This is a genomic window from Collinsella sp. TF08-11AT (genome assembly GCF_003437035.1).
Classification (GTDB): Bacteria; Actinomycetota; Coriobacteriia; order Coriobacteriales; family Coriobacteriaceae; genus Collinsella.
In genome coordinates this window covers 6,453-64,123 of record NZ_QSRL01000013.1, presented here as the reverse complement: position 1 = coordinate 64,123, position 57,671 = coordinate 6,453, and the positions used below count along the sequence as shown (strand labels likewise).

Annotated in this window: 49 protein-coding genes (1 of these 49 only partly in view); 26 read left to right on the top strand and 23 right to left on the bottom strand. The window is 58.2% G+C overall.

Translation table 11 applies throughout. The features are described 5' to 3' along the window. Positions 1–560: the 3' portion of an NAD(P)-dependent oxidoreductase gene (locus tag DXC79_RS08430; RefSeq protein WP_199408680.1), read on the top strand. It extends 76 nt beyond the left edge of the window; the window shows 560 of its 636 coding nt (coding positions 77–636); the start codon falls outside the window, past its left edge; its stop codon occupies positions 558–560. 137 nt (positions 561–697) lie between these two features. Here the strand turns inward: DXC79_RS08430 and DXC79_RS08425 are convergent, their stop codons facing one another. After that, a complete protein-coding gene (locus DXC79_RS08425; RefSeq protein ID WP_117635863.1) occupies positions 698–1,138 on the bottom strand; it encodes a MerR family transcriptional regulator in 441 nt (146 codons plus the stop codon). 152 nt (positions 1,139–1,290) lie between these two features. On the opposite strand from DXC79_RS08425, the gene DXC79_RS08420 reads away from it, so the two are divergent. Next, entirely contained in the window at positions 1,291–2,055 is a 765-nt protein-coding gene (locus DXC79_RS08420; RefSeq protein WP_117635862.1) for a carboxymuconolactone decarboxylase family protein, read from the top strand. Here the strand turns inward: DXC79_RS08420 and DXC79_RS08415 are convergent. From DXC79_RS08415 to DXC79_RS08405, 3 genes are read right to left on the bottom strand one after another with little or no spacing between them, the layout of a single operon-like run. Then, complete coding sequence (locus DXC79_RS08415) at positions 2,030–2,902, bottom strand: NAD-dependent protein deacetylase, SIR2 family (protein WP_117635861.1); 873 nt, start codon at positions 2,900–2,902, stop codon at positions 2,030–2,032. The genes DXC79_RS08420 and DXC79_RS08415 overlap by 26 nt on opposite strands. Next, positions 2,890–3,588, bottom strand: a complete 699-nt coding sequence (locus tag DXC79_RS08410) for a hypothetical protein (protein ID WP_117635860.1) — start codon at positions 3,586–3,588, stop codon at positions 2,890–2,892. The genes DXC79_RS08415 and DXC79_RS08410 overlap by 13 nt, the downstream gene beginning before the upstream one ends. 3 nt (positions 3,589–3,591) lie before the next feature. Next, positions 3,592–4,557, bottom strand: coding sequence for a hypothetical protein (locus DXC79_RS08405; protein WP_199408679.1), 966 nt, complete (start codon positions 4,555–4,557; stop codon positions 3,592–3,594). 143 nt (positions 4,558–4,700) lie between these two features. On the opposite strand from DXC79_RS08405, the gene DXC79_RS08400 reads away from it, so the two are divergent. Continuing rightward, positions 4,701–5,261, top strand: coding sequence for a TetR/AcrR family transcriptional regulator (locus tag DXC79_RS08400; RefSeq protein ID WP_117635859.1), 561 nt, complete (start codon positions 4,701–4,703; stop codon positions 5,259–5,261). A 224-nt stretch (positions 5,262–5,485) separates the two neighbouring features. Here DXC79_RS08400 and DXC79_RS08395 read toward each other — a convergent pair whose 3' ends face one another. Together DXC79_RS08395 and DXC79_RS08390 are read right to left on the bottom strand one after the other, a co-directional pair. Further along, the gene (locus DXC79_RS08395) at positions 5,486–5,782 is read right to left on the bottom strand and encodes a DUF6508 domain-containing protein (protein WP_117635858.1); all 297 of its coding nucleotides are present in this window, start codon (positions 5,780–5,782) and stop codon (positions 5,486–5,488) included. 57 nt (positions 5,783–5,839) lie between these two features. Beyond that, the gene (locus DXC79_RS08390) at positions 5,840–7,573 is read right to left on the bottom strand and encodes a DUF262 domain-containing protein (protein WP_117635857.1); all 1,734 of its coding nucleotides are present in this window, start codon (positions 7,571–7,573) and stop codon (positions 5,840–5,842) included. Positions 7,574–7,862: 289 nt separating this feature from the next. On the opposite strand from DXC79_RS08390, the gene DXC79_RS08385 reads away from it, so the two are divergent. Together DXC79_RS08385 and DXC79_RS08380 are read left to right on the top strand one after the other, a co-directional pair. After that, complete coding sequence (locus DXC79_RS08385; RefSeq protein WP_117635856.1) at positions 7,863–8,393, top strand: flavodoxin family protein; 531 nt, start codon at positions 7,863–7,865, stop codon at positions 8,391–8,393. A 180-nt stretch (positions 8,394–8,573) separates the two neighbouring features. After that, positions 8,574–9,863 carry an ATP-binding protein gene (locus DXC79_RS08380; RefSeq protein WP_089572817.1) on the top strand — a complete coding sequence of 430 codons (1,290 nt, stop codon included), beginning with the start codon at positions 8,574–8,576 and terminating at the stop codon, positions 9,861–9,863. A gap of 96 nt (positions 9,864–9,959) precedes the next feature. On the opposite strand, the gene DXC79_RS08375 is transcribed toward DXC79_RS08380, so the two are convergent. Then, positions 9,960–12,200, bottom strand: coding sequence for a DNA gyrase subunit A (locus tag DXC79_RS08375; RefSeq protein WP_117635855.1), 2,241 nt, complete (start codon positions 12,198–12,200; stop codon positions 9,960–9,962). A gap of 45 nt (positions 12,201–12,245) precedes the next feature. Beyond that, positions 12,246–14,243, bottom strand: coding sequence for a type IIA DNA topoisomerase subunit B (locus DXC79_RS08370; protein WP_117635854.1), 1,998 nt, complete (start codon positions 14,241–14,243; stop codon positions 12,246–12,248). 234 nt (positions 14,244–14,477) lie between these two features. Here DXC79_RS08370 and DXC79_RS08365 point away from each other — a divergent pair, with 234 nt between their 5' ends. Beyond that, the gene (locus DXC79_RS08365; protein WP_117635853.1) at positions 14,478–15,038 is read left to right on the top strand and encodes a sugar O-acetyltransferase; all 561 of its coding nucleotides are present in this window, start codon (positions 14,478–14,480) and stop codon (positions 15,036–15,038) included. Between the two features lie 175 nt (positions 15,039–15,213). On the opposite strand, the gene DXC79_RS08360 is transcribed toward DXC79_RS08365, so the two are convergent. After that, positions 15,214–19,581: a hypothetical protein gene (locus DXC79_RS08360; RefSeq protein ID WP_147327492.1), complete on the bottom strand. Its 4,368-nt coding sequence runs from the start codon at positions 19,579–19,581 to the stop codon at positions 15,214–15,216. Between the two features lie 155 nt (positions 19,582–19,736). Continuing rightward, positions 19,737–20,741: a helix-turn-helix transcriptional regulator gene (locus DXC79_RS10115; RefSeq protein WP_199408678.1), complete on the bottom strand. Its 1,005-nt coding sequence runs from the start codon at positions 20,739–20,741 to the stop codon at positions 19,737–19,739. Between the two features lie 297 nt (positions 20,742–21,038). Between DXC79_RS10115 and guaA the strand changes: the two genes are divergently transcribed. Continuing rightward, positions 21,039–22,019 carry a glutamine-hydrolyzing GMP synthase gene (guaA, locus tag DXC79_RS08350; RefSeq protein WP_117635851.1) on the top strand — a complete coding sequence of 327 codons (981 nt, stop codon included), beginning with the start codon at positions 21,039–21,041 and terminating at the stop codon, positions 22,017–22,019. Positions 22,020–22,093: 74 nt separating this feature from the next. On the opposite strand, the gene DXC79_RS08345 is transcribed toward guaA, so the two are convergent. Then, positions 22,094–23,245, bottom strand: coding sequence for a cell wall metabolism sensor histidine kinase WalK (locus tag DXC79_RS08345; RefSeq protein ID WP_117635850.1), 1,152 nt, complete (start codon positions 23,243–23,245; stop codon positions 22,094–22,096). Beyond that, positions 23,242–23,916, bottom strand: a complete 675-nt coding sequence (locus tag DXC79_RS08340; protein WP_117635849.1) for a response regulator transcription factor — start codon at positions 23,914–23,916, stop codon at positions 23,242–23,244. Before DXC79_RS08340 ends, DXC79_RS08345 begins: the two co-directional genes overlap by 4 nt. An 89-nt stretch (positions 23,917–24,005) precedes the next feature. On the opposite strand from DXC79_RS08340, the gene DXC79_RS08335 reads away from it, so the two are divergent. The 5 genes from DXC79_RS08335 (at position 24,006) to DXC79_RS08315 (ending at position 30,964) form a co-directional block, all read left to right on the top strand. Continuing rightward, positions 24,006–24,152 (top strand): CD1871A family CXXC motif-containing protein, encoded by a 147-nt coding sequence (locus DXC79_RS08335; RefSeq protein WP_197032826.1) that lies wholly within the window; start codon positions 24,006–24,008, stop codon positions 24,150–24,152. Continuing rightward, positions 24,097–25,056, top strand: a complete 960-nt coding sequence (locus DXC79_RS08330; RefSeq protein ID WP_199408677.1) for a 4Fe-4S binding protein — start codon at positions 24,097–24,099, stop codon at positions 25,054–25,056. The genes DXC79_RS08335 and DXC79_RS08330 overlap by 56 nt, the downstream gene beginning before the upstream one ends. Before the next feature lie 35 nt (positions 25,057–25,091). Further along, positions 25,092–26,054 (top strand): redoxin domain-containing protein, encoded by a 963-nt coding sequence (locus tag DXC79_RS08325; protein WP_117635847.1) that lies wholly within the window; start codon positions 25,092–25,094, stop codon positions 26,052–26,054. Between the two features lie 215 nt (positions 26,055–26,269). After that, on the top strand, positions 26,270–29,524 hold the full coding sequence (locus DXC79_RS08320) for an ABC transporter ATP-binding protein/permease (protein WP_117635846.1): 3,255 nt from the start codon (positions 26,270–26,272) through the stop codon (positions 29,522–29,524). A gap of 159 nt (positions 29,525–29,683) precedes the next feature. Further along, positions 29,684–30,964 carry an MFS transporter gene (locus DXC79_RS08315; RefSeq protein WP_117635845.1) on the top strand — a complete coding sequence of 427 codons (1,281 nt, stop codon included), beginning with the start codon at positions 29,684–29,686 and terminating at the stop codon, positions 30,962–30,964. A 202-nt stretch (positions 30,965–31,166) separates the two neighbouring features. Here the strand turns inward: DXC79_RS08315 and DXC79_RS08310 are convergent, their stop codons facing one another. Further along, positions 31,167–31,730, bottom strand: a complete 564-nt coding sequence (locus DXC79_RS08310) for a TetR/AcrR family transcriptional regulator (protein ID WP_117563584.1) — start codon at positions 31,728–31,730, stop codon at positions 31,167–31,169. 239 nt (positions 31,731–31,969) lie between these two features. Between DXC79_RS08310 and DXC79_RS08305 the strand changes: the two genes are divergently transcribed. The 3 genes from DXC79_RS08305 (at position 31,970) to DXC79_RS08295 (ending at position 35,671) form a co-directional block, all read left to right on the top strand. Further along, positions 31,970–33,208 (top strand): agmatine/peptidylarginine deiminase, encoded by a 1,239-nt coding sequence (locus DXC79_RS08305; protein ID WP_117635844.1) that lies wholly within the window; start codon positions 31,970–31,972, stop codon positions 33,206–33,208. A 121-nt stretch (positions 33,209–33,329) separates the two neighbouring features. Continuing rightward, complete coding sequence (locus tag DXC79_RS08300) at positions 33,330–34,394, top strand: ornithine carbamoyltransferase (RefSeq protein WP_117635843.1); 1,065 nt, start codon at positions 33,330–33,332, stop codon at positions 34,392–34,394. An 11-nt stretch (positions 34,395–34,405) separates the two neighbouring features. After that, positions 34,406–35,671: an MFS transporter gene (locus DXC79_RS08295; RefSeq protein ID WP_117635842.1), complete on the top strand. Its 1,266-nt coding sequence runs from the start codon at positions 34,406–34,408 to the stop codon at positions 35,669–35,671. A 123-nt stretch (positions 35,672–35,794) separates the two neighbouring features. Here DXC79_RS08295 and DXC79_RS08290 read toward each other — a convergent pair whose 3' ends face one another. Beyond that, complete coding sequence (locus DXC79_RS08290) at positions 35,795–36,928, bottom strand: hypothetical protein (RefSeq protein WP_117635841.1); 1,134 nt, start codon at positions 36,926–36,928, stop codon at positions 35,795–35,797. 63 nt (positions 36,929–36,991) lie between these two features. Next, positions 36,992–37,519, bottom strand: coding sequence for a DUF3592 domain-containing protein (locus DXC79_RS08285; protein WP_117635840.1), 528 nt, complete (start codon positions 37,517–37,519; stop codon positions 36,992–36,994). 123 nt (positions 37,520–37,642) lie between these two features. Between DXC79_RS08285 and DXC79_RS08280 the strand changes: the two genes are divergently transcribed. Beyond that, complete coding sequence (locus DXC79_RS08280; RefSeq protein WP_117635839.1) at positions 37,643–38,596, top strand: tRNA-dihydrouridine synthase; 954 nt, start codon at positions 37,643–37,645, stop codon at positions 38,594–38,596. 131 nt (positions 38,597–38,727) lie between these two features. Here the strand turns inward: DXC79_RS08280 and DXC79_RS08275 are convergent, their stop codons facing one another. The 3 genes from DXC79_RS08275 to DXC79_RS10070 form a co-directional block, all read right to left on the bottom strand. Beyond that, positions 38,728–38,994 carry a ribbon-helix-helix protein, CopG family gene (locus tag DXC79_RS08275; RefSeq protein WP_055252530.1) on the bottom strand — a complete coding sequence of 89 codons (267 nt, stop codon included), beginning with the start codon at positions 38,992–38,994 and terminating at the stop codon, positions 38,728–38,730. Between the two features lie 315 nt (positions 38,995–39,309). After that, positions 39,310–39,555 (bottom strand): glutaredoxin, encoded by a 246-nt coding sequence (locus DXC79_RS08270; protein WP_117635838.1) that lies wholly within the window; start codon positions 39,553–39,555, stop codon positions 39,310–39,312. 51 nt (positions 39,556–39,606) lie between these two features. After that, entirely contained in the window at positions 39,607–40,434 is an 828-nt protein-coding gene (locus DXC79_RS10070) for a TipAS antibiotic-recognition domain-containing protein (protein ID WP_117647358.1), read from the bottom strand. 140 nt (positions 40,435–40,574) lie between these two features. Between DXC79_RS10070 and DXC79_RS08260 the strand changes: the two genes are divergently transcribed. From DXC79_RS08260 to DXC79_RS08245, 4 genes are all read left to right on the top strand, one after another. Next, positions 40,575–41,312: a tRNA (N6-threonylcarbamoyladenosine(37)-N6)-methyltransferase TrmO gene (locus DXC79_RS08260; protein ID WP_233503087.1), complete on the top strand. Its 738-nt coding sequence runs from the start codon at positions 40,575–40,577 to the stop codon at positions 41,310–41,312. Positions 41,313–41,424: 112 nt separating this feature from the next. Then, positions 41,425–42,639 (top strand): MalY/PatB family protein, encoded by a 1,215-nt coding sequence (locus DXC79_RS08255; RefSeq protein ID WP_117635836.1) that lies wholly within the window; start codon positions 41,425–41,427, stop codon positions 42,637–42,639. A 142-nt stretch (positions 42,640–42,781) separates the two neighbouring features. Next, complete coding sequence (locus tag DXC79_RS08250; RefSeq protein WP_117635835.1) at positions 42,782–43,651, top strand: ABC transporter substrate-binding protein; 870 nt, start codon at positions 42,782–42,784, stop codon at positions 43,649–43,651. Continuing rightward, complete coding sequence (locus DXC79_RS08245) at positions 43,648–45,840, top strand: ATP-binding protein (RefSeq protein ID WP_117635834.1); 2,193 nt, start codon at positions 43,648–43,650, stop codon at positions 45,838–45,840. Before DXC79_RS08250 ends, DXC79_RS08245 begins: the two co-directional genes overlap by 4 nt. 70 nt (positions 45,841–45,910) lie before the next feature. Here DXC79_RS08245 and DXC79_RS08240 read toward each other — a convergent pair whose 3' ends face one another. Together DXC79_RS08240 and DXC79_RS08235 are read right to left on the bottom strand one after the other, a co-directional pair. Then, positions 45,911–46,390: a pyridoxamine 5'-phosphate oxidase family protein gene (locus DXC79_RS08240; RefSeq protein WP_117635833.1), complete on the bottom strand. Its 480-nt coding sequence runs from the start codon at positions 46,388–46,390 to the stop codon at positions 45,911–45,913. Positions 46,391–46,432: 42 nt separating this feature from the next. Continuing rightward, complete coding sequence (locus tag DXC79_RS08235; RefSeq protein ID WP_158550997.1) at positions 46,433–49,237, bottom strand: transporter substrate-binding domain-containing protein; 2,805 nt, start codon at positions 49,235–49,237, stop codon at positions 46,433–46,435. Positions 49,238–49,491: 254 nt separating this feature from the next. Between DXC79_RS08235 and DXC79_RS08230 the strand changes: the two genes are divergently transcribed. The 3 genes from DXC79_RS08230 to DXC79_RS08220 all read left to right on the top strand — a co-directional run bounded on the left by DXC79_RS08230 (position 49,492) and on the right by DXC79_RS08220 (position 51,911). Continuing rightward, positions 49,492–49,917 carry a potassium channel family protein gene (locus tag DXC79_RS08230; protein WP_117862347.1) on the top strand — a complete coding sequence of 142 codons (426 nt, stop codon included), beginning with the start codon at positions 49,492–49,494 and terminating at the stop codon, positions 49,915–49,917. A 36-nt stretch (positions 49,918–49,953) separates the two neighbouring features. Beyond that, entirely contained in the window at positions 49,954–50,487 is a 534-nt protein-coding gene (locus DXC79_RS08225; RefSeq protein WP_117635830.1) for a TIGR00730 family Rossman fold protein, read from the top strand. A 125-nt stretch (positions 50,488–50,612) separates the two neighbouring features. After that, a complete protein-coding gene (locus tag DXC79_RS08220; RefSeq protein WP_117635829.1) occupies positions 50,613–51,911 on the top strand; it encodes a chloride channel protein in 1,299 nt (432 codons plus the stop codon). Between the two features lie 95 nt (positions 51,912–52,006). On the opposite strand, the gene DXC79_RS08215 is transcribed toward DXC79_RS08220, so the two are convergent. Genes DXC79_RS08215 through DXC79_RS08205 form a run of 3 tightly spaced genes read right to left on the bottom strand, consistent with a single transcriptional unit; the run spans position 52,007 to position 53,987 of the window. After that, positions 52,007–52,705, bottom strand: a complete 699-nt coding sequence (locus DXC79_RS08215; RefSeq protein WP_117635828.1) for an ABC-2 transporter permease — start codon at positions 52,703–52,705, stop codon at positions 52,007–52,009. Beyond that, positions 52,702–53,583: an ABC transporter ATP-binding protein gene (locus DXC79_RS08210; RefSeq protein ID WP_117635827.1), complete on the bottom strand. Its 882-nt coding sequence runs from the start codon at positions 53,581–53,583 to the stop codon at positions 52,702–52,704. The genes DXC79_RS08215 and DXC79_RS08210 overlap by 4 nt, the downstream gene beginning before the upstream one ends. Before the next feature lie 23 nt (positions 53,584–53,606). Then, positions 53,607–53,987: a GntR family transcriptional regulator gene (locus tag DXC79_RS08205; RefSeq protein WP_117635826.1), complete on the bottom strand. Its 381-nt coding sequence runs from the start codon at positions 53,985–53,987 to the stop codon at positions 53,607–53,609. A 479-nt stretch (positions 53,988–54,466) separates the two neighbouring features. Between DXC79_RS08205 and DXC79_RS08200 the strand changes: the two genes are divergently transcribed. The 3 genes from DXC79_RS08200 to DXC79_RS08190 all read left to right on the top strand — a co-directional run bounded on the left by DXC79_RS08200 (position 54,467) and on the right by DXC79_RS08190 (position 57,649). Next, positions 54,467–56,080, top strand: coding sequence for a peptide chain release factor 3 (locus tag DXC79_RS08200; protein ID WP_117635825.1), 1,614 nt, complete (start codon positions 54,467–54,469; stop codon positions 56,078–56,080). A gap of 156 nt (positions 56,081–56,236) precedes the next feature. Then, complete coding sequence (locus DXC79_RS08195; RefSeq protein WP_233503086.1) at positions 56,237–56,959, top strand: VUT family protein; 723 nt, start codon at positions 56,237–56,239, stop codon at positions 56,957–56,959. Between the two features lie 9 nt (positions 56,960–56,968). After that, complete coding sequence (locus DXC79_RS08190; protein WP_117635824.1) at positions 56,969–57,649, top strand: SDR family NAD(P)-dependent oxidoreductase; 681 nt, start codon at positions 56,969–56,971, stop codon at positions 57,647–57,649. Positions 57,650–57,671: the final 22 nt, after the last annotated feature.

The following is a 57,671-nucleotide window of genomic DNA, read 5'->3' as shown; positions in this document are numbered from 1 at the left end:
GATTCGACGTGACCGCCATCGTACGCGGCGAGAATAGGACCGCCGCTCAGAACTCCGTCATCAAAGACGCACTCGAGCTCACGACGGAAGACCTCGAAGGATTCGACGCCGTGGTGGACGCCGTGGGCGGCTGGACGCCCGAGACCATCCCCGGTATCACCGACGCGGGCATCCACTTGGCTAATGTGCTGGTCGGCACCGATGTGCGCCTGCTCATAGTGGGTGGCGCGGGCTCGCTGTTCGTCAACCCCGAGCATACGGTCACCGTCGATATGGGCCCGGACTTCCCCGATGACTGGAAGCCGCTGTCCGCCGCGGCCGGCAAAGTCCTTGCTCACCTTCGCGAAACGGACGGCCTCAAATGGACCTTCGTTTCCCCTGCTGCTGACTTCCAGGCCGACGGCGAGCGCACCGGTGAGTATATCTTGGCGGGCGAGGAGTTCACACTCAACAGCCGCGGCGAGTCAACGCTCTCGTACGCTGACTATGCGATTGCCATGGTCGATGAGATCGAGTCCGGTGACCACGTCGCCCAGCGCATCTCGGTTGTGAGCAAGTAGCTTCATGCCGTTTGGGAAACGGGAGGGTCGATTCCAGTCGCGTCGACCCTCCCGTTGCGTACCGGGGCAACCAGTCTTGTTGCCTAAGTTGTAACATCTTAAACAATGGTTGAGTTTAAAAAGGGGCGTTTTTGGTACTACCGAGCGTGAGCGTTCTCGTAGGCCTCTTTGATATCTTCTGGCAAACCGTCGGGAATCATGGCCCTCAGCTCAGTCTCATTCTCGCCCTGATTCAGCTGCCCGTAGAACCAGCATTTGTACTTCAGCATGTCCAGCGCGCGGTTCATGTTCGCGATCTCTAGCTCCATGTGGGCCTTCCGCTCCTCGAACATGGCCTTGCGTTTGGGGTATGTCGATGGACCCTCCGCGCACCATTCCATGAACAGCCGGATGTCCTTGATCTCCATCCCCGCTTTCTTGAGGCATTCGATGACCCGAAGCGCCTCGAGTTCCGTATCGCCGAATTGCCGAATGCCGGACGTCCGCTCCAATGCCGGGAACAATCCCTGCTTGTCGTAATAGCGCAGCGTTGAGGCGGGCAAGCCGAACATCTCCGACACCTGTCCGATTGTGTACATGGTTCCTCCGAATCAATCTCGAATTCATTCCTTGACCTAAAGTCAGGTTTAGGTATTACCTTCATTCTCGTCATTAGAACAGGGATTGCAAAGGGTGTTCCGTAATGCGGAAACAGATTTGCACCTAAACCATCGAAAGGGGGAGATCGATCATGGCAATTAAACAGACGGCAGGCAGGGATGCCCTGGGGGAGTTCGCCCCCAAGTTCGCACAGCTCAATGACGATGTGCTGTTTGGCGAGGTGTGGAGTCGAGAAGACGGGCTTTCCCTTCGAGACCGCAGCGTGGTGACGGTTGTGGCCCTGATGGCGCAGGGACTGACGGACTCTTCGTTTAAATATCATCTGATGTCCGCAAAGAACAACGGGGTGACCAGGGCGGAGATAGCGGAAATCCTTACGCACGCGGCGTTTTATGCGGGATGGCCCAAGGCGTGGGCGGCCTTCCGCATGGCAAAGGAGGTCTGGGCGGATGACGATGCCGCTGATGCAAAAGCCGAGCACCAAAACGAGATGGCCTTTCCCATCGGTGCCCCCAACGACGCATTCGCGAAGTACTTTATCGGGCAAAGCTACCTCGCGCCTCTATCAACCGAGCAGGTTGGCGTCTACAACGTGACGTTCGAGCCCGGCTGCCGCAACAACTGGCACGTGCACCACGCCAAAAACGGCGGCGGACAGATTCTCATCTGCGTGGCTGGTCGAGGGTTTTACCAGGAATGGGGTAAGCCGGCGCAGAAACTGCACCCTGGCGACGTGGTCAACATTGCCCCAGGGGTGAAGCACTGGCACGGAGCCGCACCCGACAGCTGGTTCTCACATCTCGCGTTGGAGGTTCCGGGTGAGGAAGCCTCCAACGAGTGGTTGGAACCTGTGAACGATGAGGATTATCTCAAAGCGACTGACAAGGAGGCTTAAATACCTTCGCCGTCCGCGCCGCCGAGAGCAGCGTGCTCAAATCGGCTTGGATCGCCTCTGCCTTGCTTCCAAGCTGCAACGGAGCCGAGTCGCCCGAGATGTTTACGCTCAAAAGGTGCGCATCCGGCAGCTTCGCGGTCATGCTCCAGAACGGGAGCGTGATGATGCCGGGGGTCATCTCGCCTACGCCGAGCTCCAACAACAGCACGCGGCGATCGCTGCGCTCGCGCACGAAGCGCTCGTATCGTCCGAGGCTCTCGCGCCAGGCCGCACCCTGCAGAAACGTGTCATCGCGCACCCACGGCACAAGCTGCCAGCCGCAATGCGGGCATCGGGGGATATCCTCGCTGAGGACCTCGAACCCCGCCATGCCCGCGAGCATGCGTTCGACGTAGGGGCTCGCGTCGAAGAGCTCGTCGCAGCATGGCTGCTTGCACTGAAGGTGCGCGAAGCTTCCCTGATAGTTACAGGTTCTCTCGTCGGGAAACGTCTTCTCGACTTGGGTGTCTACATTGGTGCTCAGGATGAAGTAATCCTTATGGCCGATGAGGGACCGTAGGTCGAGATAGGGCTGCGAGGTCGGCTCGCGCAGCATGAAATCGATATATCGCGCGTAGTAGGCCCATTGCTGCTCGAGGCTGGGGTAGAGGTGGTAGAAGCCGTCGAAAAGGCTCTTGAAGCCAAAGGCTTGCTGCCAGTCCGCCATTCCTGCGCGCGCCATGCCCGCGCGGTTGTAATGGTTGAACCCGGCGGCGCTCGACATGCCCGAGCCGATGCCGACGATGATGGCGTCGGCATCGTCGATAAGGCTTCGAAGCCTACGCGCTTCTCTTTCTAGGGGTGGCATCGGGCGATCTCCTCGAAAGCCGGGGCCATATCGCCGTCAACGAGAATCGTCTCGCACGATGCATCGGGCGCCATGGCCTGGCTGTAGTTGAACACGATGTAGGTGGCGTGCTCGCAGACGTTCGCGATCTGGGCGAGCATGTGCTTTATGATGCCGTTGCGCAGTCCCACGCCAAGTTCGAGGATGGCGACCCTGCCGTTGCGATGGGCTTGCACAAGGCGCTCGAGCTCCTCGAGCTGGGCCGTGGCGAGGGCGTCTGGATGGGCGAGACGCCGCTCGTCGATCGACGTGCGTATGCTCCCCTCCGTCTCGAGCACGCGGTTCTCGTTGAACCCTGCGCGTACGAAGTGCCCGTCGATATTGCACGTGATCACGAAGGTGTCAGCGTGCTCTGTAAGACGCCGCAGCCCGTTCATGAGCGGGCTGGGCTCATACTCGACATACTCCTTTTGATGGAACCGCTCGACCCATCGGCTTCGCACGCTGGCATCCGGGGAGGCGAGCCCCTGCAGTATGCAGCCGATGCCGTCGGCCTGAGCGAGGTCCCCGTACGCCTCTTGGAAATGAGCATCGGCGCAGAAAAGGTTGAGCCCCTCCGCCATGTCGAGTCCGTTGCTAGCGCCGATGATGACAAGATCCGCTTCGGCTAGCGCCCTGCCTATGCGAACTGCTTTCGCCGTCTCCATGCGCTACCTCCCCAGCGTCTTGCGCACGTCGGCGAGCACGTCGGCGATGTCGGCGCGAACGGCGAGCCCCCGATCCTCGATCGCGCGGGGGAGAAACTGCGTCTTGTTGTTTACGGCGATGTAGCTGGCCTGCGGTAACTGCGCCGTGAGGGCCCAGAACGGCTCCTGGATAAACGCGGGCGTCATGCGGCCCACACCCAGCTCGAGGAAGAGGATCCTCTGCCGTGCGTGCGCGTCGAGCCAGTCGGACACCTTGCGGTACTGCTCCTCGTAGAGTTCGCCTTGCAGGAAGTTGCCGTAGCCGCGAACCCAGGGGAACGCCTCTGCCCCGCAGTGCGGGCAGCGCGGCACGAGCTCTGTCGGAACCTCCAGACCGTCTCCCATGGCCTCTACCATGTGGGAGACCGGCTCGACCGCGTTCCACACCGCGTCGGTGCAACAGCGGGAGCACTGAAAGAAGCGGTGGTCGCCTTGGATCTCTGCCACCTTCTCCCAGGGGTAGAGCTTCACAAACTGCGTGTCCTGGTTGGTGGTGAGCACGAAGAAATCCTTCTCGGCGAGAATGGCGTCGAGGTCCTTGTAGGGCTTGCGCAGCGGGGCGTTGAGCGTGGTGTCGAGGAAGGTGGCGAGGTATCCCCAGCGCGCCTCGGCGGTGGGCCAGCGGTAGAACGACCCCTCGAAAGCGCCCTTGAAACCGTAACGCTCGGCGAATTTGCCGAAATGCCTGCGATAGGTTGCGTTGTCCTCGTAATAGAAGTCGCCGCCGCCCGCCGCGGAGAGCCCAGAGGCCCCGCCCACCAGCACGCAATCGGCTTCCTCGATCATGCGGGCGAAGTCCCTGATTTGCTGGTCGTAGGGCTCGGGCTCGCGGTCACTCAGCTCATAGGGCGTGCCGCCGCTGCGGTAGGCGGCCTGAAGGGAAAACGATTGGTTGGTGAGCTCGATAACGAGCTGCTCGTACAGGGTCACTGGATACCTTCTTTCAGCTATTATAAACAGGTGTCTATAAAAAGTATCCATGTCGATTTGCTTAAGAGCAATGAACAGCTTCGGCCTGCTGTCGATAAACGAGCGTTTGCCGGGCATTGTCGAGCGTTGCAATTGGAGGGGTAATGGAAGCGGGGAAGATCGATCGTCGCCGACGCTATACACTCTCGGTCATACGGGAGGCGTTCTTCGCGCTGCTGGCCGAGGTCGGCTTCGCGAAGATGACGGTAGCGGATATCTGCCGACGCGCCGATATCAACCGTGGCACGTTCTATCTGCACTACGAGGACAAGTTCGCCCTGCTCGACGCGCTTATCGACGAGGCCTTGGCGGCGGTGCCGCCGCTCGAGGGAACGGAGGCGGGCGCCCTCTGCCAGCGTCCGCCGGCAAACGATGACTATTATCTGCTCTACTCGGATGACGACGCGTACGCCCGGGTGGCACAGCGCGTCGTCGAGCGCGGCGCCGAGCAGATGGTTCCCTCGATCATGGAGGAGACTGGGCTTTCGCGCGAGGACGCCTATCTGCTCTTTGTCCACAACGTCCAGGGAAATCTCGCGGTCAACCGCCTGCTCGGTTGGAGGCGAGGGCCCGAGTTTGCCCACGCTCAGGAGCTGCTCAGCGCCTATTCCGAAGGAGGTATGCGGGCGGTATCCGCCCGCTATGATTCTCGTAGTTCATCTTGACCACGGGTTCATTTCAGGTAAGCAGTGCAGCTATGAGCTGAGGATAAAGCGCCATCGTGTGCCCCGCGCTCTCGACTTCTCGGCAGAAATGTGAGCCTTTGGTCAATGTATCTCAAGATTGAGCGTTGGCTCCGCTTTTGATTTGGTGACATGACGGAGTGCGACGGCATGGCATTGTCGCATCGCTGTGCTGTCGCAGCGCCAGACGTCTTCGTGGCCGCCGTTCAGCCCTCGTCGAGCTCCTTCAGTCGGGAGAGGCAGCGGTCCAGAAACCCGCTCCTGGCTTGCGCGGCAAGGAGTCCGTCGCAGAAGCGGTCGCCACGAACGCACCACGTGATGCATGCGCGTATCAGGTCAATGTCCCCATGGTCGATGTCACAGCTGTCTATGCCTTCCGAGGTGTCGATGCTATGGCGTTCAAGCGTCTCGAAGTAGCTGGTGTCCGCGAACCCGTCCAGTTCATAGAAATCGTCGACGAAATCCTCGAGTCCGAGCGTCCCGCCCCCAAGCTCGACATTCATGTTTCTGTCCGTCAGCTTGCCAGCGTACTTGGTTAGTCTTTCGAACGTGTTCGCTCCTTAGCTCAAAAGTCCGTTGTCGCCCAGGTAGTCCACGAAGGCATCGATGATCCGTGCCGTGCGAGTCGCGATGTCTATTTCGGTGAAGTCTTCCATGACTTGTGTCAGGCGCTTGAGTTCCGCGATCTTTGTTCCGGCTTTGCGCTTGCCATTGCCGTCGGTGTATCCCTCATAGTACTTGCGTTTATCGCTGAATCTGTAGTCGGCCGCGCGGATGTTTACACGCTTCTCGAGCAGCGCCTTGTTACCCAGCGCCTCCAGGTTGGATTGGTCGACGAGCGGGTCTACCTCGTTGCGCTTCTTGGCATAGATGTGCTCAATTTCGAGCGTGGTGTCTAGGTCCATGAGTGGTTGATCTGGGTCTGCGTACGCCCACCAAGTGAGCATGGACTTCGTTACAGGCCTGCCGTTGGTGAACACGTAGGTTCGGAATCGCTCAGCAATATTTGCGCGATTGAAGTGGTGGTTGGGAAACTCCACCGGGCGGTGCTCCACGATGTTGATCATCTCGGGATACACTGGCGAACGCAGCGCATTTACGCCGGGACGCTCAATGGCGTAGGCGAGAACGAATGCCGTGATCTTGTTTAGAAAGCCGTAGAGTGCCTCGTCATCGAGGACACTTTTGCTGTCGCGGTTGGCAAGGAACCAGACGCTTAGCAGATAGGTCCACATGCCGTTGGGGGCGTAGCCCAGCACGAAGAGCCTGCGGAGCACGCGCTCACTGAACCCTTCCTGCGCATCGACGCGTTTCCAGAAGCCGAGCAGCGCCTCGAGATCGTCGAGCGTGGCGTCCTCCTTGAGCATGGCGTAGCCATCGGCACCGAAGAAGTCGCGCAACGATGCGGTGGTCGTGTCGCGGATGCCTTTCTTCGCGCGGCGGTAGTACATATAGCGCGTAAATAGCTCATCGGTTGGTGTACCGCGCATGGGCCGGAAGATAGCGTTCGCTCCCTCCTCGAGCGCCTTCCAGCGACGGATGAACTCGTCCTTGCGCCCCGTGTCGGAATAATGCTTGTAGAACTGGCTTTTGAAGATGTCGGCATCCGAGAGAGGCAGCCCTCGGTCGTTTAGAGTCGAGAAGATGCGTAGCGCGGTGTCCTGCGACTCCGCTTCAATGGGCAACAGTATCACATTGTTGATGACGCGTGTGGCCATGTAGACGGTGTAGGTGGGCCACTCGCTCACCAGTTTTTCAATTTTCCTCTGGAAGAAAGCGAAGTTGCGGGCATAAGCGCTCTTCCAGCCATCGCCTACGTTGCCCTCTCGTAAAATCTCGAGGAATTCATTCTTGTCGTTGTCCGATGCAACCTCGGAGTCGATCTTGAGGCGCTCCATGTCGGGCTCGTCGAACTCGTCGGTTTTCCATACACAACGGGCGATTGCCTCGCGCATCTTCACAGACTGCTTATCCTTCATGTTGGTGAACTTGTCGTAGAACGCGCGGAGCAGCAGCATGATGGTGGTGAGGCGTTGCTGGCCGTCAATGATCTCGAGTTGACCAGAGAGGTTCTTAAAGGTGACGATGGGTCCTAGAAAGTATTCGTCGTTCTCGCTGTCGAAACGCTCGTAGTCATCGCCTGGAAAAGCGAACGAGAACAGGTCGTCCCACAGCGTTGCGCATTCATCCTCGCCCCAGGCGTAGGGCCTCTGGTAGTCGGGGATGAGGAAGTCCGATCGCTTATCGGTGAGAAGATCGCGAATCGATCGCTGGTCGATGTTGAGCTTGGACATGAGCTGTACCTTCCGCGCGGGAACAATCAAGATGACACGGATTATATCGCCGAAGTCGTCATTCGCTCTATTGCTGCGAGCTACTGAATCTGGCAACCTCTGGCCAACCCTTACGGTTTCATGTCGTGATCCATATCGGCGCTGATTAATGTCCGTGATGCTTCTGCTTGCACCTTCTTTGGAGAGCGCGAGCGAGAGATGCGATCTACAGACGTCTGAATAGCTCCATCCGTTTTGGTTACAACAAAATGTGTGCCGCGCGCCTGCGGCATGAAGAAGGGAGATTCTTGTGAATATCGTTGTATTGAGCGGCAGCCCGCGTAAGGGCGCCAATACCGATACCATGGTCGAGGCGTTTGCCGAGACCGCGCGCGAGGGCGGCCATACGGTCGAGGTCATCCGCGTTGCCAGCAAGAAGATCGCCGGCTGCCTGGGATGCCAGTACTGCTTCGCCCATGAGGGCACCTGCGTGCAGAAGGATGACATGGCCAACGTGATTGAGTCGCTGAAAGACACCGACATGGTTGTCTTCGCTTCGCCTATCTACTGGTTTGATATCACTGCGCAGGAAAAGACCGCCATCGACCGCCTGTACGCCTTCGGTGCCACGGGTTTCCCGTTCACCAAGACGGCCCTTTTGCTCGATAGCCACAGCGAGGGTGTCTATGATGCGGCGATCGCTATGTACAAGTCAACCTGCGCGTACTGCAAGTGGGAGGACCAGGGCATTGTCACGATTGGTGGCATGACCGAGCGCGACAGCATGGCATCGTCGCCCAAGTTGAAAGAGGTGCGAGAGCTCGCTCGCAAGCTCGCCTAAGGACAAGAAGAACGCATGGCAATCAGCGTTGGTGGAAATGCTTGCTGTCCTTACCGAGAGATAGGGGCGAATTCCCTCAAGTGCCGTATAGAACAATTTTTAAACGCAGAAAAATAACTGAAAACAAATTAATCCGCGTTAAAATATTGTCACATAGAAGTTCATGAGGGAAGGTTACGTATGCGTCGCAAGGCAGACGAGCTCCTTAGGGAATGGCGAGACAGAGCTGATAGAAAACCTTTGCTGGTCAAAGGCGTGCGCCAGTGTGGCAAGACCTATTTGCTCAGAACGTACGCCCAGGATCTTTTCGAATCGGTTGTCTACGTTAATCTTGAGAACGACCGGTCGGCGCGAGCGGATTTTTCGGGCGGTCTTGACCCTCATTCGATCGTACGTGCGATCGAGGCTCGTACGGGACAGCGTATCGTGCCTGGCAAAACCTTATTGTTCATTGACGAGATCCAGGCATGCGAGGAAGCGCTCACTTCCCTTAAATACTTTTGCGAAGATGCTCCCGAGTATTACGTTGCGGCTGCCGGGTCGCTTCTTGGGGTTGCCATTAACCATCAGTCGTATTCGTTCCCCGTCGGAAAGACCGACTTGATTGAGATGACTCCACTCGATTTCGAGGAGTTTCTCTGGGCGATGGGGCACGATCAGCTGGTCGACGAGATACGCTCATCATTCGAGATAATGGGTCCTCTTGCGCCAAGCCTTCATGAAAAGGCGCTTGGGCTCTATCGACAGTATCTTGTTGTTGGCGGAATGCCCGAGGCGGTCCAAACGTACATCGATGATCAGTCAATCATTGATGTGGCCGAAAAGCATCGGATTATTCTCGACGGATATTCCGCCGACACCAATAAATATGCTGATGAACGCTTGAGCGCAAAGACGCGTGCGTGCTTCGATTCCATTCCACAGCAGCTTGCCAAAGAGAATCGTAAATTTCAATACAAGGTAGTGCGAGCGGGGGGCAATGCGTCTCTCTTTGGAGATGCTCTCGATTGGCTTGTATTGTCGGGTACGGTGGCGCGCTGCAGCCTAGTCGGGCAGATCGAAAGCCCCTTAGAGGCCTTCGTTAACCCTTCTGCTTTTAAAATCTATCAGGCGGATACAGGGCTGCTCGTCTCCAAGGCCGGTGCTCAACGCGCCGATATTCTAGCCGGCATCGGCGGCACATTCATGGGTGCACTTACCGAAAACTACGTTGCCCAACAGCTTTCAGCCATGGGCTATCCGCTGCATTATTGGGCGCGAGATAATCGTGCGGAAATCGACTTTGTAGTAGAGAAGCAGGGATGCTTGTCTGCGATTGAAGTCAAGGCGGGGGAGAACACAAGATCTCGAAGCCTTTCCTCACTTAAAAAGACCCATCCGGGTGTGCGCCTTATCAGGCTATCTACGAAGCCCTTTGGAATGAATGATGGGCTTATGTCTGTTCCACTTTATGCGGCATTTTGTCTATAGGGATGATGCTGCTGTAATGCATGGGGCCCGGAGCGCGGCATTTACTGTGCTCTGGGCCCCACCGTTTTGAGAGCTTATGGCGGTTCTGCCGTCATCCTAGTCAAACAGACTCGGCATGTCGTTTTCCTTCATGAGGGCACCGGCAGAGGGGAGGCTCTGCGCGGTGAACTTTTCGGCCGAGACGCCGGCGCCAAGGATTTCCTCGGTCGTGCCAACGGTGGTGACCGAGCGGCCCTTCTTGGCCGTAAAGGCCTGGACGCCCTGCGTGTTGGTGGTCGTCTTGGTCTTGAGCAGTGACGTGTTGAAGTTCATCAAACGATAGTCGCTCGAGACCAGCGCGATGTCGCGATCTTCCTTGAGTACCTGCGCATACAGCAGCTTGCTGCCGCCATAGATGGCGTTCTTCAGGCGTTTGCGGTTGGTCTTGGTGACGTATCCGGAAAGTGCAACGCGCACCACGCGGCCGTTCTCAAAGACAAACAGCACGTCGGCCTTGTAGTCCTCGGGGTCGATGACCCAGATGACGCTCTCGTCGGGTTCCATCTCAAGATCGGTCGGAAGGTACGAGCCCAGCTGGGCCGACTTGGTGTCCTCAAACGCCGCGACCTTGCACTTGTACACCTGGCTCTTGTTGGTAAAGACCAGCAGCTCGTGCGTGTTGGAGGACGGGAACTCGATAAAGGGTTTGTCGCCGTCCTTGTACTTGAGCGTGGTCGCCTTCTTGAGCACGCGGTCCGTCATCTTCTTGAGGTAGCCATCGCGCGAAAGCATGATGGTAACCGGGTACTCCTCGACCTCGGGCTCCAGGCTTACCTCGATAACCTCATGGGGCTCGATCCTGCCCGTGCGGCGCGGCATCACGTACTTCTTGTTGACCGCGGCCAGCTCGTCGCTGATAACCTTCTTGATGTTTTCCTCGCTCGAAAGGATCTCCTCAAGCTCGGCGATCTCGCCCTCGAGCTTTGCAATGTCCTTGGTGCGGTTGAGGATGTACTCCTCGTTGATGTTGCGGAGCTTGAGCTCGGCGACAAACTCGGCCTGGGTCTCGTCGATGTCGAAACCCTTCATAAGGTTGGGTACAACCTCTGCCTCGAGCTTAGTGCCGCGGATGATGGCGATGGCCTTGTCGATGTCGAGCAGAATTGCCTCAAGGCCGTGCAGCAGGTGCAGACGCTCGGACTTTTTGCCCAGGTCAAAGTTAATGCGGCGACGCGTGGACTCAATACGCCACTTGACCCACTCGTGCAGGATCTGGCGCACGCCCATAACACGGGGATAGCCGTCGACGAGCACGTTGAAGTTGCACGAGAACGAATCCTGCAGCGTGGTCGAGCGATAGAGCTTGGCCATGAGCTTGTCGGGGTCGACACCGCGCTTAAGGTCGATGGCGATACGCAGACCCGAAAGGTCGGTTTCATCGCGGATGTCTGCGATCTCCTTGACCTTGCCCTCCTTAGAGAGCTTGACGATGCGCTCGATGATGACATCGGTCTTGGTGGTGTAGGGAATCTCGTAGACCTCGATGATGCGCTCTTCGGGAATCCAGCGCCAGCGGGAGCGAATCTGGAAGCTGCCCAGGCCGGTCTCGACGATTTTCTCCATCTCCTCGCGGCGGTAGATAATCTCGCCGCCGGTCGAGAAGTCGGGCATGGGCATGTACTCGAGCAGGTCGCAGTCGGGATCCTGCAGGTAGTGCATCGTGGCGGTGCAGACCTCGTTGAGGTTGAAACCGCAGATGTCGGACGCCATGGCGACGCCGATGCCCTTATTGGCCGAGACAAGGATGTTGGGGAACGTGGTGGGCAGCAGGCGCGGCTCCTTCATGGCGCCGTCGTAGCTGTCGACGAAGTCGACCGGGTCCTTGTCGATGTCCTTGAAGATCTCGGCGCTGATGGGGGAGAGCTTAGCCTCGGTATAGCGCGAGGCGGCGTAGCTCAGGTCGCCCGAATAGTACTTGCCAAAGTTGCCCTTCGACTCCACGAAGGGGGCAAGCAGCGCCTCATTGCCGGTGGCCAGACGCACCATCGTCTCGTAGATCGCGGCGTCGCCGTGCGGGTTGAGCTTCATGGTCTGGCCCACGATGTTGGCGCTCTTCTGGCGCTCGCCCTTGAGCAGACCCATCTTGTACATGGTGTAGAGCAGCTTGCGATGCGAGGGCTTAAAGCCGTCGATCTCGGGGAACGCACGCGAGACGTTGACGCTCATGGCGTAGGGCATGTAGTTAACCTCGAGCGTCTGCGTGATCGGCTGGTCGGTGACCTCGGAGTGCAGGCCGATGACGTTCTCGGCGTTGACCTGCTTTTTCTTTGGCTGGTTCTTCGTCTTCTTCTTTGCCACGATTTCCTCTTGAACTTCTTATGGGCCGTCGTTATCGATTTGCTGCTATTGCAGGTCCAGCTGGTCCAGGTATTCCTTGCCGTGCTCGGAGATATGGCGCTTGCGGCCTGCTTCGTCGTTGCCCAGCAAAAGGTTGAACATAGTCTCCATCTTGGTGACGTCCTCGGGCTCCACCTTGATCAGGCGGCGCGTCTCGGGGTTCATGGTGGTGAGCCACATCATGTCCGGATCGTTCTCACCAAGACCCTTGGAGCGGTTGATGGAACACTTCTGGTCGCCGATCTCCTTAAGGATGCCGTTCTTCTCGAGCTCGGTGTAGGCAAAGTAGGTCTTCTCTTTGCAGTTGATCTCGTAGAGCGGCGATTCGGCGATATACACGTAGCCCTCGTCGATAAGTGTGGGCACCAGGCGGTAGAGCATGGTGAGCACGAGCGTGCGGATGTGATAGCCGTCGACGTCGGCGTCCGTACAGATGATGACCTTGTTCCAGTTGAGGTTGTCCAGGTCAAAGGCACCAAGGTTCTTGATCCGCTTGTCCTTGATCTCCACGCCGCAGCCCAGCACGCGCATAAGGTCCATGATGATGTCGGACTTAAAGATGCGCGGGTAGTCCTCCTTTAGGCAGTTGAGGATCTTGCCGCGGACGGGCATAACGCCCTGGAACTCGGCGTCGCGCGACGTTCGGATGGCGCCAGCTGCCGAGTCGCCCTCTACGATGTAGATCTCGCGACGGTTTTTGTCCTTGGAACGGCAGTCGATGAACTTCTGCACGCGGTTGGCCATGTCGGTCTTCTGCTGCAGGTTGGTTTTGATGCTCTGGCGGGTCTTCTCGGCGTTCTCACGCGAGCGCTTGTTGATGAGCACCTGCTCCACAATCTTGTTGGCGGCGTCTTTGTTCTCGATCAAATAGGTCGAGAGACGCTCCTTAAAGAAGGCGGTCATGGCCTGCTGGATAAAGCGGTTATTGATAGCCTTCTTGGTCTGGTTTTCGTAGGACGTCTGGGTGGAGAAGCAGTTGGTCACCAGTACCAGGCAGTCCTGGACGTCCTGCCATTTGATGCCGCTCTCGTTTTTGTTGTACTTGCCCTGTTGCTTGATGTAGGCGTCGATGGCGCTGGTCAGAGCACTGCGGGCCGCCTTCTCGGGCGAACCGCCGTTCTCGAGCCAGGAGGAATTGTGGTAGTACTCCTGCATCATGAAAGTGCGCGAGAAGCACATGCAAGCAGTGATTTTTACGTTGTAATCGGGCAGGTCCTCGCGATCGCGACCGCGACGGTCGGCCTCGATAAAGAAGGGCTCGGTAAGGTAGTCGGTACCGACCTTCTCGAGCACGTAGTCCTCGATGCCCTTGGGATAGCAAAAATCCTCTTCGGAAAACTCGCCATCGTCGCCCTCGATGCGTAGGCGGAAGGTCACGTTGGCGTTGACCACGGCCTGACGGCGCATGGTCTCGCGATACCAGTCGTGGGGAATGCTAATCGAGGTAAAGACCTCAAGATCGGGGCGCCACTTGATGGTGGTGCCGGTGCGGTTCTCGTCACTGGGCTCAATCTCGAGTGCCTTCTTCTTGGCGCCGACGACCTTGCCTTTCTTAAAGTGCAGGGAGTACTTGTTGCCGTCGCGCCAGACGGTGACGTTCATGTACTCGGAAGCGTACTGGGTCGCGCACGAGCCCAGGCCGTTGGTGCCGAGCGAGAAGTCGTAGTCGCCGCCCTGGTTGTTGTTGTACTTGCCGCCGGCGTAGAGCTCGCAGAAGACGAGCTCCCAGTTAAAGCGCTTCTCGGAAGGGTTCCAGTCGAGCGGGCAGCCACGGCCATTGTCCTCTACCTGAATAGAGCCATCGCGAAAGGCGGTGAGGGTGATGAGCTTGCCGTAGCCCTGGCGCGCCTCGTCAACGGCGTTGGACAGGATCTCGAAGGCGGCATGCGCGCAACCGTCGAGTCCGTCCGAGCCAAAGATGACGGCGGGGCGCAGGCGTACGCGCTCCTCGTCCTTGAGCTGGCGGATACTGTCGTTACCATAGTTTGCGGTGTTTTTTGCCATACTCGCTCTCTCGGTGCTCCTTTGCTGCGTTTTAGTCATATAGATAGTCAAGGTAGCATAGCCCAGCCCTTGGGCGATTCCACCCAACACGAAATCCATCGAACAATCGTTCGGAGTCGGGCACCTTTGGCTTCTGCGGTCATTCCCTGCGCGGTGTGGTGCTCGTGTTAAAACCGTGGCTTATCGGCTGGTAGAATTGCCGCATCAAGACTGCATGTTGTTTGAGGGGGCGCAATGACCGAGAAAGAGAAGATGGAGCGCGGTGAGTGGCATGATGCCAACTTTGACGAGGAGCTCCTGGCGCAACGCGCGAAGGCGGAGGCGCTCTGCTATGACTTTAATATGGCAAAACCTGGAAGCGACGCACAGCTCGATGCTTTGAAGTCCTTGCTCGATACCGATCTTCCCGGGGGGCTGACGGTCCTTTCGCCTGCCTACTTTGACTACGGGAGCAAGACGACCTTTGGTGAGGGCTGTTTTGTAAACCATGGCTGCTACTTTATGGACGGCGGCTCTATCACCTTTGGTGGCAACGTGTTTATCGGGCCGTTTTGCGGCTTCTACACCGCTTCGCACCCCCTAAAGGCAAAGGACCGCAACTTGGGTCTCGAGAAGGCTCTGCCCATCGTTGTCGGCGATAACTGCTGGTTTGGCGCGAACGTGTCAGTGCTGCAGGGAGTTACCATCGGCAGCGGTTGCGTAATTGCCGCGGGCAGCGTCGTGACGGAAGACCTTCCAGACAACGTGGTGGCGGCAGGCGTCCCCGCAGTCGTCAAGAAGACCATCGAACAATAACGAAGCCCTTAAACGATAGTGCCCCACTGTCCTCGGTGGAATGCGGGGCGAGGAAGCCGAGCTCGACTCCGCTGGCGACATCTAATGCGCAATGGGCTGGCTCTGGGTATTCAGAACCAGCCCATTTTGGTGTTCGATGAGCCGGGTCGGCGTCTCTCGCAAAAGTAACTTGGAGCTAGCGAGGCTTATCCGAATTGACCTCATCGGCGGCGTCTTTTTCGAGCGCCGTGCGGCGGGCGCTGTAGGCGATGAGGCCCGCGCCTGCCGCGGCGAGTGCTGCAGCGGCTGCCGTAAGGGCAGCGTTGACATCGCCCGTGCCCGCAAGCGCGCCCGCTTTTCCGGAGCGCTTGTTATTGCCGTGGTCCTTGCCGCTGCCGGAGCTGCTTCCGCCGGAGCCGCCGCCCTCGTCAGTATCGCTGCCACTCGAGCCACCATCGCCGTCCGCCGTCATCGGGGCGTCGTGAAGTCCTGTCGTATCCGCGCTGTCACATATGCCGACCTGAACTTCTGAGCGTTCGCATGCCGCGTCGGGCACATGAAGCTCGTGCAATACGGCACCCAGCGCCGAGTTTGCGCCCGGTCGGATTTCCTTGAGCGTTACGGGATCGAGCGCCACCAGGTCACGCGCCTTCGCATACAGCGTTACGCGTTTGCCCACTTCGTCGCTCCAACTCTCGGGGATAGCGAAGCTCATGCGGAACTGTGCCGTGCAACCCGGTGCCAGCACGGCGTTGCCGTTGTCGGCTACCAGCGGGTGCGTTGCAAAACGTGCGCCCAGCGTCTCGAGCGCGTACTTTACGTGTGCCATGTCGTTGGCCGAAGCGTCTTCGGCAAGCTCTGGATCGTAGATCGAAGCCATGCGTGCGTTCGCTCCGAATCCGATGGATGCGCTGGAGAACGGCTGGCTGGAGCCCTCTCGGTACAGATCGATTGTGCCGGCAGTCAGCAAAGTGTTGCCGTCGTTTCGCACCGTGACCATGAAGGATTCGCCTGCTGCTCCGGGCACCACCGCGCCCGAGGTAGCGACCGCGCCCGTCGGAGTGGCACACGCCACCAGAGGCACTTCGATGCCGTGCAGCTCTGCCTCGCTCTTCTCCGCGCTCACAATGTGCGTGGCGAGCGCGGAGAGCATGCCTCCCGACGTCAAAAATGTCGTTATCTGATCGACGGGATGGTCCAGCTCGCACATCACGAACGGCTCCGTGAACAGATCGCCTGCCAAGGTGCTGGCGAAGATGCGGAAGTGCTTGCCCATTACTGCTACCGGGTTGCCTTCTTCGTCGTAGGTTTGCCCCACCTTGCCATCGGTGTTCTCTACATAGAGCGCGCACCTGCCGTTGTTGCTTACGCTAAACGATGCCGGGCCACAGCCTGCGGCACCCACGGGCTGCGTTGCAAATGCCGATGCGCCTCGCGTCCAAGTAATATGCTGCAGCTGCTCGTTGACGGTGGCCAAAAAGCCCGAATGTTGTGGCCACGGCACCGCATGGGGCACCGTGGCGTCTGGTGGCATAACGCCCCAGCCCGCAATGGACTGGCCGATCACGGCGTACGATGCGCAGCCGCAACCGTCTGCGGTCTCGTACGCAACGGGCACCACCATTTTGCCGTTGATATTCTCGGGCTCGCTCAGCTCGATACTCGACGGTGCTTGCGGAAAGCGAAGAACTTGGCGGAACGTCAGGCTGTCGCCCAAATCATCCGACCACAGGGTAAAGCATTCCAGCGCAACCTCGGCCTCGCTGCCGAGCGCCTTCTCTGCGGTGGTTCCGCGGCGGTGGAGGTAGGCACCCGACAGGCGTCCGTTGACCAGCGTCTTGCCCACCGTGATACGCGGGCACTGCAGGCAATGGTAGCCATCCTCTTGCAGGCGGCCGCGCGAGATGCTGCGCCATGACGTATGCGACACCACGCGGATCTCGTCATTACTTATGCGCAGGCGCACAACGGACAGTATGCCGGCTGTGCTTGCCGTATCGAAAAGGGTGTTGTCGCCGGCGGGGCGCTCGCCCGAGACCAGCAGCACGTAGGCGTCCTGGTTTCCTCTTCCGTCCGTATATTCCACCACGTCGAAGTCGTAATCGAATATGCCGTCGCGCTCCACGTCGCCCTCGCCAAACCCAAGGGGAAAGTCCACGGGCGTGGGAGCGGACCACGTGCCGTTTGCCTTTGTGTGCACCACCAGGCGCGAGCGGCCATTGTCGCCGTAGCGCACCGAGGCGATACGGAACAGGCATTCTACGCCGGCAATCATCGTTAGCTTCATGTGGGCTTCGCTGAGCACGCCGGAAAACAGCACGTTGTCGCTCGAGGGTTTTATGCCGCCACGCTCGTCCTCCGACACGCCGGCAGAATTGGCGTTCGGGTCCGCAACGGCGTTCGTTGACTGACCGATGTAGGTGTACTCATACATCGGCGCGGCGTTTTCGTCGTTCTCTACCAGTGCATGGACGAAATGCTCGACCTGTCCCGTGTCGTCGCTTTCTGAATCCGCCTCGAGCTCAATGCGCGTGGCCGCTTGATCCCAATCGCGCACGACAGGCGCGGCATTTACGGCAGTGGCCTTAACCTCGGCGCGTGCGAGCAGCTCGGCGTTGGTGACGATGGTGGCCGATGCGATAAACTGCGGCACACCACCTGCCTCGGTGTTGCCGGGCGTGCCGAAGCAGGCATCCAGCGTGTAAGGCGTATCTCCACCCAATGCCAGCTCAGAGCGTTGGGGCACATACCGGTCGTCATTGTTCACCGACATATTCCACGAATCGATGAGTGTGGGCCACGACCCCGACCAAGCCTTGGTGGTCCACTTGAACATTACGAACTGGAGTATCACATCGACATCGACGTCTGCACCCACGCGCAGCCGCGGAAGCTGGTGTCCATCTGCCTTCTCGTACCCAATGAACAGCGTGAGGGATGCGGCACCGCGCACGGCAGACGAAGCGACGCCTGCAACGCCGGCTCCAAAGGTGACGGCAAGTCCGATCTGGATGGTGAACGAGCCCGACGTGTTGGAATAGTCGAGCGAAATGTTCTTGAAAAACGCCGCGCCGCTGCCGTGCGTGTGGGCACCCACAGCGAGCGCCAGCTTCGCCAGCACCCAAGGGTTGACGTTTAGGAAAAATGGCACCGGTCCTAGGGTAAACTGCTCGGTCCAATTGAGGTCAGTTCTTACCTGGAAGAGGGCCTTAATATTGCCGTATGCAGGGTCGTTGTTGTTACCCCAGGTTTTGCCCACCCAATCGTAGGCGAGCGAGCCGTACAGCTGTGTGGCGATATCCATCGTGAACAGCGGCGTGCAATGGTGGCGAAGGAGCTTGGTGTTTCTTGGATCGGTGCCCGAACCGGCACTCATACTCTTGTACTGATTCCACTTCCCCTCCATCTCGTCGAGGTAGCGGTTTGCCTGCTTGGCGCCCGACTCACGCGGCGATTTCTTCCAGTATTCCGGATCAGGGTTGCCCGAATCGTTCATATAGCTGGCTGGTTTGTATCCTCCGCCAAACAGTACGTACCCGGCAAACGAGAAATCGAACAGAATGGGGAACGAGGGCATCCAGCACGTGAACTTATTACCACCGATGCCGGGAAACGATGCGGGGAAATCAAACGGAGTGATCTCTTGGTCCATAGTGGTGGGGACGATAGTGGTCGATCCGGATTCCGCCTTTGCCGCCGGCGCGGTAACAACGGCCATGGGGGAGGAGAGCGTGTAGGTTTTGTCCTGGTAGTCGAGGACAAAGCGCAGCTTGCATCCTTCTTCCAGAAGGCTCGACGCTGCATCGAGGAACTTGTCTTCGAGTGTGAACGTCGCCAGATTATCCGCGCTCGATGCGCTGGCCTTGATCTGACCAATCTGCGTGACGGTTTCGGTTGAGCTGCCCGCAGCGGGCATCACTTTATTGATATGCAATGTTGCCTGCCCGCCCTGCGGCAGATGAGCCTGCACGGTAAATGCGTGCGTATCGGGCTGCTCGTTTGCCGTGTCGTCCTTCGGCAATGCCATGAACGTGGCTTCAGCGTACTGGATGTCCCATTCGTCGAATGTGAGCTGGCGGAAGTACGGCTCGCCGTCGGAAAGCGGACGCGTGGGCGCGGTTATGGCGGTGCCGCCCTGGATACGCGCAAGGGGAATCTCGACATCGCGGTAGCCCGCCATGCTAATGGAGATGCCGCCGTTAAAGTCGTACGCGTCAAGGAGCTTTGCCTCGTCTACGTAGCCTTCCGAAAGCGAGGCAATCTCAAAGATGGCCGTGCCTTCGTCATCGGTCGTGGCGGCGAGCTGCTTGCCTGCGGCGTAGCGCGACGTGAGCGTGACCTGCGCTCCCTTGATGGGCATATTCTTGTTGGCGACGTCGACCACGACCACACCAAACATGGTGCGCGAGAGAACGAGCACCCTGAAGGGGTCTTTTTCGTCGGCATAGGCCGCGGTGGGCGCGAACGGCAGCAGGAAGGCATTTTCGCTTCCCGGCACGCGAGGCAACATGATGCTCGCTAGTGAGGACGCTCCGGCAACAAGTAACGAACGGCGATCAAGCATCTTGGGCTCCCATCCCGCAAATATCGGTGGAAATAATCCAATTTTGCGAGAAGACGCTTCGTGGCGGTAGTGCCGTTCAAGGGTCAAAATGTCCAAATTGATCGAGCGAAGCGCCGGGTTCCGGAACGCGTTCGATGCGCTTGGCAGCCCGGTCGCTAACGCAACATGTGCGCGACCAGCTCGGCGCGTGTGCCGATGCCAAGCTTTGCGTATACGCCGGATAGGCGGTTTTTGACGGTGCCCGGCGATACTCCCATATGGCGTGCGATTTCAGCGTTGGTCCATCCGCGGCAGGCGAGCATGGCCATGGTGAACTCTGTGGTCGTTAAATCGTCGGCAACGTCCTCGCCCGAATCGGGGTTGTGGATGCGCCGCCAGCCGTAGCTGAAGCGGTACGTGATCTCGATGATGCGTGCGAAGTCGTCAGGGTATTGCGTTTTTAGGCATGCCTCGATGAGCCCCTGCAAAAGGCCGTGGTGCTCGCCAATGAGCTCGATAAGGCCGTCGGGGCGCGCAATGTCCCAAGCGGCTCCAAAATGCGCTTTTGCGGCGTCGATGTCCTTGAGGCTCATGCATGCCATGGAAGCTGCCAGGTGCAGGAACAGTTCCGAGATGGGATAGCTTCCCTGTTTCATAATTAGGGCGTTTTCCGCCATGCCCAGGCTGCGGCCGTATTCGCCGCGCAGATACAAGGCGTGCGCCATCACGTAGCTGGCGAACAGTCGCAGGCCTTCGGGTAGGTGCGCCGCAAGTGGATAAAACTCTTCGGCAGAATACGGGGAAGGCAAGTGCAGCAGGACGCTCGCGGCCGAGGCGAACAGGATATGCGTGGCGTGGACGGCGGGCGATTCCTCGTCGGCCGGCGTATCGAGGATGCCCGCAAGGCACCGGCGGGCGTCGGCGATACGGTTGAGCGACAGACTGGCGTATCCGCAGATAAAGCATGCGGAATAGCGCAGCGCGGGATCGGTGACGTCAAGATAGGGGTGCGCCGTCTTGGCGGCGAGTGCGGCCTGTCCGCGAAAGTACAGCGCTTCTGCCGTGGCGATGGCGCGTGAATCGGGGTCGGAAATGCCTGCAACCGCAGCGTCAATCTGCCCCGGCACAAAGGCGGTGCACATCAACGGCATGGGAACGCATGGGTAGCCATCGCAGTCCATCTTCCATCTCCCATCAGGTGGCAACAATAGCAGCAATTGTACTCCTGTTGCTCGGGACTGGAATTTGTGGGTATCGTCTACGATTATGCTGAACGTATAAAGGAAGAGTCTATTGGCGATGCTCCCAAGGTGGCTACCGAAGTCTAGCTGACCTTGGGATATAGAAAAACTGCCGCCCCTGCAAAAAGCTCTGTCGCAGCGATGGGAAACGTATCTCGTTCTGCATATAATGAGGTCATATGACGGTGCGTCTGCATACGCGCGGCGCATTTCCATCGAACCGAGAAGGAGCTCTGCATGGATCCCAACAAGCGTCCCGACGACATGGTGCGTATCACCACTCCCGAACTTGCCCAGGTGTTCATCGATGAGCAGGTCGCTGCAATCCGCGAGCAGATCGGCGACAAGAAGGTCCTGCTGGCTCTTTCCGGCGGCGTCGACAGTTCGGTTGTCGCGGCCCTGCTCATCAAGGCCATCGGCAAGCAGCTCATTTGCGTGCATGTGAACCACGGCCTGATGCGCAAGGGTGAGAGCGAACAGGTCATCGACGTCTTCAAGAACCAGATGGACGCTAACCTGGTCTATGTGGACGCGACCGATCGCTTCCTGGATAAGCTCGTGGACGTCGAGGAGCCCGAGGCCAAGCGCAAGATCATCGGTGCCGAGTTTATCCGCGTGTTCGAGGAGGAGGCCCGCAAGGTTGGCGACGAGGTCAGTTTCCTCGCCCAGGGCACCATCTATCCCGACATTCTTGAGTCCCAAGACGGCGTGAAGGCTCACCACAACGTGGGCGGTCTGCCCGAGGATCTGCAGTTTGAGCTCTGCGAGCCCGTCAAACTGCTGTACAAGGACGAGGTCCGCGTCGTGGGTCGCGAGCTCGGCCTGCCCGAGAACATGGTCGAGCGCCAGCCGTTCCCCGGTCCCGGCCTGGGCGTCCGCTGCCTTGGTGCCATCACCCGCGACCGTCTTGAGGCGCTGCGCGAAGCCGACGCGATCGTGCGCGAGGAGATCGACAAGGCGGGTCTGACCATCTGGCAGTATTTTGCCGTCGTGCCCGACTTCCGCGCCACCGGCGTGCGCGAGGGCAAGCGCGCCTACGATTGGCCCTGTATCATCCGTTGCATCAACACCGTCGATGTCATGACCGCCGAGGTGCCTGAGCTCGACTGGGCGTTGCTCAAGCGCATTACCGCCCGCGTCACCGCCGAGGTTCCCGGCATCTGCCGCGTGTGCTACGACCTCACGCCGAAGCCCGTCGGCACGGTGGAGTGGGAGTAGGCTTCTACTCTTTTGGGCGAATTGCATTGACAGGGAGGGGGTCCCGCGCAAACGTGTGCGGGACCCCTTTCGTTTTACTGTTCGGTTAATGCTGCGGATCGTTTTGGAAGGCTTGCGAGCATAGTGGTCCCGTTCTCGGAACTTGCTTCGACCTCTACAGCGCCACCGTGAAGCGCTGCAATCTCCCAAACGAGCGCGAGTCCGAGTCCTGCGCCGCCGTATGCCCTGCTGCGGGATTTATCCAGGCGAAAGAACGGTTGGAAGATGCTCTCGTGGTACTGCTTGGGTATTCCCGGGCCCTGGTCCTCGACTCGCAGGAACACGCGGCTGTTGTTGTCGCAGATGGAGACGTTGACAGTCGAGCCGGGGCGGCTGTAACGGATGGCATTTTCGACCAGGTTAAACACCAGCCGATAGAGGAGCGTGTCGCTCCCGATTACTAAAGCGTCTCCAGCACAATTGAGGGCTATGCCCTTATTTTCGGCAAGTGGCGCAAGGTCGGTGAGGACCTCTTCGGACAAGGGACCAAGTTCAACATCGTCCTCGCAAGGAACGCTGCGGAGCTCACTCATCTCGAGCAACACCTTGGTCATCCGCGACATCCGCTCAGTTTGTTCTTGTAGCAGGCCGAGCAGCTCGGCTGTTTCGGGTTGCAAACCGGAGTGCTCGGAGATGAATAGTTCAATCTGTGCTTGCATAAGGGCGAGCGGGGTGCGAAGCTCGTGTGCGGCGTTGCCGGTAAACTGACGCTGTGCAGAGAACCCTTCGCCAAGACGAGCGATCATGTCGTTGAAAGAGGCGCTGCATCGTTGTAGCTCGGTGGGCACATCTTCATTGAGTCTGATTTCGCTTAGGTTGTCAGGCTGCACACGCTCAACCTGAGCTGCAAAAGCCCGTAGCGGTTTGAGTGCACGGCCGCTCACAAAGTATGCCAGCGCGCCGCCAAGGAGTGTGACTCCAGCCGTGATGTACCAGGCTGTCGTGCCAAAAGACTCCTGTGCGTCATTTACGACGATTGTGACCTTGTCATCGAGGGCCGCTTTCGTTGGGTCGAACGCCTGGAGCGAATCTTCGCCGGTTGCGTTAAAGGCCGAGATGTCGCTGCCGATGGCATCCATGTAGCGCATGCCCGTATAGCCGACCAAGCAGTTCGTCAGTACGCATGCCGCACACGTCAGCAGTGCCGTCATAATCGTTATGCGCCATTGCAGCGAAAGCCCTTTCATTCTCCATCCTCCATAACGTAGCCCTCTCCAATCCGATTGCGAATCGGGTCGTATCCCAAAGCGCTGCGTAGCTTTTTGCGGAGCGACGAGATATGAACGCGGGTTGCGTTGCTAAAGCTGTTGACGCTGCTGTCCCATACATGCTCGATAAGCTCTTCCTGGCTCACCGGCCGCCCCTGGTTAAGCATCAGGTATTCCAAGATGCCGGTCTCCTTGCGCGTGAGGGATAGGGTCTCGCCGCCCACGGAGGCGAGGCGCGCCTTGGTGTCAAAGCTCAACAATCCACAGGCTAGAACAACGTCGTTTTGCGTAAAGCGCCTGAGCGTGAGACTGCGTATGCGTGCCGCCAGCTCGTCAAGATGGAACGGCTTGGTGAGGTAGTCGTTGGCGCCCGCATCGAGCCCCGCTACCTTGTCGGAGACCTCGCCACGTGCCGAGAGCACAAGCACCTTGGTCTCACAATCAGTTGTCCTGAGTTGCCTGAGCACGGTCATGCCGTCGACATGGGGGAGATTGAGGTCGAGCACGACAAGATCAAAGGTCTCGACATCGAGCAGATCGAGGGCCTGCTGCCCGTCGTAGCAGCAGTCGACGCTATAGGCTAAGTTGCGCAGGCTGCGTGCGATCGCATCGCACAGCGCCCGCTCGTCCTCGACGACCAAGATGCGCATAACGTTCTCCTTGCATAGTCATTCGCGCTTAACACGGATTTTATAGTCGGTATGGTCCAATGGGTCGCGAAACGAAAGGAGTGGTCAGATTGTTCAAAGCGATTAAGCCTGTGGCGCAGGTGGCTTTGCTGATCGTTGGGGTAGCCATGGTTGGCTTTGGCATTATGCGCGGCGAGGCAGATGCCGTGCTGGCCAAGGCAATCAGGCTGTGCTTGGAGTGTATCGGAATTGGTTAAAAGAAAAAATACCGTATCGCATCTTTTGGCGAGATTTCGCGGATTGATTCAGGCGGCGGCAACGCTTGCGACCAATATTCACCTGCCTAACTTTGCCAAGGGCGGTATCTACCAGGGAGCCGGCAAAGCCGTCTGCGTGCCGGGGCTTAACTGCTACTCGTGTCCGGCGGCCTCGGGTGCGTGCCCCATCGGGTCGTTTCAGTCGGTGGTGGGCTCGTCTAAGTTTAGCTTTTCGTATTACGTCACCGGAACGCTCATTCTGATCGGCGTGCTGCTGGGACGTTTTGTATGCGGCTTTTTGTGCCCGTTTGGATGGCTGCAAGAGCTTCTGCATAAGATTCCCAGCAAAAAGCTCTCCACGAAAAAGCTCAAGCCGCTCACGTACATCAAGTATGCCGTGCTGCTGTTTGCCGTGGTGCTGCTGCCCGTCTTGGTGGTAAACGATGTGGGCATGGGCGACCCGTTCTTTTGCAAGTACATCTGTCCGCAGGGCGTGCTCGAGGGCGCGATTCCGCTGTCGATCATGAACGTGGGAATCCGCTCCGCGCTGGGAAAGCTCTTTACCTGGAAGCTCGCGATCCTCATTGCGGTTGCGGTGCTGAGCGTGCTGTTCTACCGCCCCTTCTGTAAATGGATTTGCCCCCTCGGCGCATTTTATGCACTCATGAACAAGGTGTCGTTGCTGGGGATTCAGGTCGATCATTGTAAATGCGTCTCGTGCGGCAAGTGCGCCAGGGTGTGTCAAATGGACGTGGACGTTACGCGTACGCCCAACCATGCCGAGTGCATTCGTTGCGGCAAATGCGTGGGCGCGTGCCCCGTCGATGCTATTAGCTTTCGCTATGGGCTGGGTGTGACGGGCGACAAACCCGCGCAGTCCACGCAAGCCTGCGAAAACAAATAGGTACCTATATAAGTTTCGATATAAACGGAGGAACCATGAAACTGTCAAAAATTGCGGCTCTGTTGATGCTGCCCGTGCTGGCGCTGACTCTCGCGGCGTGCTCTGCCCCCAAGGGTGACGCGAAGGATGCCACGAGCGGCGATGCGCAGATTGCCGAGCTTGTGGCACAAAAGCCGTCGAGCGCCGAGGAGGCGGCCAAGCTGTACCAGCAGCTGCTGCAAAAGGAAAACGAGATCTTTGCGAGCGATAACGCCCTATGGGAAAAGGTGTTCCTTGCGGCCAACAAAGACACTCCCATGATTGAGGACGGCAAGAACTACGGTGACTTCTTGCTCGATACCATCGAGGGCGCCAAGGATCAGTTTGCGGCTGACGAGCTTAAGACGCTTAAGGCCGGCGCGCAGCAGGTCAAGGAGATCGAGGACAAGCTCATGGCGCTGGAGAAGGAGTTCCCCGGATGTGGCAGCACGCCCGGCGAGGGAGAGAGCGTCGATGCCTCGACCGCGGGCATGACCAACGGCGAGAGCGGGGAGACGAAGTTCCCCAGCTTTAAGGGCAAGGACTTGGACGGCAACGATGTAAACAGCGACGAGCTGTTCTCCAAGAACAAGGTCACCGTCATGAACTTCTGGTTTACCACCTGCAAGCCGTGCGTGGGAGAGCTGGGCGATCTGGAGAAGCTCAACAAGGAGCTTGCCGAGAAGGGCGGCCAGGTCGTGGGCGTTAATTCCTTTACGCTCGATGGCAACAAAGACGAGGTGGCCGATGCTAAGGACGTGCTTTCCAAGAAGGGCGTGACGTATAAGAACATCTGGTTTAAGTCGGACAGTGAGGCCGGCAAGTTCACCTCCAACCTGTACTCGTTCCCGACCACGTACGTGATCGACCAGAACGGCAACATCGTGGGAGAGCCGATCATGGGCGGTATCAACTCCGCTGAGCAGCGCGAAGCGCTCAACAAACTGATCGATCAGGCACTCGCGAAGAGCGAGCAGTAGGTGCGAATGTGACAAAGGGACAGCCCCTTTGTCACATCATCGATGATAAGTGCGGGACGGTGCGCCACGTGGCGTGCCGTCCCGTTCGTTTTTGGGGCAGTACGTTAGATTTCTCACTGGAGCAGGCCAAAAATGAGGATAGAGTAGGACAAACGCGCCGAACGTGAACGGCGGGGGAGCGGGCGAGCGCGCCCGCGCGAGAGAGGTTGCCGTCCATGCTGGATCTCAGAGATATTTGCAAAAGGTACGTTACGCAGTCGTTTACGCAGGTAGCGCTCGACAGCGTAAGCCTGTCTTTTCGCGATAACGAGTTTGTAGCCATCCTGGGTCCCTCGGGTTCGGGTAAAACTACGATGCTCAACGTCATTGGTGGACTCGACCATTTCGATTCCGGCGACCTGTTGATCGATGGCATCTCGACCAAGGACTTCAGCGATCGCGATTGGGATGCCTACAGAAACAATCGCATCGGCTTTGTGTTCCAGAGCTATAACCTCATTCCGCACCAGAGCATTTTGGAAAACGTGGAGCTGGCGCTTACGCTCACGGGCGTGGGACATGCCGAGCGCCGCCAGCGTGCGCGCAAGGCGCTTGAGGCAGTCGGTCTGGGCGAGCACGTTAACAAGCGCCCGAGCCAGCTATCGGGCGGCCAGATGCAGCGCGTGGCCATTGCCCGCGCCTTGATCAATGATCCCGAGATTGTGCTGGCTGACGAGCCGACCGGCGCCTTGGACTCGACGACATCCGTACAGGTCATGGATTTGCTCAAGGACGTTGCGTGCGACCGTCTGGTCATCATGGTCACGCACAATCCCGAGCTGGCGTACAGGTACGCCACGCGCATCGTTACCCTGGCTGACGGCAAGATCACCGACGATTCAGATCCCTTTGATGCTGCCGAGGCCGCGCGTCGCGAGGCCAAGCCCACGCGCAAAACCTCGATGAGCTTTGTGACGGCGCTGGGGCTTTCTGCCCGAAACCTCATAACCAAGAAGGGCCGTACGGCCATGACGGCCTTTGCAGGTTCGATTGGCATTATTGGCATCGCGGCGATTCTGGCGCTCTCCAACGGCGTAAACGGCTACATCAAAAAGGTCGAGGAGGACACGCTCTCGAGCTACCCGCTTACGATTTCCAAACAAGATTACGACCTGTCGTCCATGATGGGCGGGCATGGGACTACCGATGAGGAGGCGTCCAAGGGCGAGGACTCGTCCGATGGCGCTACCGGCGGCAAGGCTCAGGGGACCGATAAGATCCCTGTGGTCACGGCCGTAAAGGATATGTTCGCAAGTGTTAAATCTAACGATATGACGAGCTTTAAGGCATGGCTTGACGACGGCGGCAACGGTATCGACAAAGAGGTCAACGCTATTCAGTATGGTTACGGCGTGACGCCGGTTGTCTATCGTTCGAGTAAGGGCGACGAGAAGCCCGTTCGCCTTGTTCCCAACGCTATGACCGAGGCCATGAGCGGAGGCGCGAGCTCGGCGGCAACGGTGAGCATGGATTCCATGGGAACGTCGGTCTTTAACGAGATGATTGACGACCAGAGCCTGCTCGACAGCCAGTACGATGTCGTTGCCGGCCATTGGCCTACGTCCGCCAACGAGGCCGTGATGGTGCTTTCGAGCCGCGGAACGGTGGGCGACTACACGCTCTACAGCATCGGCGCGCTGGATATCGATGAGCTCAACGACCTGGTTAACAGTGCCATGACGGCCGACGGCAAGGTCAAGACGCCCAAGACCGGCAGCGACTTTACCTACGACGATGCACTGTCCACGACGTTTAAGGTGTTGTCGCCGGCCGATGCCTATCGCAAAAACGAAGAGACCGGCATGTGGACTGACATGTCTGGCGACGCCGACTTTATGAAAGCCAAGGTTGCCGACGGTATTGACGTGCGCATTGTGGGCGTGGTGCGACCCAACGAGGCGGCAAACGCGAGCGCATTGTCCCCGGGCATTGCCTATACGCATGCGCTGACTCGCCAGCTTATGGAGCGTGCTGCCGATTCGCAAATCGTGCAGGAGCAGCTTGCCCACCCCGAGACGGATGTCTTTACGGGTAAAACCTTCGACGAGCTGCAGGGCGAGGCCAAGCAAGGCGTGGATCTGAGCAGCATGTTCAGTGTGGACGAGGCGGCGCTGAAGAGCGCGTTCTCTCTCGATTCGTCTGCGCTCTCGGGTGCGGCCGGCGGCATGGACCTTTCTAGCCTTGATTTGTCCGGGCTGGACCTTGACCTTTCGGGCGTTGGGAAGGACATCGACTTCAGCGACATCATGGCCAAAGCGCCGGCCCCAGATTTCTCGGGCATCTTTGACGGTCTGGAACTCACGCCCGAGCAGATGCAGCAGGTAGGAACGCTTGCCAACCAGCTGTTTGAGGGCTTTCTGCAGTCTGATCAGTTTAAGGCGCTGTCGCCCGAAGATCTTAAGGACGCGTCAAAGCTCGCTGCCGCATTCTCGGCGTATCTTGAGAATGATGCCGCAGCCCAGCAATGCCTGGCTCAGCTCAAGGCGTTGGGCGGCGATGCCTTGGCCGAGCGTCTGCAGCAGGTGATGGGCGACTATGTGCAAAAGCAGCTGGCTCCGTATTTGCAGCAGTCTATGGATCAGGTGATGAAGGCGGTCAGCGAGCAGATTGCGACGACGGTATCAACCCAGCTCAAGGCGGGTGCGGCAGGGCTCATGGACCAAATGGCGACGCAGATGTCTTCGAGTTTTGCCAACCTGGCGAGCGCCATGCGCGTGGATGCGGGCGCCTTTGCTCGTGCCATCCACTTCAACATGGACGCCGAGGACCTGAGCTCGCTCATGATGAGCTATGCCAAGGCGTCGAAGCTCACCTACGACAACAATCTGACCACGTTGGGCTATGCGGACGAGGCGGACCCCATTTCGGTCAAGATTTTCCCGCGCGACTTTGAGGCCAAGGAGCGCGTGCTCGATTACATCGATGCGTACAACAAGCAGGTCAAAGCTGCTGGCCACGATGAGCAGGCAATCTCGTATACCGACTACATGGGCATCATCATGGGCTCGGTGACCGACATCGTGAATACTATCAGCTTGGTGCTCATCGCATTCGTGAGTATCAGTTTGGTGGTGAGCTCCATCATGATCGGCACCATCACCTACATCAGCGTGCTGGAGCGCAAAAAGGAGATTGGCATCCTGCGCGCGATCGGCGCGTCAAAGCGCAACGTGGCAAACGTATTTAATGCCGAGACCTTTATCGAAGGCCTCATTGCCGGCGTCTTTGCCATTGTCGTCGTGGTGGCCGTGAGCTTTCCGGTTAATGCCTGGGCGCTTGCGGCCAAGCAGGTGCCCAACCTGATGAGCCTGCCCGTTCAAGACGCGCTGATGCTCATTGTAATTTCGGTGCTGCTGACGGTCGTTGCCGGCCTGCTGCCGGCTCGCAGCGCATCCAAGAAGGATCCCGTGGAGGCCCTGCGCTCCGAATAATGCGACAAAGGGACAGTCCCTTTGTCGCATTGGGGGCCCAATTACCGTTCGGCACGTTAAGGGTCCCCGCTCCCCGCTTAACACTTGACGAAGAATCTCCATCTTTATATACCTATCGGTAGGCATATAGGTTGCATTGCCGATAGAAACGGAGTAACCATGACTCTCATCGCACCAGCCGAAAAGGACCGCCCCCGTGAGAGCGGCGCATTTGCTTGGATTGTCGTTATTGCGCTCGGTTTAATGTCTGCGGGAACAACCGGCACCTACAGCATCATTGCCGGCTCATTCATCGCTCCTGTATGTGAAGACCTGGGCTTTGACTACACTTCTTTCTCTTTCTATTTCACCGCGATTCTTCTTGGCCTTGCGCTTGGGCTTCCGCTTTTGAGTCGTTTCATTCCAAAAGTAATCGGCAAACCATGGCATATTTGCGTTGAACTCGTCCTTATTGCCGCCGGCGCCGCAATGGCGTTCTACACCGAGGTCTGGATGTTCATCGTCTCCGCCGCAGTGATCGGCATCTGCTTTTCGTTCACAACGGGTGTCTGCATGTCCGATGTCATTGACCAATGGTTCAGTAAATCGTCTGGTCTTGCCATCGGCCTTGCGTGGGGCGTTAATTCTCTCTGCACGCTGCTATTGAGTCCTGTCATTACACTGGTCATCGAGCAGCAAGGCTGGCGTACGGGTTACATCGTACTTGCGGCCGTTTCTGCAGCCATGATATTGCCCACAAGCGCATTTATCATTCGCCTTAAGCCTTCTGATCGCAATATGCTTCCGTACGGAGAGACTACCTCCGAAACCCATGAGAGCTACAGCGCCGATGAAAAGGAAGATGTCTCTTCGGGCATGGCGCTCCGCGATGCCGCGAAAACGCCATCTTTTATTCTCTGCGCCCTTCTGCTCTGCGTGGCGCAACTCACCTGCTGCATGAACCAGCTGTTCCCGACCTATGCAAGCGAGGTCGGCTTCAATCCCATCGTGGGAAGCCTAATGGTTTCGGCGGCTTCGCTCTCCGATATTTTCCTAAATCCCTTCGTAGGCAAAACATGCGACAAGCTCGGTGCTATTAAAGCAACGGTCGCATGGACGGGAGTCAGCATTCTTTCATTCCTACTTCTCATCTTTGGCGGAAGCAACGAGACCGTTTCCATCATCGCGGCCGGCGTAAACGACGTCATGTTCGCCATCGTTGGAACTGCAATGCCGATGATTCTCCTCTCGCTCTTCGGATCACGCGATTTTGGAAGGATCTATTCGATTATTTGCTCAGCGGGCTATGTTGTCGGAGCTTTCGGAATGCCAGTCATGATGAAGGTTTACGGTATGGCAGGGTCTTTCCAAGGAGTATTCGTCTTCTGTATCATCTGCAACCTTCTGATTGCGACATTTGCTTTAGTTTCCGGTATCCTCAATAAGACTACCGCGAAATAACCTGACCAACGAACTGCCCTTCAGCCCTGTCATTTGTCTCCGCAAGTTAAAACGAAATTGGGGCCGATTCCAACATAGCTGGAATCGGCCCCAATTTCTATTCAACAACTTTTGCAATCATCGCGAACACGGGTTTCGAACCATTCCGCGACCCCGCAAGTCGTCGCATCGCGCTTGCCAAGGTGCCTCTGTTATTACGCGCCTATTTAAACATGAGTTCGACGATCCCTGCCCAAACAGCCTTTTCATCGATGTCTTCATCTTGGGCAACGGTATTGCTCGCTCCCTCAAGTACGGTGTAAAGAATCTGCACGTACAGCATGACGTCTGTTTCATCGGAAAACGCGCCAATTTCTAGGCCATGGAGAAGGATGTCTTTAAGCGCGTCCATAGTTCGGTTGATCGCCGTTGCCTGACGTTCCTGAACTGCAGGGATTCGATTTGCCTGAATACTGACCTCGGCCAGCACGCGACGGCGCTTTTCATCACTACGATAGCCACCTATAACCGAATTGCCGAGCTCGATAAGCGCCGCCTTGAATCCGTCCCTATCGACTATTAGCGAGTAGTCGCGCTGATAGTCGATAGTCGGAAACATACTATCTAAGAGCGTGGTGAAAATATCCTCTTTAGAGGGAAAGTAGTAGTACACCGATGGCTTGGATATACCGACACGGTCGCAGATTTTTCCAATGGACGCCTTGTCGTAACCGACTTCTGCCACAAGATCATACATTGCGTCCAATATTTTTCCCTTTGTGCTCACGCTTCACTTCTCCATTGCAAATCACTTCCGCATTGCCAACATTATTAAGAATGGCAACGGAACATCAATTCGTGTCCAAACACGACCACTATAAACGGTGAACGGTAGGTATCGACAGGCGAATGGCAATTATACAAAAACACCTACCGAACGGTAGGTATAGTAGTACTATAGCTGGTGTAACCCCGCTATTGTCGCGGCCGGACAGCATTGCGGGAAACCCGACGGAAGGACCAACCATGTACGAGAACTATCGTATGCCGGGCGAGTTTGAGAAGCGCTCCAACGTCTATGTGACATGGCTTCCCGATTACATTCGCGCAGAGGGCTTCGATAATCGTCAGCCCTGCGTTGACGTAATTAAAGCTTTGCTTGAGTATGGCGACGTTACGGTCAATCTCAACTGTGGCACCCCCGGCTCCTACGAGGAAGCCTGCTCGCGCCTTAAAGAAGAAGGGGTGGATCTCGACCGTATCCAGATTACGCAGTTCGAAGACTCCAACTTCTACGTTCGCGACAACGGCCCCAGCATCATGGTCGACGACGAAGGCCATTCCTATATGGTCAACCCCGCTTGGACCTATTATGGCGTGTGGGACAAGAACTCCCCAGAGTGCCAGTCCGCACGCAGGGCAGCTGTTCACATGGCGGTTGCGCTCGGGTGCTTCGATATCGTCAATTCCGAAATGGTTTCGGAGGGCGGCGACCGCGAGTTTGACGGTCACGGCACCCTGATCGCCATCGAGGACACGGAATGCCGCAAGCGCAATCCCGAGTTCTCAAAAGAGGAAGTGGAGGCCGAGTACAAGCGCATCTACAACCTCAACAAGGTTATCTGGCTGCCGCAGCCTATGCTTGAGGACGACGACTATCGACTGGGCATCCTCGACGAGAAGGAAGATGGAACTCCTGTCTTCGGCATGAGCTTCGCCGCCCACATCGATGAGATGTGCCGCTTTATCACCCCGAACAAGATTCTTCTTGCCGAGGTATCCGATGAGGAGGCCGCCTCGAGCAAGGCGGGCGCGGAATCGCATCGTCGCATCGACGCCGCCTACGAGATTCTACGCGCCGAGACGGACTGGGAGGGCAAGCCCTTCGAAATCGTCCGCATGCCCACTGCCGAGCCGATCGAGGTTGTCATCGCTCCCGGCGACGAGGACTACGAGCTGTATAAGGGCTTCATCGACGAAATGGGCGGCAAGTTCATGGATGGCACCCCTTGGCCCGAAGGCCCCGTTCACTTTTATGCCGCAGCAAGCTACTGCAACTTCCTCATCTGCAACGGCGTCGTTCTTGGCCAGCGTTATTACCACGAAGGCATGAGCGAAGTCGTGAAGGAGAAGGACGAGCAGGCCAAGGCGGTTCTTGAGAGCTGCTTCCCCGATCGCAAGGTCATCATGATCGACTCTCTCGCGCTTAACCTGTCCGGCGGCGGCGTGCACTGCTGGACCAAGGACGTGGCTGCCAGCTGCTAGCAAGTTCTTAAACTTGCGCTGCCTGATCCAAGCGCCACATTTACAGTCCCCGAGGGATATCCGTGTTTCCCTCGGGGGCGCATTCGACACTTACCCATCAAACAATTGAAAGGAAATAGGCATGAACAACAGCCTTCGCGGTCGCGACTACCTCAACATCCACGATCTTTCCTCTGAGGATTTCCGTTACCTCATCGATCTTGCCTGGAACCTCAAGGCCCAGAAAAAGTCCGGTGTCGACCAGCGCTACTTCCCCGGCAAGAACGTTCTCGCCAACTTTGAGTGGGGCTCGACCCGCACTCGTTGCGCCTTTGAGACCTCTTGCAACGACCTGGGCATGGGCTTCACCTATCTGACCAACTCCCACATGGGCGATTGCGAGACCATCGAGGATGCCATGCGCGTCTTCAACGGCATGTATGATCTCATTGTCTATCGTGCACAAAAGGACGAGCAGTTCCTCTATGATGTCGCCGACTTGGTCGATATTCCAGTCATCAATGCCCTCACCCTCGGCGATCACCCGACCCAGATGCTCGCTGACGCTCTCACGATGGAGGAGCAGTGGGGTGGTCTGCGCACGAGCCGTGGCAAGAAGATGGCCTTCGTTGGCAACTGCGCCGGCGCCCCCGTGTGGTATGGCCGTCTGTGCGCGATGCTCGACATGGACTTCCTCGCCATCGGCCCCGACGACCTCCGTCACCAGATGTGCAAGGAAATGATCGAGGAGGTTGAGGCCTGCTACGCCAAGTACGCGCCTAACAGGACCTTCACCATCACCTCTGACCTTGATGCTCTGGACGGTGTCGACGTAATCGTTACCGAGGAGTGGCGCTACATCAACCCCGAGTGCGGCGACGAGGTTCTGGACCCTGACGACTACAACTCTTGGCTTGGCGACGCCGAGTCCCTGTACCCCTATCGCGTCACCAGTGAGCTGTGCAAGCGCACCAACAACCCCGACATCTTCTGCATGCACGAGCTCCCCTCTGTTCACAACGCAAATCACCGCGTTGGCAAGATGTTGCTCGACCAGTGCAAGAACGACCTGCATCGTGAAATCATCACCGAGGGCTTTGAGATTGCGGACGAGTGCTTTGAGGCCAACGCGTCGGTCATCTTCCGTGAGGCAGAGAACCGTCAGCACACCATCAAGGCCGTTATGTGCGCCCTTCTGGGTCTCTAGGAGCTGTATCAATGGAAAATGCAAAGTTAAAGAGCAGCAAGGTTTACGCATGGGTTCTCGTGATCGCGCTCGGCCTCATGTCTGCCGGTACGACCGGATCCTATAGCGTAATCGCTGGCTCCTTCGTCGCGCCCGTGTGCGAGGAGTTCGGATTTGACTACTCCATCTTCTCGTATTACTTCACTGCAACGCTCATTGGTCTTGCAGCGGCTCTTCCGTTTGTCGGAAAACTCATCCCCAAGGTTGTTGGCAAGTTTTGGCTCCCCGTCGTCGAGCTTATTCTGCTCGCCGCTGGCGCAGGCATGGCCTTCTACACCGAAGTCTGGATGTTCATCGCAGCTGGTGCTTTGATTGGCGTTTGCTTCGCCTTCACTACCGGCGTCGCCATGTCCGATGTTATTGACCAGTGGTTCAAAAAATCTGGCGGCCTGGCAATTGGTCTCGCTTGGGCAGTGAACTCGATTTACATGCTCATCATGAGTCCCGTCATCACCTCTGTCATTGAGGCTGCTGGCTGGAGGACTGGTTATCTGGTGCTCGCTGGCGTCTCCGCCGTGCTCATTCTTCCCGCTTCCATCCTGATTATCCGCTATAAGCCCCAGGACAAGGGCATGCTGCCCTATGGCTATGTCGAAGGCGAGACGGTCGCCGAGACCGAGGAGACGACCGAGGATAGTGCACGTGGCGTTAGCTACGCACGCGCTATTAAGTCGCCTGCATTCTTTTTCTGCATCGGCTTCCTCTGCCTCGTTCAGCTTACTTGCTGCATGAACCAGCTGTTCCCCACCTATGCCGCCGAGGTCGGCTTTAGCCCCATGGTGGGTGGCTTCATGGTTTCCGCCGCATCGCTGTTCGACCTGTTCCTCAACCCGATCGTCGGTACCACTTGCGATAAGTTTGGCAGCACCAAGGCCATTCTGAGCTGGCTCGCCGTCTCGATTCTCTCCTTTGTCATGCTCATGATGAGCAGCGGCAACTCGACGCTCAGCATTCTTGCTGCCGGTGTTAACGACGTCATGTACGTCATCGCCGGCACCGCTCTGACCGTTTTGGTGATGGACGTCTTTGGCTCCCGTGACTTTGGTCGCATCTTCGCGCTCATCTGCTCCGTGGGCTATATCGTCGGCGCCTTTGGCATGCCCGTCATGATGAAGGTATACGAGCTTGTCGGCTCCTTCCAGGGCGTTTTCATCTTCTGTATTGCATGCAACGTCATCATCGGTCTGTTCTTGCTGCTGGCAAAGAAGACTGGTAAGAGCCTCTCTTGGGACGAATAGTTCGATTCGTCTTAGTCATACGCTGTAGGAGTTAATCTGCAGCAGCTTTAGGGCATCGGCTAACGCCGGTGCCCTTTTTCATGGAATGTGACAAAGGGACAGTCCTTTTGTCACATTGGGCGCCTAGCTCGTTTTGCCCACCAACGTGATACGGATGCTTGGATGGGTGTACTCGTCAAACTCGTCCTCGGGCTCCGTGTCAAACGAATAGTACGTTTTGATGAGGTCGTCACTCGTCCTGATGGAGATTCTCTCGTAGAGCGAACCGTTCAAAAAAGCCTGCCTAAACTCTTCGGGGAGCTTTTGCGGTGCTAGGAGCTCGGGACTCACGGTCTTGACGTCTACGGTTTGGACGACAGAGGAAAGCTCATCCAAGTCGAGCTCGATGCGGGCGAGGTTGTCCTCAAGGCTCGCGTCGGGGTCGATCTCCGCTATGTAACTCACTTCCTTGAGCGTTCCCTTGTTATCGAAATCCAGGTACGTATAGGTCTTCTGGGTATCGGAGTCGCCGTCGTGCAAGTAGCCGCGGACATGATAGCCGTAATCTTGATATCGCTCGTAGGGGTCATCGGCGGACACGTACTCGCATGCGGGCTCTAATGCCTTGCGGGCGATGGCGATCTGCTCGGCCGCGGCCGCGGCGTTCTGTTGCATCTTGATGTTTCCCTGCGCCAGCTGCGGGATATAGGCACCGCACACGATTGCGAGGGGCAGTGCCACAAGCGCGACGATCCACTTTTTTGCACGGGGGATAGGCACGCCACAGGCCTCTGCCATGGCCTTTGCGTTGGCAAAGCTTTCGGCAAGCACGTCTGCCGCGGTGGCGACGGCGCCTACGGCAGCGGCGACTTCTGCCGCGCCGCCCAGGTTGCGCGCGGTCTCGTTGTCGCTGTTCTTGAGCAGGCGCGCAGCGGCCTGCGTGCCAATAACGCCCGCGATTTGTGCCGAGCGGTCTTTCTCGGACTGCTCGACGGCGAGTCGGCGCTGCATTTCTTTCCACTGCTTGCCGCGCATGCCAAAGCGCGGCGCGAGCGCGCAGTAGCAGAAGATGGCGAGCTCGACGGCGGTGAGCGCCAAGGCGGTCATCATGCCCGTCTCCTGGAAGCCTTCGTGATGGAAGACGATGTCGTCAATCATTTCGAAGGGAATGATCAAAAGGGGCAGCACGAATGCCATGGCGAGCGCCGCTCCGGCAATCTTGGGATAGATGCAGTATCGCTGGATACGCTTGCGTTCTTGTTCGGAAAGTGTTGCCATGGCTGATCCTTGGTGTCGTAACGGTCGTTGCGGCGCATGGGGCGCGGGGCGCATCAGTTTGAGCTAGCGCTGGATAAGAACATAGAGCAAGATGCTCATCGCGATGAGCAAGAAGCCTGCGATGTTAAACATCAGTGTGGCAAAGTTGCCCACGATGGGGCGTTCGACATAGCTTTTGTCTGGGTTGCTGGGGTTGTAGTACACGGTCATTTGGCTACCGAGGGGCCAAAGCTGCTCCGCGAGGGTGCCTAGGCGGGCGATGGGGCCTGTCTGCACGTGCAGCCAGCCCTTGGCGTCTTCGTAGGCGGTGGCTTGCGTGCGGATGGGGAGTCCCGACAAGCTTTTGGTCTTTATGCCACGGAATTGTTTTTTCGCGCGGTATTGCGTGCCGTCGACGGCGTATTCCAAAACGGGATACATCCTGCCTTCGCCCATAAAGCGATGGTCGATGACCGTTCCCATGGTCACGGCGGTACAGGCCTTGGCTTTCTTGCGAGCGGCGGCTTTCATGAGCGCGCTCACTCCGATAAGCAGGATGCCGATGCCCCCAACCAAGATGAGCGCGAGCAGGGATATCTGCGACGTGGTCACGGCGTTCTCCTTTGGCGCGATACCGTCATATGTGACTCAGTATAGAGAACCCCCGCCCTCGGTGGGCGTATTATGTGACAAAGGGACAGTCCCTTTGTCACATTGATTTGAGAATGGATGTTGATGTATTTATCGCTGGCTCCTATGGAGGGGGTTACCGGGCATGTGTTCCGTCGCGTGCATGCGGAGTGCTTCGGCGCGCTCGATTGTTATTACACGCCGTTTTTGCCGCCGCCGCGGGTGGGCAATCGCTTTGGCGGCAAGGCGTTTAAAGAGGTCGATCCTGCCAACAACCAGGGACTTAACGTGGTGCCCCAGCTGATGTCCAAGAATGCGGACGAGTTTGTGTGGGCGGCGCAGGTGCTTGCCGATATGGGTTACCGCGAGGTCAACCTCAACCTTGGCTGCCCTTCGGGTACGGTGGTCGCGAAGGGCAAGGGTTCGGGCTTTCTGCGCAATTTGGATGAGCTCGAGGTGTTCTTGAGCGACGTGTGCGAACGCTCGCCCTTGCCGGTGTCGGTCAAGACCAGACTGGGGCTCGAATGCGATGACGAGTACGAGCGCGTGCTCGACCTCTATTGCCGAATGCCGCTGGCGGAGTTGATCGTGCATCCGCGCGTGCAAAAGGACCGTTATACGGGCTCACCGCGCAAAGAGTTTTACGGCGAGACGCTGGAACGGGCGCCGTTCCCCGTGGCCTATAACGGCGACATCTTTGATCTTGAGGACATGGATGCGCTGGTGAAGGCCTATCCCGGAACACGCCACGTAATGTTGGGGCGCGGCTTGCTTGCGAATCCCGCGCTGGCTCGCATGGTTAAGGGCGACCCTGCCGCTACCGCCGCTGAGCTGCAACGCTTCCATGACATGCTGTTTGCGGCCTATGCGGACGAGATTGGGGGCAACGCGGTCTTTCGCATGAAGGAGTGGTGGTTCTACGCCAAATGCGCCTTCGCCGATCCCGCGACCGTTCACAAACTCGTACGCAAGACCAAAAAGGTCGATGAATACCGTGCCGCTGTCGACCGTGTCTTTCGCGAGCAGCAGCTTGCGCCCATCGCCCGCTTTTGTGGCTAAATGATCCCTTGGGGACGGAGAAGAACGGATCGCCTGTGCCGGACCCATGCAAAAAACTGTACGCCAGCATCCAAGGATGTCGAAAAATATCGTTTTTGGATGCTGACGTACATGTTTGGTTCGGCAGGGGACTAGGCAATCATTGCATCGAGTGTAATGAGTTCCCTGAGTCGCTCCGTGCGCGTTTGCCCATGGCGCTTTGCCTTTGCGTCAAATGCTTCAAGAACCGATTCGCCCACACGTGCCGATAAAACAACGCTTGGTTCATCGGAAATCGGCGGCCTTCCCAACTTGACGGTGTGGCCCTTCGGCCACTCATCTTTTTCGTATGCCGCTGCGGCTTTTTCTAGCTCACCGGGAGCAAACCCCATCATCTTTTCGAGCTGTTTAGCGTCCATAGCGCCTCCTATCGATCGATTCCGATTTCCCTGAGCACCTTGCGCGTAGGAGGGACAAGGGCGTGGTAAATGATGTAACCATCCCGATCGGGGCAACATCGAGCGATGAGCTCCATGAGGCGGCTTCTCTTTTTGTATACAATTTTGTAGACAAAAATACAAGTAACTAGTCATTTAAGAACGTCCCCAACGACTGCCCACAAATAGCTGTACGTCAGCATCCAAAGATGTCGAAAAATATCGACTTTGGATGCTGACGTACATGTTTGTGCCGTATGGGTTTGTGCGTTGGGGCCGGCCGACCGCAATAGAACGCTAGAGCAGGTTCTTCTGTATCCACGCGATGATGTCGCCCGACTCGTAGAGTGGCGTGCCGTCAATGAACAGGCAGGGAACTTGGCGCTTTCCGCCGACGGCGATGAGCGTCTGCTCGGCATCGGAATCGGTCGAGATATTACGCTCGGGGATGGTCACGCCGTTATCGGCCAGGAAACGCTTGACCTTTATGCAATACGGGCAGCCGGTCATAACGTAGAGCGCGAGCTCGTGATCAGTAGCCATAGGTCTCCAATCGGTTGAGGTTTCGATTGAAATACCCAAAGCCGCCGCGGTCTATGCACGCGTCAACGACGACTCGATTGCCTGCACCAGAAACGCCGTGGCGCCGGTGCCGCAGGGCTTGTCGTAGTAGTCAACAAAGCGCTGGTCGGCAAGATAGCCGTGGGCGAGGCCCAAGTACGCCTCGTCTTGGGGCTCGCATCCCCAGTTGAGAGCAATCCAGCGACGATGCATCGCGACAAGCTTGCGAGCCTCGCTTCCATCCGGTTCGCCGTCGCTCATGGCAATCGAGAGCTGGCCCAGAATAGCGCGTTCAAGTTCCTTCATGTCGTTCCATGTCTGAGGATCCATATCCAGTAACGTTTCGTTTGCTGCATCGATAGCCTCATCGCCATAGCGCGCCCGCGCTTCGGCGCCGTAGCGCTCCTCGTTTTCTTGCACGGCGCGCCAGCGTTCCAGTTGCGGCAGCACGGCGCCCATGAGCGAGACAGCTTCGTCGAGCGACATACCGGTGTTTTGTGCCAGGCGCGGGGCACAATCCTCGATCATTGCCTCCATCGTAGTGTCGTAGGTGTACTTGCCGTGGTCGTAGCACCACTTGCAGTAATGATCGGTCGCGGTGCCCGCAGCATCGGTGCCGCAGTCGTCGGGTGTGAGCACCATGCCGCAGCTCTGGCAATAGTGCTCGGGCATTTCGAGCAGGTGGGACAGCGGTTCTCCGGTTACGGCGGCAATGAGCTTCATCATGTCGATGCCCGGGGTGACTTCGCCGCGCTCCCAGCGGCTGACGGCTTGGCGCGTGACATAGAGCTTGGCGGCAAGCTGCTCTTGGGTAAGGTTGTTGGCGCGACGGACGGCGATGAGTTTTTCTGCAAAGGCCATGATAGTTCCTTTCTGCTGCTTGCGGCTTTAAGCATACGCGGCGGCCGACGCCCTTCCAAGCAACCGTTGGTTGCAAAAGGGGCGGTCGCGGTGAGGGATTACGCGCATCGCGCATGCCCTCATGCCGTACAATGACCGGCATGAAACCTATTGCACACATACATACCGACCTGCCGCAAAAGTTCGGCATCCCGCGCAACAGCTTTTTGGCGCCCCATCTTGAGGGACGCATCGTCTTTGAGCCGGAATTTGCCTCCAGCGCGGCAGTTGAGGGTCTGGACTCCTTCTCTCACCTGTGGCTGCTCTGGCGCTTTGAAAACGGAACACCCGGCGGCGCGGCCGAAGACATCGCCGCCGATGCCAAGACACAGGATAGGTCCGGCACCAACGCCAAGTGGTCGAAGACCGTGCGTCCGCCGCGCTTGGGTGGAGCCGAGCGCGTGGGCGTATTTGCCACGCGCAGCCCGTTTCGACCTAATCCCATTGGGCTTACCTGCGTCAAACTCGATCATGTCGGGCTTACCGACGATGGCCCCATCATCCATGTGCTAGGGGCCGATCTGCGTGACGGCACGCCCATCTACGACATTAAGCCCTACATTCCGTTTGCGGACTGCCACTCGGATGCGACCGGCGGCTGGATTGAGGATGCGCCGTGGCAAGAGCTCGACGTTGACTTCCCGCAAGCGCTGCAGGAGATGGTCCCGCCCACGAAGCTCCCCGGGTTGGTCGAGGTCCTTCGCCAAGATCCGCGCCGCGCGGGTAGCAAGCACGAGCCAAACCGCATTTACCACTTGGCTTACGCTGGGCTCGACATATCCTTTACGGTTGACGGATCCAAGTTGACGGTAACCGCCGTCAACGACGCGCGGGACTAGCCAGCCATTCGATGGCGCTCGCCAAATTCAACGCCAAACCCCGTGCCAAAATCGCCCACGCTGGTGGACAATAACGCCTATCAAAACAATCCGCTTTGCACGGGAGCTCAGCATGAAATACGACTTTACTTCGCTTATCGACCGCCACGGCATGGACGCCATCGCCGTTGACTCCTGGGGCGAGATCCCTGGCATGGCTCCGAACGCGCCCGACGAGGGCTTCGACCGCATCCCCATGTGGGTGGCGGACATGAATTTTGCCACGGTGCCCACGGTCCAGGAGCACATCATTCAGCGCGCCCAGCATCCCATGTTTGGCTATTTCGATCCGCGCGACGAGTACTTCGACCGCATCATCGAATGGCAGAGCCGACGTAATGGCGTCGAGGGTCTGCTCCCGGAGCATATCGGCTACGAAAACGGCGTGCTGGGCGGTGTCGTGTCGACCCTGCGGGCGTATGTCCAGCCGGGCGATGCGGTGCTGGTCCACAGCCCTACCTACATCGGCTTTACCAAGTCCATCGAAGCCGCGGGCTATCGCATTGTCCACAGCCCGCTTAAGCTCGACGACCAGGGCGTGTGGCGCATGGACTTTGAGGACATGGAACGCAAGCTCACCCAAAACCACATCCACGCCGCGGTGTTCTGCTCGCCGCACAATCCTTGTGGCCGCGTATGGGAGCGCGACGAGATCGAGCGCGCCATGGACATCTATCGCCGGCACGATTGCGTGGTGATTTCGGACGAGATTTGGTCCGACATCATCTTGCCCGGTCACAAGCATATCCCGACGCAGTCGGTGAGCGAGGATGCCCGCATGCGCACGGTCGCCCTCTATGCGCCCAGCAAGACGTTTAACCTGGCGGGCCTGGTCGGCAGCTACCACATCATCTATAACGAGACGCTGCGCGACCGCGTGTGCGCCGTGTCCAATAAGACCCACTACAACGAGATGAATGTCCTTTCGATGCATGCGCTTATCGGCGCCTACCAGCCGCAGGGCTACGAGTGGCTCGATGAGCTCAACGAGGTTATCGAGGGCAACATTGACTACTTCTGCGATTACGTGGACGAGCATTTTGAGGGCGTGTCCTATTCGCGCCCGCAGGGCACCTATATGGTGTTCCTGGACTGCACGGAGTGGTGCTGCGTGCATGGGCACGATATTCAGTGGCTGCTCGACGAGGGGGCGCGTGTGGGCGTGGGCTATCAGGACGGCCGTCCATTCCATGGACCTTGCCACATTCGCGTGAATCTGGCGCTGCCGCTTTCGCGTGTAAGGGAGGCGTGCGACCGCTTGGACCGCTACGTTTTTAATGCACGGTAAGTGAGTGCTGCATGCGGGGCTGTCTGCCAGATTGGCTGGAAGGCCCCGTATGGTAAAGCATCTGTAACCATTGAGCGCAAGCGCGGTTTTGTCTGCTAATATCTTTGCTCTTGAGTCTGTAAACAGGATCGTCTGGAGCTCGATGAAAAGACCTCGTCGCTCGGCCGCCATATCGTTGTTTGTTGCGCTTGCAGTGGTGGGCGCCTTTGTCGTGGCGATAGCTGGCTGTTCCGGGTTGAATGATGGGGCCGCGGCGTCTGCATCAGAAGGCGCAGCCGCCTCGCAGGTCAAAGACGACAACCTTAAGACGCTCAACGTCGGCAGCGACCTCTATCCACCGTTTGTGTATAGCAACGAGTACGGCGATATTGTTGGCCTGGATGTCGATATTTTGACCGAGGCTTTGGGCCGCATTGGCTACAAGCCAAAGTACCAGCTGATCGACTGGGAAAAGAAGAAAGAGCTGCTGGCGAGCGGCGAGCTCGATTGCGTCATGGGCAGCTTTAGTATGACGGGCCGCGAAGGCGAGTATCGCTGGGCGGGGCCGTACCTTGCGAGCCGACAGGTGGTTGCTGTCGATCCCGAAAGCGATATCTACACGCTTGCCGATCTTGAGGGTAGGGTCGTGGCGGTCCAGTCCACCACCAAGCCCGAATCGATTCTGCTCAATCACACCAATGAAAACGTTCCGCAGATTAAGGAGCTCTACAGCTTTTCGGACCGCTCGTACCTGAACCCGGCGCTTGTCGAGGGCCTAGTCGACGCCATCGCCGCGCATGAGTCCTCGCTGCTCACCTACGAAAAAGACTATGGCGTGACGTATCGCATTTTGTCTGAGCCGCTGCTAGAGGTTGGTTTGGGCACCGCTTTCGATATCAACGACACACGCGGCATCGACGTTAAGCTCACCCATGCCTACCAAGAAATGCTTGCCGATGGCACCATGGAGCGCCTGGTGTCAAAGTATTTTGATGACCCTTCGCCCTTTTTGAATGTGGAGGGCCTGTCATGATTGATGCGTCCGACCACACCGCTCAGGAGCGGGGCGATCGTTCGGCACGGGAATGGCTCATCGTCGTCCTGTTGGGGATAGCGCTCTCGATTGTTGCCGGCGTGACGAGCTACGCCTACACGACAGCTCAGGCCGAGCAGCGCTTTGCCGACGTTGTCGATTACGTGGCGACACAGAGCCTTTCCTACGATGCGTTCAACAGCGCCTATGCGACCAAAAACCTGATTCGCGTTATGGAGATCGCCGGAGAGGCGGCGCGCGATATGGAGCGCGACGGCTCGGTGGATAACGCTACGTTGGAGCAATATGCTGACCAGTTTAATGTGACAGCGCTGATCGTAACGGACGCATCGGGCAATTTGGTGTCCGAGTCCTCGACGGACGACGTGGGCTACGAGTCGCTTGCTGCATATCTCAAAGAAGCGCCCGTGCTGGAGGTGGCAACCCATCCGCTTAAGTCCTATACCGCTCGCATTACGCTTGCGGACGATTCGGTCGCAGACATTGGCTGCGTGGCCCGGCGGGACGGTGAGGGCATCGTTGTCGCGGTGAGGCACCAGAGCGCCAAGGCGGTCGCGAGCAATACGCTCAAGTTGCAGAGCTTGCTCGATGGTTATGAGACCATCGATAGCGGCAATATCGTGATCGAAAACGATGGCAAGGTCGTTGCGACCAATGCCGTTGAGCCCACCATATCGGGTGTGTTCGACTTGCCGGCGACGGACGCCATCGCTGTCGACGGTATTAAGGATCGATGCCTGGCTGGTAAGGTCAGGTTGGTTAACGCCAACGGCAAGTGGTATTTGGGCACATTTGGCAAAGCTCGCAATTTTTACGTGTACACCTATGCCTCGGCGCAGCGCTACTTTGAGGCCGTCGCGGCTGTTGCTGCCGGCGCGCTGGTGCTCTACAGCGGTGTTATAGCCGCTGTTGTGATGGTGCGTCGTCGCGCCGATCGTCGACGTTTGACGGACTTGCTGCAGCAGGAACGCGACTATGGTGACAAGCTGGCAAAGGCAGCGCGCGAGGCCTCCTCTGCCAACTCGGCAAAGACGGAGTTCCTGCGTCGCATGAGCCACGATCTGCGCACGCCCATCAACGGCATTCGCGGCATGGTCGAGGTGGGCGATGCCAATGCGGACGATCTGCAAAAGCAGGCTGAGTGTCGCTCAAAAATCTGGACGGCATCGGGGCTGCTGCTCGACCTTGCCAACGAGGCGCTCGATATGAGTCGCCTGGAGAGCGGGCAGGTCGACCTGAACCTCGTGCCTACAAATTTGGTGGCCCTCACCCGTGAAGTGCGCGATATTCTGGAGCGCCAGGCCGAGGAGCGTCTGGTGACAATTATCTGCGACCAACAGGCTCTTGATCATCCCTATGCACGGGTGAGCGTGACGCACCTCAAGCGCTTGTTGGTCAATATTGCCGGTAATGCCGTCAAGTACAACCGCCGGGGCGGCTATGTTCGCCTGACGTGCCGCGAGGTGGAGCCGGTGGATGGCGTTCCTGTCTATGAGTACACGATCGCCGATAACGGTATCGGCATGAGCGAGGAGTTCCAGCAGCGTCTCTTTGAGCCGTTTAGCCGCGAGGAACAACAGGTGGAAGGCGCTTCGTCGGGAACCGGCCTGGGCGCGTCTATCGCCAAACAGTTGGTCGAGCTTATGGGCGGAACCATGAGCTTTACGAGCACCTTGGGACAGGGGACGACGTTTACCATCCGCCTGCCGTTTGAGAAGTGCAAGCGCTCCGAGATTCCTCTGGCAGTTCGCGTGGATGCAGGCGACGGTGATGCGCTCCAGGACTTGAGCGTCTTGCTCGTAGAGGATAACGACCTGAATGCCGAGATCGCGCAGTTTACGCTCGACCGTGCCGGTGCCATCGTGACGCATGCCAAGGATGGTGAGTCTGCCGTCGAGATGTTTGCCGCGAGCGCGCCTCACGAGTACGACGTGGTGTTGATGGACATCATGATGCCCGGTATTGATGGCCTTGAGGCCACGCGTCGGATTCGAGCGCTCGATCGCGAGGATGCCGCGACCACGCCGATTATCGCCGTGAGCGCCAACGCCTTTGCCGACGACCGCAGGCTTTCGCGTGAGGCGGGCATGAACGCACATCTGAGCAAGCCTGTGAGCTCGCAAGAGCTCGTTGAGGCGCTTGCGCACATAGCCGCCGATGCTTCATAAGCATATGGCCCGGTTCCCATGTTGGTTGGAGCCGGGCCATATTGCTATTGGTGAGACCTGCTTTTAGGGCTTACTTCTCGTGAATCTGCTTGCCGCAAAGATGCTCAATCGAAATCTCGTAGAGTTGGACGCCCTTGATGTCTTTGGCGATTTCCTCCTCGACTTCTTCGGCAGAAGGGTAGTACTTAAGCGCGAGCTGGCGGACTTTGTCCTCGATAAACGTAGGCGTCTCATCTACCAGACGGCAGCGGCCAAAGACCACGGTACTCATAACGTAGGGAGCCCAGTCATCGTCCTTGTACCACTCGTTGCCGTACACGGTAAAACAGACTTTGTCGTCACGCCTGAGTGAATCGACCTTGTGACCGGCCTTGGCGCCATGGAAATAAATCTTGTCGTGCTCGGTGTCAAAGAAGTAGTTGACGGGAATGGCATAGGGGTAGCCATCATCGCCGTTGACGGCAAAGATGCCGCGCTTGCGGGTGGCGAGCAGTTCGCGCGCTTCCTCGTCAGTGATGGCGCGTTTCTTTCGACGCAGGGGCCTAAACATCGTTGGCTTCCTTTCTAACTGTGCATGGTGGTAGAGCACAAACTATAGCGACACAGTTCCGTTTTTCTTGATGCGGGCGAGCATGTTTTTGAGCTTGTTAAAGTCGAGCGGCTTGGGCAGATGGGCGTTCATGCCGGCATCGTGTGCCGCCTTGGCGTCCTCGACAAAGGCGTTGGCGGTGAGCGCGATGATGGGGATGTCATCCGCATCGGCCTTCTCGCTCAGACGAATCGCGCGAGTTGCCTCGTAGCCATCCATACCCGGCATCATGATGTCCATCAGGATCGCATCGAAGCTGCCGGCGGGGCGACTAGTGTATAGATCGACCGCTTCGTTGCCGTCGGCGGCGCGAGTTACGACGATGCCTTCGCTTTCGAGCAGGGCCTGGGCAATTTCGGCATTGAGCTCGTTGTCTTCGGCCAAAAGAATGTTCATGCCGGCAAGCGAGCAGCTGATCGCCTGCTCGTCCGCACCTTCTCTTGCCTGAGGGTTCTTGTCGATGTCGAGCGGAATCTGGACGTTGAACGTACTTCCCACGCCAACCTCGCTCGAAATCTCAATCGTGCCGCCCATCATGTCGATGAGCGATTTGACGATTGGCATGCCCATGCCAGTTCCCTGAAATTTACTGCGGGCATCGTTGCCTTCTTGGGCAAACGGTTCGTAGATGTGCTTAAGAAACTCGGGCGACATGCCGATGCCGGTGTCCGAGACGTTAAAGCAAAACACTGCGTGCTCGTCATCGAGCGGTTTGACAGTCGACGAGAATGTGACGGTGCCACCGCGCTTGTTGTACTTGATGCTGTTGTCGAGCAGGTTGACGAGGATTTGTCGAATATGGGTGGGGCTGCCGATCATGTATTGGTCGACAGCGTAGGGCTCGCTGGTGTCGAGCATTGTTATGCCGCGGTCCGATGCACGGAGCTTGCACAGTACGAGCGCATCGTCGCACAGCTCTTTGAGGTTGAATGATTCGTGCTCGAGCGTCACTTTGCACTCCTCGATCCTGCCCATCTCGAGGATGTCATTAATGAGCGACAACAGATGGTTAGCGGCAACACGCGCTTTGGCGCGGCTTTCGCGGGCGACCTGCATGTCGCCTTCTTTCAATTCCTCAATTTCGATAAGGCCCAGCATGCCGTTGAGCGGTGTGCGGATATCGTGGCTCATGCGCGTGAGGAAAGCGGTTTTGGCGGCGTTGGCGGCGTCGGCTTTCTGGCGTTCCTGCTGCGCGCGTTGAAGCGACCAGATAAGGACGACGATGCCGGCGAGCAAAATGAAGATGATAACGGTCGCAACGGCGATGCGGTTGCGGTAGATAAACCGGAACGTGTCCGATTCTTGCGCCGAGTACGATGCGGGCGAATAGCTGCTTGCAGAGAGCGATTCGCCTGCATTGATGATGCCCTTATTAATGATTCCCAACAGCTCGGACTTGCCGCGCGAAATCAAGCACGATAGTTGCGCCGTGTTGGTGAGTTCCTGTGTTTCGAAGTCCTCGATGTCGTGGGCGTCGCGGATGGTTTGCAGGCGCGTACTGGGGACAATGATGCAACTTGCCGTCCCCTTATTGAGGGCTTTGAGCGCCTCGTCGGCATTCGGATATTCGGTTACCGTTGCGTCGGGGAATAGGCTCTCGAGCTCAAAACGGTTGACGATCGCGCCCTCTGTGCAAGCGATACTCTTAAGGTCACTGTCCAGGTTGTTGCTGCTGTGAATGGCGGTCAGGGAGACCGTTCCCATCGGGTTTGACTGGATGGTTCCTCCCTGCTCGGCAAGCCAGTAGTCGCGAAACAGCGGCAGGGCGACATCGATGGTTCCTTTGGAAAGGGCTTTGGTCATTTGCTTGTTGCTCGAGAACGCGACTGTTTTAACCGTAATGTCAAACTTGTCGTGCAGCGTCGTTGCAAGCGAGGCGAGCGACCCTTCCATCTCGCCGTCGTCGTTTTGCGTGCAGTAGGGAAGTTGGTTTTTCAGATAGCCGAGCGTAATGGTGTTGCCGTTTGCTTTGAGCCAGGAGCGCTCGACGCCGGTGAGCAATGACGAGCCGCTGTTTTGGGCCGAGTAGCTCGATTTGACTTCGTCGTTATAGCGCGGGTTGACGCGGGAGATTGATGTCATGGCGGCATTGATGTCGTTCATCAGATCGGGGCGGCTTTTGGGAACGGCAAAATAGTAGTCGCTCGAGCCTACGTAGAACATGGGCGACGCGTCGGGCGACGAAATGGTGTCGTTCATGATAATAGCGTCGACCTCGCCGTCTGAAAGCGCGTCAAAGAGGGCGCTGCCGGTGTCGATTTCTTTATAAGTACAGGTGATGCCCTCGTTGGCGAGCCACTGCTGGCCGACGACGGTTTGCATAACGCCAGAATTGCAGCCGATGGTAAGGCCTTGAAGCGCTTGGGGGTCACCCTTGGCCAGATCGTCGCGATCGGGTCTGGCGTAGATGTAGTAGCGCTCGGTGCCCTCGGGGTTCGAGGAAAAGAGTAACTTCTGCTCGCGCTCTGCCGAATACGAGATGTTGGGCATGAGGTCGATTTCGCCCGCCTCGAGCATGTCCAAAAGCTCGGTGAAAGTGCCAGGAACGTATTCGTATTGCCAACCCTTTGTGTAATACGAGAGGGTCTGGAGGTATTCGTAGCCCCATCCCGAGAGGCGCTCGCCCGGCGTGCCTTCCTGGAAGCCTGAGTTGTTGACAAGCCAGCCAACGCGGACCGTCTTGACCTGCTGGTCAGAGTCGGCGGCAAAGGCCGGGGTGGGCATGACGGCGCTCAGTATGGCGAGCGCGGCAAGCGCGACGGCTAGGGTGCGATATAGAGCTAAGCGAAGGACGGCGGAAGGTTTCACATACAATCCTATCGAGTCGAGGCAATACCGCATTAGGATACCAGCTCAGCTGGCCCACTCGGCAACTCCACCGCTAAACGGTCCGCCCGGCACTGGCGACTAGTCATTGGGGACGTTCTTAAACGACTAGTCATCGGGGACGTTCTTGTTTGACTAGTCATTTAAGAACGTCCCCAATGACTAGTTCCGTTTGCGGGGGAGGCGTGGGACAATACCGAGCGAATGTGATTGGGCGTCTGGGAAAAGGGGTCGCGATGAACAAGTTGAGGACGCTCGCCGACGTGCTGCGACAGGCTGGCTTTGCACGCATCACGGGCCTGTTTCTTATCTTTTACCTGCTGTGCTCGACGGCCGTCTGGCTGTCCGACCCTGCGACCCTTACGTTTGGCGATGGCCTCTGGTTTAGCTTTGAGACCGTATCGACGATCGGCTTTGGCGATATCCCGGCCGAAACGCCGGTTGCCCGCGCTATCACCGTCGTTTTGAGCGTCATCAGCATCTTCTACATCGCCATGCTCACGGGCGTGGCGGTGAACTACTGCAACACGCTCATCAAGATGCGCCAAAAGGACACCATGGCGCGCTTTATGGATGATCTGGAGCATTTGGAAGAGCTCGATCGTGACGAGCTTGCCGACCTATCGCGCCGTGTGCGCGAATATCGCCGACGCCAACGCTAGAACGGGCGCCGCGCGTCACGACGAGGGGGACTGAATATGAATATCACGGTATACCTGGGTGCCAGCGTCGGCAATGACCCGGCGTTTCTGCCCGCGGTGCAGGAGCTGGGCGACTGGATTGGCGCTAACGGACACGCGTTGGTATACGGCGGGTCCAAGTCGGGTCTGATGGGTGCGCTCGCCGATAGCGTACTCGAGGCAGGTGGACACGTGACGGGTGTTGAACCGAGCTTTTTTATCGAGGCCGAGTTTCAACATGACGGTATCGACGACCTCATCGTGACGAGTGACATGGCCGAACGCAAGGCCAAGATGATTGAGCTCGGTGACGCGTTCATCGCCTTTCCCGGTGGGACGGGTACGCTCGAGGAGATTGCCGAGGTCATGTCCGCCGTGTCGTTGGGGCATCTCGATGCGCCGTGCATTCTGTACAACCTTGGGGGCTACTACAACGATCTTAAGGCGTTGCTCGAGCACATGATTGATAAAGGGCTTTCGAGCCCGAGGCGCCAGCACGGCATCTACTTTGCCGACGATTTGCGCGAGATTGCCTCGATTATCAACGGATAAGTCTTGAGCCTGCCCCACTATGACTCCCAATGGTGCCGTTTGCGGCGCAGACGGTTGGCTCGTTCGGGTAACGCTCGCTCTACAATAAAACGTATCTTTGCCGAATTTGACCACGGGAGGTCCCGATGGATAGTCTTGCAAAACCCAAAAACCGTGCGCTGTTTTTAGTTAGCGTTGCCGTGACCGGTGCGTTCGCAGGCGCCGCGGTCTGGCTGTTCTTTTTTGCGATGGAGCACGGTGTCGACTATCTATGGACCGAGATTCCGCACGCGCTGGGCGTCGCTTCGCCTGAGCTCGCGAGCGGCCCGTTCGGTTTTCTGCCGTACCCGTTTTTTGTCTGCTTGCTGGGCGGCCTGCTGATCGGTCTGTACGAAAAGATTACGGGCACCAAGACCGATGACCTCAACCAGGTGATGGCCAAGGTTAAACAAGACGGTCGCTACCCGTACGACAACCTCGGCAAGCTTTCGCTTGCGGCATTGCTGCCGCTGCTGTTTGGCGGAAGTATTGGACCGGAGGCCGGCCTGACCGGAGTTATCGCGGGTCTGTGCAGCTGGGTCGGCGACCGCATGCGTCGCTTTGGCGCCGAGTTTAGGGAGCTCACGCTGCTGGGCACCCAGGCTGCCCTGACGGCGCTCTTTACCGCGCCCGTGTTTGGCTTTGTGGCGCCGCTCGCCGGTAGCGCCGACGGCCAGGGCGCTGGCGAGGACTCCGCGTCCGATGAGATCACCATCAAGCTGCCCAAGGCGCAAAAGACCGTGGTCTACGGCATCGCGATTGCCGGCGGTCTGGGCACCTATCTGCTGCTCGGCCAGCTTATGGGCGGCGGCATGGGCATGCCCAGGTTCGAGGCCGCCCAGGTGGGTAACCTGGAACTTGTCTGGCTCATTCCGCTGGCGTTGGTCGGCACCGTATGCGGTTGGCTGTACTTTGTCTCTGAGCATGCAAGCGAGGCACTGTCCCATGCAATAGGGGAGCGCCCGGTCGTCAAGGCCATGCTGGCCGGCCTGGCGCTCGCCATCTGTGGCACGGTCCTGCCCTACACCATGTTTGCCGGCGAGACCCAGGCCGATGTGCTCATGGAAACCTATCTGACCATTCCCGCTGGCGTGCTTATCGCGACCGGTCTTGTTAAGGCCGTGCTGACGCCCGCCCTCATCAACCTTGGTTGGCGCGGCGGCCACTTCTTCCCGGTTATCTTCTCGGGTGTGAGCCTGGGCTATGGCCTTGCCATCCTCACTGGCGCCGATCCGGTCTTTTGTGTCGCCGTCTGCACGGCATCGACGATGGGTGCCGTTATGCGCCAGCCGGTCATGGTCGTGGGCCTGCTGCTCATGTGTTTCCCGCTCAAGGGCATTGTCTGCATGATTATCGCTGCAGCCATCGCCGCCGGCATTCCGCTGCCCAAGCCGCTGCGCAAGTAGTACGGTGGCGCACGCCGGGGACATGCCGTTTGTCATGGATTTGCGGATGGGCGATTGCGACCGATTGTGGCCTACGTGGGTCAAGTTTCGTGTGGCTACAAATCGCGTGCTCGATAGACCTTGGTGCTGACGGTGCAGCTGATTGCACATAGCGCGAGGGCCAGTACGGCAATTCCTGCGCACAGGCAGCCGAGGACGGCAGGATTGGGATTCGCCCCAGCAATCGACATGAGCCAGTTGCTGATGGGGTTGGAGGAGCTCAGCGTGGCCATGGCAAGGCATCCGAGCAGGGCAAACAGGCCGACGGAAAGGCGCAGCGCCTCCATGTGTCCAAATCGAAAGAACAGCGGCTGTGCCAAAAACACCATCATGAGGGAGATGAGCATCGATGCTGCCGAGGCTATTGCAATCTCAAAGACGGTCTGTACCGTCGAAGTCACGCCCGCACTGTTGAAGAGCGGAAGAACGATGATGCTCAAAAGCGCGGCGGCGCACGCCATGACAGTCGAGAAGACAACGATGCACAGGTAGCGGGCACAAATAATGTCTTTGCGCGAGAGGGGCAGCGTTGCCCGATAACGCTCCCATCCGTTTTGATTGTCGAAGCCGGCCAGCGAGCTCATGACCATGATAGGCGACATGGCGCTGACCGCGCAGGCGCCGGCACTCATGCCAGAGTCACCGTCCGATGCGTTGGCGAGGGTCAGTACGACGAAGATGAACAGGCCGACGCCCGCGATGCTCGGGACAAGCGTGCGGACGATGGCGAGCTCAGACATAAAGGCGCGTTTCATTTCGAAGCCCCTTTCAGCGTGAGGCGAAGATAGTCATCAATGGTTGCCCGGTCGCAGGGAATCTCGGGGAAGGCCTCGAGCACATCGCGACGGTTGGGCACGAGCACGTCCACGCTATAGGCGTGGTGGGCGGCACGGGCGCCTTCGACGCAAGCCATGAGCTCGGACGCCTGCGCTTGAGTGCAGTGGGCGACGCCGGCGCGGTCGGTAATGTCTTCGCGCGGCAGGTCAAACACAATCGAGCCGTTATCGATGCAGATGACGCGGTCGGCAGTGCGATCGAGGTCGGATGTAATGTGGCTTGAGAGCAGCACGCTGTGCTGGCCGTCGGCGACAAAGGCGAGCAACTCGTCGAGCAGTTCCTCGCGCGCCATGGGATCGAGGCCCGCGGTGGCTTCGTCCAAAACGAGCAGCTTAGCATTGTGACTGAGCGCACAGGCGAGCTGCAGCTTCATGCCCATGCCGCGGGAGAGGCCCTTGACCTTCGTCTTGGGATCGAGGCCAAATCGGTCGATGAATCCGGCGAACGTTTCGCAGCTCCACGTGGGGTATGCCGGGCCTACGAGCCTCTCGACCTGGCCCACCTTGAGCGTGGAGGGGAAGGGACACGTGTCCAGGACAAGCCCGATGCGGGAGCGCAGGTGGCGCTGCGTCTCGTCGGGCGCGTTGGCGTCGCAGCGCTGTCCAAGCAGATGCACCTCGCCGGCATCGAGCTTTATAAGCCCAAGCGCGGCGCGAATGGTCGTCGTCTTGCCGGCGCCATTTGCGCCCACAAAGCCAACGATCTGGCCGGGCTCCACGGCGAGCGTGACGTCGCGTAGCGAAAAGCGGTCGCTCACGCGGCGTGAGACGCCTTTGAGCTCTAGCAAGTTTTGCATGGTATAGCCTTTCTTGCAGATGGCTACTGCATGGTTTCGGGGGCTACCAGGTCGAGCATCTCGTGCAATTTGTCGCGCGTGACGCCCAGGGTTTCGGCCTGCGTGGCGGCCTGCGCAAGCAACTCTTCGATATGGCAGAGCTGGTTTTCGCGCAAGAGCTCCTGGTTGCCCTCGGCGACAAAACAGCCCTTGCCCTGCACGGTGCAGATAAACCCGAGCTGCTCCAGGTCGGCGTAGGCACGCTTGGTGGTGATGACGCTCACGCCAAGATCGCTCGCGAGTGCACGGATGCTGGGGAGTTTGGCTCCCGCAGTGAGTACGCCCGAAAGGATCTGAGCTTTGACCTGCGAGGCTATTTGCTCGTAGATGGGCTTGTCGCTCGAATTGGATAGGATGATGTCCACAGCGGCTCCTTAGCTGTTGGGCTACACGTGTATATAACCGGTAAGCACAGTATATATACACTATGCACAGTTATGCAAGAGCTAAATGTGGAATAGCCCGCCGGCACCGCGCTTGCTCCAAAACAATCTCAATCTGTAACACCTGGGTCCGTTTTGGGTCGCCTGATGTTACAGATCGAGATCTTATTTGCCCGCCTGCCTATTTGTCTCAATCTGTAACAGTAAGAGTCGATTTGCGCGGCTAGATGTTACAGAACGAGACATTGGCGGCTCGCCTTCCAGTTTGTCTCGATCTGTAACAGGTAGGGGCTCAAAACCCGTCTTGCTGTTACAGATCGAGACAATCCTTGAGGCGGCTGCCCGGTGCACAGCGAGCTCGGCTAATGAATTTGTCCTGATAGGTGCCCTATGGCGGGATTTGGCGGCTACAATAATGCGGTTACAACGACGTAATGCACTCAATGCAAGAAAGGATCCGCATGGCAAGCCTGTCGGATGAAATCTCGTCGCGCCGCACATTCGCGATCATCAGCCACCCGGACGCCGGTAAGACCACGCTTACCGAGAAGCTGCTGCTCTATACCGGCAGCATCCAGACCGCCGGCTCGGTCAAGGGCAAGAGCTCGGCCAAACATGCCGTCTCGGACTGGATGGACATCGAGAAGGAGCGCGGTATTTCCGTTACCTCCTCGGTGCTGCAGTTCATCTACAACGGCGCCTGTGTCAATATCCTCGATACCCCCGGCCACCAGGACTTCTCGGAGGACACCTACCGCACCCTTATGGCCGCCGACGCCGCAGTCATGGTTATCGACGGCGCTAAGGGCGTCGAAGCCCAGACCAAAAAGCTCTTTAAGGTCTGTACACTGCGCCATATTCCCATCTTCACCTTTGTGAACAAGCTCGACCACGAGGCTCGCGATCCGTTTGAGCTCATGGAAGAGATCGAGAACGTTCTGGGCATCAACACCTATCCCATGAACTGGCCGATCGGCAGCGGCCGCAACTTCCGCGGCGTGTTTGACCGTCAGACCCGTCGCGTCATCGCTTTTGAGGGCGACGGCCACGCCAACGCCACAAAGAAGGTCGCCGAGGTCGAGGCCGAGCTGGGCGACCCCGCCATGGATGAGCTTATTGGCGAGGAGAACCACAAGAACCTGATGGACGACATCGAGCTGCTCGATGGCGCCGGCGACGAGCTCGACCTGGATGCCGTGGCCTGCGGCAAGCTGAGCCCGGCGTTCTTTGGCTCGGCGCTCACCAACTTTGGTGTGGAGCCCTTCCTCAAGGAATTCCTGCGCCTTGCCCCGACGCCGCGCGCCTACACCGATACGCTCACCAGCGAACCGGTCGCGCCTGCCGAGAACGACTTTAGCGGCTTTGTCTTTAAGATCCAGGCCAACATGGACAAGAACCACCGCGACCGCATTGCCTTCGTGCGCATTTGCTCGGGCAAGTTCGAGCGCGGCATGGATGCCTTCCATATGCAGGGTAACCGCAAGCTCAAGCTGGCTACGGGCACCTCGATGATGGCCGACGACCGCGCCATCGTGGACGAGGCCTATGCGGGCGATATCGTGGGTCTGTTCGATCCGGGCATCTTTAGCATCGGCGACACCGTGTGCTCCGGCAAGCGTCACGTGCAGTATCCGCAGATCCCGACGTTTGCCCCCGAGATGTTCGCCCGTATCACGCAGGTCGACACGCTCAAGCGCAAGCAGTTCGTGAAGGGCATGGAGGAGCTTGCCCAGGAGGGTGCCATCCAGATCTTCCGCGAGCTGGGCGCCGGCATGGAAAGCGTCATTGTGGGCGTGGTCGGCGTGCTGCAGTTTGAGGTGCTCGAGCGCCGCCTGAAGGCCGAGTATCGCGTCGAGGTTCGTCGCCAGCCGCTGCCCTATACGGACATTCGCTGGATCCAGAACGACCCCGACACCATCGACATCCCGGGTCTTTCGCTCACGCGCGACACGCTGCGCGTCGAGGATATGCGCGGCGGCAAGCTGCTGCTGTTCACGAGCCCATGGAACGTGGATTGGGCGACCGACCATAACCCCGACCTCATCCTGTCGGAGTTTGGCAACGTAACGTTTTAGCGCACCGGCGCGGTGGCCTTGCGGGGCTGCCGCGCCGTTTGCTTGCCTGATGCCGTGTGAGCGGCTATCATACCCACCGTCGTCTCAAGACCGGGGCGTCCGAGCAGTTCGGGTCCGATATCCTGCTCGTTAAACCTAAAACCAAAGGAGTACATAATGATCAAGAAGGTCATGGAGGACTACAAGGTCCTGTTGCGGAGCATTCCCGCGGCAACGGTTTCGCTGTTTTTCGTGAGCGTTATCATGATGAACCTGCTGGCCAACAAAGAGCTTATCAGCCTGCCGTATCTGGCACTCGATTGCGGCTTTGTGGTGAGCTGGGTTTCGTTTTTGTGCCAGGACATGATCTGCAAGCGCTTTGGCGCCAAGGCATCCATCAAAATCTCTATCCTCGCGCTGCTGGTCAACCTGGCCGTGAGCCTGTGCTTTTGGGCATGCTCGCTCACGCCCGGCATGTGGGGTGCCTACTACGACACGGGTATGATCGAGGTCAACGCCGCCCTTAACGCCACCATCGGCGGCACCTGGTACGTGGTGCTGGGCTCTTCGCTGGCAATGCTCGTTTCTGCCGTGGTTAACTCCACGCTCAACCAGTCGCTCGGCCGCATGCTCAAAAAGAATAACTTTGCGAGCTTTGCCTTCCGCTCTTATGTGTCCACGGGTGTTGGCCAGTTTATCGACAACTTGGTCTTTGCCATTGTGGTGAGCCACACGTTCTTTGGTTGGACCTGGGTGCAGGTCCTTATGTGCTCGCTGACCGGCGCTGTCGCCGAGCTGCTGTGCGAGGTCTTTCTGAGCCCCGTGGGCTATAAGGTCGTGCGCGGCTGGGAGCGCGAGAATGTGGGCTCCGAGTACCTCGAGCGCCACGCAGCTGCCTAAGGAGCACCTATGCGGGTTTTGATCACGGGCGCTTCGGGCGGCATTGGAGCCGCGTGCGTGCAGCGCTTTTTGGACGAGGGCCACGAGGTCGTGGGCTTTGATCTGCTGCCGGCGGCCGTCGAGCACGAGCGCTATCGCCATCTGATCGTTGATGTCCGCGAGCCGGACTCGTTTCCAGACGGCCTTGAGCCTCAGGCGATCGTAAACGTTGCCGGCACGCAAGATTTGGCCGACGACATCGCTGCCAACCTGCGTGGCACCATCAACGTGACCGAGCGCTATGCCTTTGCGGGGGAGGGGCTTGCCGCCAAGCCGGCGCCTGCTATCCAATCCGTGGTCAATGTGGGGTCGGCGAGCGGACATACGGGATCGGAGTTTCCCGCCTATGCTGCCAGCAAGGGCGGCGTTATCGCCTACACCAAGAACCTTGCAAACCGCCTGGCGCCGCAGGCCATCGCCAACAGTGTGGACCCGGGCGGCGTTATCACGCCGCTCAACCGTTGCGTGATGGAGGACGAGCACCTGTGGAGTCAGATTATGGAGCTCACGCCGCTTAAGCGCTGGGCCACCGCCCAAGAGATCGCCGAGTGGATCTACTTTGTGGGCGTGACCAACCGGTTTATGACCGGGCAGAGTCTGCTCATTGACGGTGGCGAGGCCGGCCGCACACAATTTATTTGGCCCGAATAGCAAAACGCGCCCGATGGCAAGA

Excerpts from the sequence above, each read along its gene's own strand:
- DXC79_RS08425 (WP_117635863.1), bottom strand. The coding sequence starts at position 1,138 with ATGTACACAATCGGACAGGTGTCGGAGATGTTCGGCTTGCCCGCCTCA.
- DXC79_RS08420 (WP_117635862.1), top strand. The coding sequence starts at position 1,291 with ATGGCAATTAAACAGACGGCAGGCAGGGATGCCCTGGGGGAGTTCGCC.
- DXC79_RS08415 (WP_117635861.1), bottom strand. The coding sequence starts at position 2,902 with ATGCCACCCCTAGAAAGAGAAGCGCGTAGGCTTCGAAGCCTTATCGAC.
- DXC79_RS08410 (WP_117635860.1), bottom strand. The coding sequence starts at position 3,588 with ATGGAGACGGCGAAAGCAGTTCGCATAGGCAGGGCGCTAGCCGAAGCG.
- DXC79_RS08400 (WP_117635859.1), top strand. The coding sequence starts at position 4,701 with ATGGAAGCGGGGAAGATCGATCGTCGCCGACGCTATACACTCTCGGTC.
- DXC79_RS08395 (WP_117635858.1), bottom strand. The coding sequence starts at position 5,782 with ATGAATGTCGAGCTTGGGGGCGGGACGCTCGGACTCGAGGATTTCGTC.
- DXC79_RS08390 (WP_117635857.1), bottom strand. The coding sequence starts at position 7,573 with ATGTCCAAGCTCAACATCGACCAGCGATCGATTCGCGATCTTCTCACC.
- DXC79_RS08380 (WP_089572817.1), top strand. The coding sequence starts at position 8,574 with ATGCGTCGCAAGGCAGACGAGCTCCTTAGGGAATGGCGAGACAGAGCT.
- DXC79_RS08370 (WP_117635854.1), bottom strand. The coding sequence starts at position 14,243 with ATGGCAAAAAACACCGCAAACTATGGTAACGACAGTATCCGCCAGCTC.
- DXC79_RS08365 (WP_117635853.1), top strand. The coding sequence starts at position 14,478 with ATGACCGAGAAAGAGAAGATGGAGCGCGGTGAGTGGCATGATGCCAAC.
- DXC79_RS08360 (WP_147327492.1), bottom strand. The coding sequence starts at position 19,581 with ATGCTTGATCGCCGTTCGTTACTTGTTGCCGGAGCGTCCTCACTAGCG.
- DXC79_RS10115 (WP_199408678.1), bottom strand. The coding sequence starts at position 20,741 with ATGGACTGCGATGGCTACCCATGCGTTCCCATGCCGTTGATGTGCACC.
- guaA (WP_117635851.1), top strand. The coding sequence starts at position 21,039 with ATGGATCCCAACAAGCGTCCCGACGACATGGTGCGTATCACCACTCCC.
- DXC79_RS08345 (WP_117635850.1), bottom strand. The coding sequence starts at position 23,245 with ATGAAAGGGCTTTCGCTGCAATGGCGCATAACGATTATGACGGCACTG.
- DXC79_RS08340 (WP_117635849.1), bottom strand. The coding sequence starts at position 23,916 with ATGCGCATCTTGGTCGTCGAGGACGAGCGGGCGCTGTGCGATGCGATC.
- DXC79_RS08330 (WP_199408677.1), top strand. The coding sequence starts at position 24,097 with ATGCCGTGCTGGCCAAGGCAATCAGGCTGTGCTTGGAGTGTATCGGAA.
- DXC79_RS08325 (WP_117635847.1), top strand. The coding sequence starts at position 25,092 with ATGAAACTGTCAAAAATTGCGGCTCTGTTGATGCTGCCCGTGCTGGCG.
- DXC79_RS08320 (WP_117635846.1), top strand. The coding sequence starts at position 26,270 with ATGCTGGATCTCAGAGATATTTGCAAAAGGTACGTTACGCAGTCGTTT.
- DXC79_RS08315 (WP_117635845.1), top strand. The coding sequence starts at position 29,684 with ATGACTCTCATCGCACCAGCCGAAAAGGACCGCCCCCGTGAGAGCGGC.
- DXC79_RS08305 (WP_117635844.1), top strand. The coding sequence starts at position 31,970 with ATGTACGAGAACTATCGTATGCCGGGCGAGTTTGAGAAGCGCTCCAAC.
- DXC79_RS08300 (WP_117635843.1), top strand. The coding sequence starts at position 33,330 with ATGAACAACAGCCTTCGCGGTCGCGACTACCTCAACATCCACGATCTT.
- DXC79_RS08295 (WP_117635842.1), top strand. The coding sequence starts at position 34,406 with ATGGAAAATGCAAAGTTAAAGAGCAGCAAGGTTTACGCATGGGTTCTC.
- DXC79_RS08290 (WP_117635841.1), bottom strand. The coding sequence starts at position 36,928 with ATGGCAACACTTTCCGAACAAGAACGCAAGCGTATCCAGCGATACTGC.
- DXC79_RS08280 (WP_117635839.1), top strand. The coding sequence starts at position 37,643 with ATGTATTTATCGCTGGCTCCTATGGAGGGGGTTACCGGGCATGTGTTC.
- DXC79_RS08275 (WP_055252530.1), bottom strand. The coding sequence starts at position 38,994 with ATGGACGCTAAACAGCTCGAAAAGATGATGGGGTTTGCTCCCGGTGAG.
- DXC79_RS08270 (WP_117635838.1), bottom strand. The coding sequence starts at position 39,555 with ATGGCTACTGATCACGAGCTCGCGCTCTACGTTATGACCGGCTGCCCG.
- DXC79_RS10070 (WP_117647358.1), bottom strand. The coding sequence starts at position 40,434 with ATGGCCTTTGCAGAAAAACTCATCGCCGTCCGTCGCGCCAACAACCTT.
- DXC79_RS08260 (WP_233503087.1), top strand. The coding sequence starts at position 40,575 with ATGAAACCTATTGCACACATACATACCGACCTGCCGCAAAAGTTCGGC.
- DXC79_RS08255 (WP_117635836.1), top strand. The coding sequence starts at position 41,425 with ATGAAATACGACTTTACTTCGCTTATCGACCGCCACGGCATGGACGCC.
- DXC79_RS08250 (WP_117635835.1), top strand. The coding sequence starts at position 42,782 with ATGAAAAGACCTCGTCGCTCGGCCGCCATATCGTTGTTTGTTGCGCTT.
- DXC79_RS08245 (WP_117635834.1), top strand. The coding sequence starts at position 43,648 with ATGATTGATGCGTCCGACCACACCGCTCAGGAGCGGGGCGATCGTTCG.
- DXC79_RS08240 (WP_117635833.1), bottom strand. The coding sequence starts at position 46,390 with ATGTTTAGGCCCCTGCGTCGAAAGAAACGCGCCATCACTGACGAGGAA.
- DXC79_RS08230 (WP_117862347.1), top strand. The coding sequence starts at position 49,492 with ATGAACAAGTTGAGGACGCTCGCCGACGTGCTGCGACAGGCTGGCTTT.
- DXC79_RS08225 (WP_117635830.1), top strand. The coding sequence starts at position 49,954 with ATGAATATCACGGTATACCTGGGTGCCAGCGTCGGCAATGACCCGGCG.
- DXC79_RS08220 (WP_117635829.1), top strand. The coding sequence starts at position 50,613 with ATGGATAGTCTTGCAAAACCCAAAAACCGTGCGCTGTTTTTAGTTAGC.
- DXC79_RS08215 (WP_117635828.1), bottom strand. The coding sequence starts at position 52,705 with ATGAAACGCGCCTTTATGTCTGAGCTCGCCATCGTCCGCACGCTTGTC.
- DXC79_RS08210 (WP_117635827.1), bottom strand. The coding sequence starts at position 53,583 with ATGCAAAACTTGCTAGAGCTCAAAGGCGTCTCACGCCGCGTGAGCGAC.
- DXC79_RS08200 (WP_117635825.1), top strand. The coding sequence starts at position 54,467 with ATGGCAAGCCTGTCGGATGAAATCTCGTCGCGCCGCACATTCGCGATC.
- DXC79_RS08195 (WP_233503086.1), top strand. The coding sequence starts at position 56,237 with ATGATCAAGAAGGTCATGGAGGACTACAAGGTCCTGTTGCGGAGCATT.
- DXC79_RS08190 (WP_117635824.1), top strand. The coding sequence starts at position 56,969 with ATGCGGGTTTTGATCACGGGCGCTTCGGGCGGCATTGGAGCCGCGTGC.